Raw genomic sequence first — 57,671 nt, 5'->3', positions numbered from 1 at the left:
GTCAGGCCGCCAGGGATGGCGGACTGAGGTTTGTCGAGACCAGACAAAATCGTCCGGAACGATTTTGAACAACGCAACGCGTTGGCCCGAAGGGCGAGCCCCAGGGATGGGGCGAGTAACTCGAGTCAAACCGACCGCAGGCAGCGGGGCGGGAGGCGAACGCAGTGCGAAGCACCGATTTTTTGCGGGGCCGCGGGGATTGTAAAGGGGAACGCGGTGTTCCCCTTTACCCGTTCACGTGTCCGGAGGTGACATTTCGCCATGAACATAAGGTGAACGGAACCCTCCTCCTGAGCCGCATATTCCCTCACCCCAACCCTCTCCCTAAGGGAGAGGGAGAAAACCGGTCGTAGCCCGAATGAAGCATTCGCGCCTCCGGGGAGGCATAAAAAAACCGGAGCACATGGCTCCGGTTTTTTATTTCAGCGCGTTAGGCCTGCGGCTTCTCGCCGTTTTCATCCTGATCGACCGCGAAGCAGGCAACCAGTTGACCGCCGTAATCTTTGAGCTGCGGCTGCAACTGGGTGCAGGGACCGAAGCGGCGGCGGCAGCGGGCGTTAAACGCACAACCCGGCGGCGGACTCAGCGGGCTCGGCAGCTCGCCGGTCAACTTGATACGCTCGCGGCGATCGTCCGGGTTCAGGCGCGGCGTCGCAGAGAGCAACGCCTGGGTGTACGGATGACGCGGATTAGAGAAGATCTGGTCCTTGGTGCCCTTCTCGACGCAGCGGCCCAGATACATCACCATCACTTCATCGGCAATGTGTTCCACCACAGACAGGTCGTGGGAGATAAACACATAGGACAGCCCCAAATCCTGCTGCAAGTCCATCATCAGGTTTAGCACCTGCGCGCGAACAGAAACGTCCAGCGCGGAGACCGGTTCGTCGGCGATCACCACGTCCGGGTCCAGCATCAGACCACGGGCAATAGCGATACGCTGACGCTGACCGCCGGAGAACATGTGCGGGTAACGGTCGTAATGCTCGGTTTTCAGGCCGACTTTCGCCATCATCGCCAGCGCTTTCTCACGACGCTCCGCCTTGCTCAGGGAGGAGTTAATCAGCAGCGGTTCTTCCAGAATCTGTCCCACTTTTTTGCGCGGGTTCAGCGAACCGTATGGGTTCTGGAATACGATCTGGATTTTCTGGCGACGCAGTTTCTGCGCATGCGGATCGTGTTTCAGCAGATCCTGCCCCTGGTAGTACAGCTCACCACCGGTCGGGGTTTCGATCATTGTCAGCAGACGGCCCAGCGTGGATTTACCACAACCGGATTCACCAACCACAGCCAGCGTTTTGCCACGTTCCAGGGTGAACGATACGCCGTCCAGCGCTTTTACCAGGCGTTCCGGGGCAAACAGCCCCTTCTTCACCGGGTAGTGTTTTTTCAGGTCGATAGCCTGCAACAGCGGTTGCGTGGCGGCCTCGTGCGTACTCATAGTGTGGGCCTCCCGGCATCATCGAGTGGGTAGTGACATTTCGACTGGCGCCCACCGTCAACGGTGTTCAGCGCAGGCTCTTCGGCGCGGCATCGGTCCGTTGCGTAGGGGCAACGCGGGTTCAGCAGACAGCCATTCGGACGGTCATACTTACCGGGTACGACGCCTGGCAGCGACGCCAGACGCGCTTTATCCTGCGCAAATTCCGGCAATGCCCGCAGCAGTGCCTGGGTATACGGATGACGCGGTGCGCGGAAGATATCTTTCGCCGCCCCGGTTTCCACCACCTGGCCTGCATACATCACGATGATTTTGTGTGCCGCTTCGGCCACCAGCGCCAGGTCATGGGTGATCAGGATCAGCGCCATGTTCTCTTTTTGCTGTAGCTCCAGCAGCAGCTCAATAATCTGCGCCTGAATAGTCACGTCCAGCGCAGTCGTTGGCTCATCGGCAATTAGCAGTTTCGGCTGACACGCGATCGCCATCGCAATCATGACACGCTGACTCATCCCACCGGAGAGCTGATGAGGATAAACGTCCAGCCTTGATGCCGGATCGGGAATACCGACCTGGTTGAGCAGATCAATCGCACGCTGGCGGCGGGTGTGCTTGTTGCCCCCCTGATGCACTTTGATCGCTTCCATAATCTGGAAACCGACGGTGTAGCAGGGGTTCAGGCTGGTCATCGGATCCTGGAAGATCATCGCTACTTCGGACCCCACCAGACTGCGGCGCTCTTTTTCCGAAATGCGTTTCAAATCCTGACCGTTAAACTCCAGATTTTCCGCCATTACGCGGCCTGGGAAGTCAATCAACCCCATGATCGCCAGCGAACTGACCGATTTACCAGAGCCAGACTCCCCCACGATGCCAACCACTTCACCCTGATTCACACTGTAGCTTACGCGGTCTACTGCGCGAAACTCGCTGCCTTCGTCGCCGAAATGCACCGATAATTTATTAACATTTAATAACGCCATCTCGAACCTCTTACTGCTTCAGTTTGGGGTCGAGCGCATCACGCAGGCCGTCACCCATCAGGTTAAATGCCAGCACCGTCAGCAGGATCGCCAGACCAGGGAAGGTCACGACCCACCAGGCACTTTGCGCGAACTGCAACACGTCGGAGAGCATAGTGCCCCACTCCGGTGTTGGCGGTTGCGCGCCCATACCAAGGAAGCCGAGGGCGGCCATGTCGAGAATGGCGTTCGAGAAACCGAGCGACGCCTGAACAATCAGCGGCGCAAGGCAGTTAGGGAAAATATTGACGAACATCTGACGCATCGCGCCAGCCCCCGCTACGCGGGAAGCCGTCACGTAATCGCGGTTAACTTCCACCAGCACCGCGGCACGGGTAAGACGTACATAGTGCGGCAAGGCGACGAAAGTGAGCGCTAACGATGCGTTGACTATCGAAGGACCAAATATCGCCACCAGGACCAGCGCCAGCAGCAGGCTCGGCAGGGCCAGCATGATGTCGACAACACGCATGATGATGCTATCGATAACGCCGCCAAAGTAGCCCGCCACCAGACCGAGGATAATCCCCATGATCAGTGACAGCACCACCACCAGACAGCCGACCAGCAGCGACAGACGCGCGCCAAACATCAGACGCGACAGGGTATCGCGACCTACGTCATCGGTACCCAGAATATGCGACCATGTGCCGCCATCTTGCCAGACCGGTGGCGCCAGCAGCGCATCGCGGAACTGATCCGCCGGGTTATGCGGTGCCAGCACGTTCGCGAAGATAGCGATAAGCAGCATCACGATCACGTAAACCAGACCAACAACCGCGCCTTTATTACGCTTGAAATAGTGCCAGAACTCCTGCAGCGGGGTCATCGGGACCGGAGCAGAGATAACTTTATTTTCAGTAACTTGTGACATGATGGCCCCTTACTTCTTGTGACGAATACGCGGGTTCACCACGCCGTAGAGCAGGTCGACCAACAGGTTGACGAGAATGATCATCGTCGCGACCAGCAATACCCCACCCTGCACAACCGGATAATCGCGGCGTTGCAGCGCGTCAATCAACCAGCGGCCCAGGCCCGGCCAGGAGAAAATGGTTTCCGTCAGGATCGCGCCTGCCAGCAATGTCCCGACCTGCAGACCGATAACGGTCACCACCGGCAGCATCGCATTACGCAGCGCATGGACGATGATAACGCGCATACGGGTTAACCCTTTGGCGCGCGCGGTACGGATATAGTCTTCGCCCAGCACTTCCAGCATCGAGGAGCGGGTCATACGGACGATAACCGCCAGCGGGATTGTCCCCAGCACGATGGCAGGCAGAATCATGTGCGCCAGGGCATCGATAAAGTTACCCTGCTCGCCCCAGATAGCCGTGTCGATCAGCATAAAACCGGTAAGCGGGTTACTGTCATCAAGGAACACCATGTCACTGACGCGCCCGGATACCGGCGTCAGGTTCCAGTGTACCGACACCAGCATGATCAGCATCATGCCCCACCAGAAGATAGGCATGGAGTAACCGGTCAGCGCGAGGCTCACGGCGGTATGATCAAAAATGGAACCACGCTTCACAGCGGCCATTACGCCCACCGGGATACCGACAGCCACCGCGAAAATCATGGCGCAGACGCCGAGTTCCAGCGTCGCTTTAAAACGCGGTACGAACTCGTCCCACACCGGAAGACGGCTCTTAAGAGAGATCCCTAAATCACCATGCAACACGCCCCACACATAGTTGACGTATTGCTGCCACAGCGGCTTGTTGAGACCAAGCTCTGCCAGCAACTGGGCATGACGCTCAGGAGAGATACCACGCTCACCTGCCATGATCATCACCGGGTCACCGGGAATCATATGAACGAAGGCAAAGGTGAGAAGGGTGATACCGATAAACGTCGGGATAACTAGCCCCAGACGTCGGAGGATGAACTGCAACATAACCCGGATTCTCTGTAGTGACGCATGCACCTGGCGGTAGTGCGTCTGTATTGCTCACAAATGTTTGGATAAACGGGAAAATCCCACTCTATCCAGGCCTTTTCCCGGAGGAATAAGGAACAAAAACCCTCCCCCCGGAAAGGGAGGAGGGACTCAGGCATCGTGCCTATTATTCAACTGACACGTTTTCGAAGTGGTGTTTGCCCAGCGGATCAACCACGTAGCCTTTGACTTCTTTACGCACCGGCTCATACACGGTGGAGTGCGCGACGATCAGTGCCGGAGCCTGGTCATGCATCACTACCTGAGCCTGTTTGTACAGTTCAATACGCTTGTTGTGGTCGTCAGTTGCGCGAGCCGGCTGAATCAAGTCTTCAAACGGCTTGTAGCACCAGCGAGAATAGTTGGAACCGTCTTTCGCCGCAGCGCAGCTAAACAGGGTTGCGAAGAAGTTATCCGGATCCCCATTGTCGCCGGTCCAGCCCATCATTACAGCCTGGTGCTCACCCGCTTTGGCGCGTTTCAGGTACTCGCCCCACTCGTAGGTAACGATCTTGGCCTGAACACCGATTTTCGCCCAGTCAGCCTGAATCATCTCAGCCATACGGCGAGCGTTCGGGTTGTACGGACGCTGTACCGGCATCGCCCACAGTTCAACGGTGAAGCCCTGCTCGTGGCCGGATTCTTTCAGCAACTGTTTCGCTTTCTCAACGTCGTAGGTGTAATCCTTAACGTCGTCGTTATAGCCCCACATTGTCGGCGGAATCAGGTTTTTCGCGGCAACGCCAGCACCCTGGTAAACGGCTTTGATGATCGCTTCTTTATTTACCGCGTAAGTCAGCGCCTGACGCACTTTCACGTCATCAAACGGTTTCTTCTCGGTGTTGAAAGACATGTAACCGACGTTCAGGCCAGCCTGCTCCATCAGGTTAATGTTTTTGTCTTGTTTCATACGAGCGATGTCAGCCGGGTTCGGGTACGGCATAACCTGGCACTCGTTTTTCTGCAGTTTGGCATAACGTACGGAAGCGTCAGGCGTGATGGAGAAGACCAGACGGTCAATCTGCGGCTTGGTGCCCCAGTAACCTTCAAACGCTTTGTACAGAATACGGGAATCTTTCTGATACTGTTGCAGTTGGAACGGACCGGTACCGATTGGATCCAGGTCAACTTTGTCCGGCGTACCGGCTTTCAGCATGTTGTCGGCGTATTCTTTGGACAGAATAGACGCGAAGTCCATTGCCAGGTCAGCCAGGAACGGAGATTCCGGACGGGTCAGCACGAATTGAACGGTGTTGTCGTCGACTTTCTTCACTTCGCTAATCAGGTCTGGCAGGCCCATACCTTCAAAGTATTCGTAGCTGCCGCCAGAGACTTTATGGTACGGGTTCTGGGCGTTTTTCTGACGATCAAAGGAGAATACGACGTCGTCCGCGTTGAATTCACGCGTCGGTTTGAAATCTTTGTTGTCCTGCCACTTCACGCCTTTACGCAGGTGGAAAGTGTAGGTTTTGCCATCGGCGCTGATATCCCACTTCTCAGCAAGACCCGGAATGACCTCAGTAGTACCGGTTTTGAACTCAACCAGACGGTTATAAATCGGCACAGAGCTGGCATCGTAAGTAGTACCAGAAGTGAAAAGCTGTGGGTTAAAGCCTTCAGGCGAGCCTTCTGAACAATAAACCAGGGTTTTTGCCTGCACGCTGGCCGCCACAGTCATAGCCACCAGGCTAAGACCAAGCTTCAGCATCCCTGACTTCTTCAAGGAAATACTCATTATTCTGCTCCAATGTGATATGTGTTGTTACCCTTGCGCTGGGTTATCCGACAGGCCGTTATTAGATTTTTGCCTGGACTTATCGGAAGCTATGAGAGACGGGAAATCCTTTCACGAGATTGACTGAGTTGCAGTGCAGATTCTCCATGAAATGCCCCTCATGCCCTACAATCTGTCAATAGAATGTCAAAACGTCAATACAGGTAACGGGGATTTACATCGTTGATGAGAATCAACAAACAAAGTTAAAAAAAACTTCAAGCTGCTATTTTCAGCAGGTAAATTTGTGCTATGCCGTTATGGGCAGAATAATAAGCTTGAGAATCATCTCAGGTTGGTGTTTAACGTTTGAGCAGATTATGAAAAATTTCTTGCGGAATGATGAATATCTGAGCGATTAATACCGCGAACGTTAAAACGCACAGCGTAAAATGCTAACTCTATCCATAAGCAACGCGAAAAAAGATCGAACTATATATTAAAAAATACAATGGATTATGTCACAAAACCGTGACGCGGCAGGGTGAAATAAGGTGAGGCGGGAAACCGTAGCTTGCTGTAATAGGCACTGCTCACCTTGTGTGATAAGAAGCCCTGCTTAAAAGTCTCGCTTACGGATAACAGCCTGGGCAATCGTATAGCCTTGTCTGGGTGAATTGGGCTTATTGGGAAACGCCAGCTTGAGTTGCTTCGAATCTACCATCGGTTTTAAGTAATTCTGGCGAATACTCTGTGCCTTACGCCCCAACAACACTTCCATTACCGCGACAGATAAGTAGTGCCCATCACACAATCGGACAAGCAGTTCCTTCATCACTTCAACATCCATCCGACGATGCTCTCGCGATGGTGCGGTCAATTCCTCAAGTGCATCCCGGAATCCATTACTCAATAAATTAAGGTCATCAATGAACGGTTTATCTAATAAGGGACTGATAAACCGACCGTACTCATCTCTTCCCTGGTAGCTATTCTCTGAACCAAGATTGCTATGCGTTAAGTTGATGCGACTATGCGTTAAGTCATACGTGTTATGCGTTAAGTTTCGAGTGGAGCTTAACGCATTAGCAAAGACCTCTTCCGGAGAAGGTAACGCCATACCTGGCAGACTGTATGATTTATCTCGTTTTTCACCACTTGCAACAAGAAAACCTTTATCCACTAACTTTGGAAACGCAAGCGTAACATCACGAGAATGTCTGCTCGTAAGCTGACATGCCCTCTCATGGTTTACCCAACCTTCTATCGCCGCCGTAATGATAATCATTCGTTCAAGGTCATCAAGTAAATGAAAACGTTGCCCGAATAAACTATTGAGTCGTTCAGTAACTTCTTGTGATACAAGGCTTACCGTTGACAACTCAAGCAGGGTTTGTTCAGAGGGTTCAGTTTTCTCGTATAACTTAGGTGTGCGCCAGTTTGCCCATTTCCAGCCGCTCATAATTTTGGGAACACCAGAACCGGCACGCTCACCAGCTCCAATCATTAAGAACATCTGGTGCATGCGGCGATTACGGCAGTCGCTTTCCCCACCTTTCACTGCGATTTCCGGTGGTATCCGCATCAGGCCAGGATTCCGAAAACCAAAAAGATCCGGCCGCCTGACCACTAAAATGGAACTTCGGCCCGTATAATCAGCATGAACTAGTGTGTTAACAAGCGCCTCCCGGAGAGCTTCATGAACTTTGGTTTCATCAAGCCGAATACCGTCCTGTAATTCAAAAGGCACTTTAAGATCGGTAATGAGTTTTCGGTATGTCCGGCGATAAAAATCAAAAACATTGCCTGACCATGAACCATCAGGATAGATGCGATCGACCCAGCGGGAATCCGGTTGAACATTATCCCGCTCACGATAATCAACAAAATAATTTGGGACAGCGTCCTGGATAGCATTCCAGCTACCAAACATCAGGATACCAGCAAGGGTTATACCCTCCTCCCCACTCTGACGGTTCTTACGCCAACCACCAATACTCCTGAATAAATCGATTAGATCCAATTCCAGCCATGGATGTTGAGGCTTCGCAACTGCAAAAAGGTTACGGTAGGCACGCAAGCTGTCCTGATCGATATCACTAAAATCGAACCCGGCCAGGATTCTATCATCACGGCTATCTTCGACCTGCTCCGCGAGCATTCGTTTGATTTGTTCTTGAGGACAATGGCAGTCCCCTTCATGGCGACGAACGTATGTTTCTGTCATCGGCTGGTTATTGAGATAGATCGGCTTTTGTTCACGCCTTGCTATGGGAATTTCGATGACAATGACTGATTTGTCATCAAGATTAATTACCTGCACCGATTGATCGGTCAATAAATTGACATTTACTTTTTTCTTGTTGTTTGCAATATCAAATAGTTGCTTCGTAACAGTAGCAATATCGCTGATCCCCTCAACGATAAAGTTCCCTTTCTTTTCCCTGACGCCCAGTATGACATAACCGCCACGGGTATTCGCCATCGCACTGTATGTCCTCCAGAAATCATCAGGCAGTTTACCTTTACCATCCGCCCCCTGTGCCAGCTTAAACTCCAGTTCAACTGATTCAGAAAGCGTTTGTAAATCCAGCAAGTCACTGACAGGAAACATAATGGGTTCGGCGCCTGTTTAGTTTAATAATTCTGAAAAGAAAGGGGCAACTTCAGCGAATAGTTAACAGTATTATCAATACAAACGCCTGCGATGCATCCAGAAATTTCAACACCAAGTCAAAAAAGCATAATACATCGAGCTATTGCATGATTATAAAAACATTAATTATCATATAGATGCAAAAAAGCCTGCTCGTTGAGCAGGCTTTTCGAATTTGGTCGGTGATAGAGATTACTCGCCACTGCGTGGCTCGCCCTGCGGGCCGTTGCTGACGCAACGTTCTCTCGCTTCGCTCGGGTCGAACCTCCCTGCCCCCGGAGGTTCTCATCCTCATTGGCACAGATGCAAAAAAGCCTGCTCGTTGAGCAGGCTTTTCAAATTTGGTCGGTGATAGAGGATTCGAACCTCCGACCCCTTCGTCCCGAACGAAGTGCGCTACCAGGCTGCGCCAATCACCGAATGCGGGGCGCATCTTACTGCCACACACCCCGACCGTCAATCCCTTAATGTAAAAAAGCCAACTGACTGGCGAGAAAGCCGCCAGCGCCTCAATTTACCTTGTTAGCAGGCACGTGGCACCAGTTGTTATTTTCATTAATCCCGCCGTTTGGCGAGGTATATCCCAGGCAGCCCATGATGGTGTCGTACAGTTCAACATGGCGGCGCGGTACCTTGATCTCCGCCTGCTGTTTGAGCTGTGCAAACATCTTCGCCTTGTCCGGGTTTTGCAGATATTTGTCCGACATCCATACCATCATCGGTACGCGGAACTGCTCCGGTGGCGCCATCTTACGCGGCGTACCGTGCAGATGTTCCTTCTCATTAATCGACTCACCGTGGTCCGCCGCATAGAAGATAATCGCTTTCTTATCACGCAGCTTGTCGATTACGTTGTCGATAAAATAGTCCACATAGGTGACGGAGTTATCGTACGAATTGATCAACTCTTCTTTGCTGCATTTATCGTCTACCCCCACACACTCCGGCGTCCATTGTGCGAAGCTACGGGGATAGCGCTGGGTATAATTGAAGTGCGAACCTTTGGTATGCAGAATAATCAGATGCTTACCCTGCTTGTTGTTATTTAGCGATTGCTGCAACTCATCAATTAACAGCATATCGTCAACGCTCTTGCCCCGATTACGCGGCTCCGCGCCAATCTGTTCACGATAGGCAATGTTGTCTGCCATTGTGTTGCTGTAAAACCACATCTCGCTTTGCATCGCATACAGGTCGGAAGAGAAGCCCATCTGTTTCAACACGGAAAAGACGTTTTGCTCTTTTAACGTGCGCTGGGGGTTATCCTCAGCCCCACCTTCACGTACGAACATACATCGCAGCGATAGCTTGGTGGCGGTATCACACGAGTAGCCACGGAAAGCGACCAGGTTCTTCTCCTGCGCCAGCTTTGGCGTGGTGTTACGCGAGTAACCGAGTAAGCCCATGTGATCCCAGCGCGTCGTTTCACCAATGATAAACACGACATAGGTGTCATTGATGTCGTCCGGCGCGACATAACTGAATTTCGCCGCCGGGTTGATCAAGGAACGATGATCCGACGACTCGTCTACCTGCGCCCAGGCGTACAGCCCAAGTGCTGAAAGCCAGTTGGAAGGGAGATAGGAGTTCGCCACCACGCCGCCATAGCTCGGCATGTCCACGCCCGATGTCCGTTCTTCTTCCTTCTGCTGCAAATCCAGAAGGCGAATGGGGCCCCATACCAGCAGCGCGGCCAGGACTACCAGGGTCACGCTCTGCACACGGTGGCCGCGCGTACGCAACTGGCGCAACAGGGTGTAGCGACAGCGGTTATTCCAGATAGACAACAGCGGCATAACACTGACAATCGCCACCCAGGCAATGAGCTGCCAGCCCACCACCTCTTTGGAGAGATCGATGTCTGTGGTCATCACCGAAGCGATAATGCCATAGCCAATAACCACATTCAGGAAGGTCATGTAATAGCTGGCTGCTGCTGAAAACAGCACCACCAGCGATGCCAGTACACGCCAGGCCCGGCGCCCGAACAATGAGAGCACACGTAATAAAAAGAAAGTCACCAGGACAGTGGCAACCAGTTCAACAACCGCAGAGAGTCCTTTCCAGACGGTGAACGCTTGCGCATAACCATCAAACCGACGGTAGAAAACTGCGCTATTCATAAACAAGCCAATATACAACGCCAGCAGAAAACTCAATTTCTGCTGAGTCATTGCTTTTAAATAACTCATGCAAGCAACCCTGGAAAAAGGGAAAACAAAGCCGCTCAGCGCTTGTAGCAGCACCGATCGGGCATTAAACGCAAGGGAAGTTAATTGAGGAACTTCTTAAGCGCGGATAAGTAGACCACAAGGAAAGGAAAAAGTGTCTGTCCGGAGTGTGATCCGGTCATACATTTACAAAATTATATAACCGGAAACACACTATCTGACACCTGAATAGTATTCAGGCAGTGATTACGTTCAGCTTAACGTCAATATTGCCGCGGGTCGCATTGGAATAAGGGCACACTATATGGGCTTTTTTCACCAATTCCTGTGCTACCTGATGATCCATTCCCGGCAGGTGAATATCCAGTTGCGCTTCAATACCAAACCCGGTCGGCAAAGGGCCAATGCCCACGGTGCCTTCAATATAAGCCTCTTGCGGTAGGCGCTGTTTTTCTACCGACGCGACATGTTTTAACGCTCCGAGAAAACAGGCCGAATACCCGGCGGCGAAAAGTTGTTCCGGGTTCGTCACCTCCCCACCGGCTCCCCCCATCTCTTTTGGCACGCCCAGTTTCACATCCAGAACGCCATCGGAAGAGATGGCTCTGCCGTCACGGCCTCCGGTGGCTTTCGCCTTCGCCCGATACACCACTTTTTCTAACGACATGTGCAACTCCTTCTGTTGGAAGACCTGCCATTAAGAATAGTCGTTGTCAGGGGAGCCTCAGAAAAGCCCGCACGTAAGGGTAATAAAAAACCGCCGACAGTGTATGGCGGCGGTTTTTTGTAAAGCAGAGGAAGAATCAGGCATGTGCTGGTTTATACACGCTGCGCTGCGGCTGACGGATGGTCGTGGAAAGTGCCAGGGAGACAATCAGGAGCGCGAAGATGACGCAGAAAGTGACATAGAAACCGCCAAACAGCGAAGCGATAATCGAGCCGCAAATACTGCCAATACCAAAACCTAAGTAAATCACACCGTAGTTTTTCGCGAGGTTGTTCAGACCAAAGAACTCGCTGACCAGCGACGGGAACACGGTAATGGTGCCGCCGAAATTGAAAGCTACGCAGGCTATCGCCGCGAAAAAGGAAACCGCATTCAGTGGCGCAAACAGCAGGGCTGCCATGCCAACCAGTGAAATCACCTGGCCAATGGTAATAACGCGGATGCGGGCGATTTTATCGGACAGAATGCCCAGCACCAGGCGACCGGTGAGGTTCGCAATAGAGATAACGGTGACCGCATTGGCGGCGGTTGCCACATCAAGATGCACCATGCCCTGCGCAATATCTTTCGCTACGCCAATCACATACAGGCCACTCATGCAGGCGGTCAGGAACATCACGGCTAACATCCAGTATTGCGGTTTACGCATGGACTGCGCCAGCGTGAAGTCATTTTCCACCACACCATTGACCGCACCCACTTTTTGTTGCGGAGCGTCAGTCATCAGCATCGCGCCGCAAACAATCATCACCAGCACCATCGCCCCCCAGATCATGAAGGTCTGTTCCAGGCCAACGGTGGCCAACAGGTGGCTGTCGATGAATTTAAAACCCAGGCTACCCAGGCCATACGCACCGATGGCGAAGGCGGAAATCAGCCCTTTACGTTCCGGGAACCATTTCACGCAGTTGGACAGGGTGAGCAGGTAACCGGCACCATCCGCCAGCCCCACAAGCACACCCGCACTTAGCCACAGCATCGTCAGGTTGTTGGAGTGGGCGGTCAGGAAAAAGCCGATACCCAACAGCACACCAGACGCTATGGTCACCCGTTTTACGCCAAAACGTTCCTGCAGTTTCCCGGCGATGGAGGAGGATAACGCCAGCCCCAGGCTTAACAAACCAAATGAAAACGCAACCTGGCTTACCGGCTCGCCCAGCTTGTCTGCCAACGCGCTATTAAACAGGCTCCAGGTATAAACAGATCCCAACGCAAATTGTGTGATGATGGTACCAGCCAGCGTCAGCCAGCGTGTGCGATTCAAGGATGATGTATTCATGGCAGTTGTCCTGCAGAGAAAATTAAGGGAATTCACTGCGGACAACAATAACGAAGCGCATTTCATGCCAGGGCTAAAAAGGCATGAAATGCAGTAAGCGGGGAATGAAATGCATATATGCAGGAATGAATGACATTTCGAAAAACAGACTCACCTCATTTTCTCAGGTGAGTTAGTACATACTATCGATACAGAGCGCGTGTTTATTGTTTCTTAATTGTGATCACTTTGTATTAAATGATCTTTAAAAACGGGCGCTGACGCCCATGCTGTAGAGATAATTCGGCCCGGTGAGCGAGTTTTCCGACTGTGACATTGAGGCATAAGCGGCGAAATGTTGATTAAGCAGCATATCGGCACCGACAGACACATCCAGCCAGTTGCCGTACTGGTTCGCCGCGGTCAGGCGACTCAGCCCGGATTGTGATTTCCAGACGTTTTCCCCGAACTGTTGGTTGTAACTAATTTGCGCCCATGGACGAAAGTCACCAATATGGCTATCCACGCGCCATCCCAGGGAACTGACGGTCGCGTGCCAGAGCGGATCGCTGTATTGCGACGTGGTCGCGCTGTCGCCATATTCATTGTACATTGACGTCGTAGAGCCATCGTAATGCCAGACGGCCACCGGCCCGGTCATCACATTGCCTGTGAGAGGAATATTCAGGCCAATACTCATGGTGCTGACGGCATCCATCGGCGTTTTATCTGGCAGATTAAAGGCAACGCCAGGCCCACTCTGCGCCGAGCGAATGCGTTCTTCCAGGATATCGTTATAACGTGGCTGGTGATCGCTATCCCATGTATAGCGTTGCGGCATATTATTTTGCGAATCGATCGCGATATATTCTTGTTGCCAGGCATATGCAGCATGGCTAAAAAGCAGACAAGCAGGCACTACCGCTATCAAACGGCCACTGTTTTTAATTTTCATCAATGCGACTCCACAAAAGAGCCAAAACGGCGTATTTGTTATCGTTTTTGTTGGGCAAAAGGCGAGGGTAGATATCCCTTACCTAACTATTGTCTTTTTAGCAGTCGCGTCAAGTCTGCAACTTACATAATTTTGATCAACATCAGCAACGGAGAAGGATATGCAGCGTTGTGGTTGGGTGACTCAAGACCCCCTTTATCTTGCTTATCACGATAAAGAATGGGGCGTACCGCAAACAGACGGTAAAAAATTGTTTGAGATGATTTGCCTTGAAGGACAACAGGCAGGTTTATCATGGATTACGGTACTCAAAAAACGCGAAAATTACCGTAATGCCTTTCATCAGTTCGATCCTGAAAAAGTGGCTGCGATGGGGCCAGAGGATGTCGAACGCCTGATGCTGGATGCCGGAATTATTCGCCATCGCGGCAAAATTGAGGCGATTATCGGTAATGCCCGCGCCTTGCTTGCCATGGAACAAAATGGCGAGCCTTTCGCCCCGTTTGTCTGGTCGTTTGTTGAAAACGAGCCGCAGGTTACCCAGGCCGCCACACTCGGCGACATTCCCACCTCAACGCCCGCGTCCGACGCCCTGTCAAAGGCGCTAAAAAAACGCGGCTTCAAATTTGTCGGCACCACCATCTGCTACTCCTTTATGCAAGCTTGCGGTCTGGTTAATGACCATATTACGGACTGTTTCTGTCATCCCGGAGGTCGGCATGATCCGAGAGTGGCACAGTAAAGATTTGTCTCCTCTGTTGAGCCTGTGGCTTGAAAGCACCACCTATGCGCACCCGTTTATTGCGGCAACCTACTGGCAAGACAGCGAGATGCTGGTGCGGGAAGTGTATCTCCCGTCGGCCCGCACCTGGGTCTGGGAGGAAGAAGGCAAGCTGTACGGCTTTATAAGCGTAATGGACTCGCAGTATATCGGGGCGTTGTTCGTCTGCCCGAAGGCGCTGCGCAAAGGGATCGGCACCGCACTGCTTGATCACGTCAAGCAGCGCTTTAATGCCTTAAGCCTGGAGGTGTACCAGAAAAACGAGCGGGCGGTGAACTTCTATCACGCGCAGGGCTTTCGCATAGAGGACAGCGCCTGGCAGGAAGAGACGCAGCACCCGACCTGGATTATGAACTGGCAGGCGGATCAAACGCCGTCAGCGTAAGCGCCGGACCGCTGTATTTTTCGATCCATACCAGTGCGGTATTCCCCGCACAGCCATTCCCCAGCTTTGAGCTGGGGAGATCTTTTGTTAGCACATTAACCGCGCCGTTTTTACAGATCCCCCCTTCGGCACGCTCAAGGTCCGGCCAGGCGCCCTGATGAATACAGATCACTCCGGGCTTGATCCCTTCGCTGACCACGGCGCCTGCCAGCACCTGTCCGCGTTGGTTCCAGACACGCACCAGATCGCCATCAGCGATGCCGCGCGCTTTCGCGTCGCTCGGATGCAACGTCACCGGTTCGCGCCCCGCCACCGCATACTGCTCGCGAAGTGATGAATAGTTAAGCTGGCTGTGCAGACGATGCGCCGGGTGAGCAGAAAGAAGCTGCAACTGCTCTGGTCGGGCATTACCGTGCCATTCATCCGGCTCAAGCCACATCGGATGCGGCGGGCAGTCGGCATAACCAAAACCGGCAATGCGCGCCGAGTAAATTTCGATTTTACCACTATCGGTTTTAAGCGGATGCGCCTGCGGGTCACGCCGGAAATCAGCGAAGCGTACAAAGCGGGCATTCTCTTCGCTTTCTGGCATTTCAATCAGGGCATTCGCTTCCCAGAACTCGGCAAACGGCGGCAGGGTAACGCCCTGCGGGGCACCACGCTGCGCCGCGATGTTGTAGAAGGTTTCCAGCCATTCGAGGTCGCTTTTACCTTCGGTAAAGCGCTCACGTCCGCCCGCTTCCCAACGCTCGCTGAGTTCAGCGAACACCTCGAAATCGTCACGCGCTTCATCGCGCGGGGGCACCACGCGCTTCATCGGCACCAGATGCTGGTTGCTGTAGTCGCCCGTCATGGTCATATCGTTACGTTCAAACGATGTGGTGGCAGGCAGGACAATATCCGCGTGTTTTGCCGCCGCCGTCCAGAAACACTCGGAAATGACGACCAGTTCCGGCTTCTGCCAGGCGCGAATCAGCCGGTTCGTGTCCTGATGGTGGGTAAAGTTGGCGCCACCCGCCCACCAGATAAATTTAATATCCGGGAAGTGTCGGTCCATACCATTGTGCTGGTAGAAGGCTCCCGGTTTTTCCAGCGCTTCAATAATGCGCGCCACGGGGATTTTTTCAACCGCCTCAATGCCGCCTTTAACGCACCCCTGCATGGAGGCCAGTACTGCCGCCCGGCGCGTAGGGTTACCGCCGTTGGCAAAATGATACGACAGGCCAAAGCCGCCGCCGGGGATCCCAATCTGGCCCAGCATCGCCGCCAGGGTCACCAGCATCCAGTGTTTCTGCTCGCCAAACTGCTGGCGCTGCATTCCCCAGCCGGACATCAACATTGTGGTGTTTTCGTGGAAAAGTTTTGCCAGTTCACGAATTTTCGCCGCAGGAATACCGCAAATATCCGCCGCCCACTCTGCCGTTTTCGCCACGCCGTCGCTTTTCCCGGTCAGGTAATCTGCAAAGACGCTATAGCCTTGCGTACAACGCGCCAGGAATGCCTCATCCTGCCAGCCGTTTTCTACCAGCGTATGGGCGATACCGAGCATCATCGCCACATCGGTCCCCATGTGCGGCGCTAACCACTCCATGCTGTCGCCAAAGAAATCGACGGTCTCCGATCGCATCGGATCGATGCAGATCAGCCGTTTGCCGCTTTTGCGTAAGGCATCGAAATAGCCGATACCCTGCTCATCCGAGGCATTCCAGGCAATTTTCAGCGTATTCAGCGGGTTGGCGCTCCACAGCACCACCACATCGCTATGCTCCAGCACCAGCGGCCAGCTAGTTTGCTGCTGATACACCTCGTTGCCGCCGACCACGTACGGCATGATCGCCTGCGCAGCACCGGTGGAGTAGTCCCCCAGATGGCCGGTATAGCCACCAGCAAGGCTCATATAACGCTGCAACAGGGTCGCCGCTTTGTGCAATACACCGTTCGAGCGCCAGCCATACGATCCGGCGAAAATGGATGCCGGGCCATGTTCGTCGCGAATGCGTTTGTGCTGCTGATGGATGAGGGCAAGCGCATCAGCCCAGGAGACACGGACGAATTCATCCTCGCCGCGAACGCCCTGCGGGCTGTCCGGAGATGCCAGAAAGCCTTTACGGACCATAGGAAAGCGGACACGAGTTTTACTGTGGACCTGGTCGCGCACCACCGTTTGCAGCGAGTTGGGGTGGTTCGTGGGAAGCGCCCCGCGTGATGACAGCACCGTTTCGCCGTCGGTTTCGACCAACATCGGCCCCCAGTGGGCTGCCGTAAGAACTGTTTTAACTGCAGAGTTTGCCAAAGCGCGCTCCTGATGCATGCAGGTGGCGACAGCGTCGTTTCGCTGTCTTATGAAATAATGGATGTCGCGCTCTATCATCCACACGCGCGGCAAATTGGCAAAGAATTAAACGGCATGATGGCCACGCAGAAGGCGATAAGCGGGATGTTCCCCCTTGCCAGTGCGGATTTTCGCGCTATCGTGTGGTCTCACAACTACCGCGAGGGAAGCATTTATGGCGAAAACGACGCGCCCGACCATCAGCGATGTCGCGAAAGCGGCAAAAACGGGCAAAACCAGCATTTCACGCTATCTGAATGGTGAAAAACATCTCCTGTCGGATGCCTTGCTGGCGCGAATTGAACATGCCATTGCCGAACTCGATTATCGCCCCAGCCTGATGGCGCGCAACCTCAAGCACGGGCGCACTCGCCTGATTGGTCTCATTATTGCCGATATCACGAACCCCTATTCCGTACATGTGCTGAGCGGGATCGAAGCGGCCTGCCGGGAAAAGGGCTTCACCCCGCTGGTCTGTAATACCAACAACGAAGTCGATCAGGAGCTGCACTACCTGGACCTGCTGCGTAGCTATCAGGTGGAAGGCATTGTGGTGAACGCGGTGGGAATGCGCGAAGAGGGGCTAAACCGCCTGCAGCAATCCTCCCTGCCCATGGTGTTGATTGACCGTAAGATCCCCGATTTCGCCTGTGACGTCGTGGGGTTAGATAACACCCAGGCTGCCACCACCGCCACGGAACACCTGATTGAACAAGGCTTTGAAGCCTTGCTGTTCCTCAGCGAACCGTTGGGCACGGTGAATACGCGGCGGGAACGCCTGGATGCCTTTCGAACCACGCTCGCCCGCTACCCCGGCGTGGTGGCAGAAAACGCCGAAACGCCGTTACACGAAGCCAGCCAGATCGATAACGCCCTGCGCCAGTTCCACTCTCGCCACCGTGGGATGCGCAAAGCGGTGATCTCTGCCAATGGCGCATTGACGCTGCAAGTTGCCCGCTCGCTGAAACGCATTGGTCTGCACTGGGGCAGCGATATCGGCCTGCTCGGCTTTGATGAGCTGGAATGGGCTGAGCTGGCAGGGGTCGGTATCACTACCCTCAAACAACCGACCTGGCAAATTGGTTATGCCGCGGTAGAACAAGTGGTTGAGCGTATCGAAGGCAACAGTGATACCGTCCGCGAGCGGGTCTTTTCCGGGGAGCTCATCGTGCGCGGTTCAACTGCACGATAATTAACCTTCGTGATGACGATCATAAATTCGATGCACTGTGCTTTTCTTTGGAACCGGTTCCATCTAGCGTTACAGACAAGCAAATTGTCTTTAACTCCTGGGAAGCCGGAAGATGAAAAGAAAAATCATCGTTGTCACCGCCGCCTATGGCAGCGAACAAATTAAGGCGATGGGCGGCCAGCAGGCCGTCCTGCCGCTGATTGCCAACGCAGGCGCAGACGGCGTGGAAATACGCCGCGAACTGTTAAGCGATCAGGAATTGAACAGCCTCTCTACCCTGGCCGCCACCATTGAAGACCACCGTTTACTGGCCTGTTACTCCGCGCCATACGCGCTGTGCCTGCAAGATGGTTCTCTGAACCCGCACTTGCCTGCCCTGCTTGAAGAAGCGCGCACGCTCAAGGCACTGTGGCTCAAGGTCTCTCTCGGCCATTATCAGCGTAAAGACGTGCTGGAAACCCTACGCGGCTGGCTTGCAGAGAGTGGCATGGCGCTGGTGGTAGAAAACGATCAGACCGAATGCGGACAACTGGCGCCGATGCAGCGCTTTAAAGCTGCCTGCAATGTACTGGCGCTGCCGGTGACGCTCACCTTCGATACCGGCAACTGGGTATGGGTCGGCGAGTCGCCGGAAGCGGCAGCGCATCTTCTGGCCCCCGCAGTGAGCTATATTCATGTGAAGGCTGCCATTCCACACCATGAGAATTATCGCGCCGTCGCACCCGATAAAGCCGATGAACGCTGGCTTGCCCTGTTAAACCAGCTACCGCCTGATGCCCCGCGTGGGATTGAATTTCCACTTGAAGGCGACGACCTGACCGCCGTCACCCGTCACTACGTCGAATTGTTACGTGAGGAGTAACGCCATGCATAACTCGCTTGATGTCATCACGATTGGCGAAGCCATGGCCATGTTTGTCGCCACCGAAACCGGCGATCTTGCCGATGCAGAACATTTTGTGAAGCGCGTTGCGGGCGCGGAGCTGAACGTGGCGACGGGCCTAGCGCGGCTGGGAATGAATGTCTGCTGGATCAGCCGCGTAGGCGATGACAGTTTTGGACGTTTTGTTTTTAACTCGCTGAAAAAAGAGAATATTGACACCCGCGGCGTCACCGTTGATGGACGCTTCGCAACGGGCTATCAGCTAAAATCGAAAGCCGAAAATGGAACCGATCCCATTGTAGAGTATTTCCGTAAAGGATCGGCGGCAAGCCATCTTTCAACGGATGATTTTCACGCCGCAGCCTTCAACGAAGCGCGCCACCTGCATTTGAGTGGCGTGGCGGCAGCGCTCTCTTCGACATCCTATGAACTGCTGGAACATGCGGCAGCGGCCATGAAAGCTCAGGGCAAGACCATCTCTTTCGACCCGAATCTGCGCCCGGTGCTGTGGAAAAGCGAAGCAGAGATGGTAGAGAAACTGAACCGCCTCGCTTTCCAGGCCGACTGGGTGTTACCGGGGCTGAAAGAGGGCGTGATCCTGACCGGACAGCAATCGCCAGAAGGCATCGCTGATTTTTACCTGCAACGCGGCGTTAAAGCCGTGGTGATTAAAACCGGCCCGGATGGCGCCTGGTATAAAACAGCCAGCGGCGAGCAAGGCGCGGTCGCTCCCGTGAAAGTGGATAACGTGGTCGATACCGTCGGCGCCGGGGATGGTTTCGCCGTCGGTGTGATTAGCGCCCTGCTGGAAGGCAAGACGCTGCAACAGGCCGTTCAGCGCGGCAACAAGATTGGCTCGCTTGCCATCCAGGTGCTTGGGGATAGCGAGGGGCTGCCCACACGTGAAGGGCTGGGTGAATGATTCCCCTCACCCCTGCCCTCTCCCACAGGGAGAGGGAGAAAAACATCGCAGCGGACTTATCCCCTCTCCCTTGAGGGACGGGAGAAGAACATCGCAGCGGACTTATCCCCTCTCCCTTGAGGGATGGGGAGAAGAACATCGAAGCGGGCTTATCCCCTCTCCCTTGAGGGATGGGGAGAAGAACATCGCAGCGGACTTATCCCCTCTCCCTTGAGGGACGGGAGAAGAACATCGCAGCGGACTTATCCCCTCCCCCTTGAGGGAGAGGGTTAGGGTGAGGGGGTAAACCCATCACTAAAAGTAACAAAGCCACCCTGGACCCTACAAACAGGCGGCGCAAACCTCAACCATAGAGGCAACATTATGAAAAGCTCGACAAATGCAGCAAAACGCTGGCTTTACATCATGCCGATTGTTTTCATCACTTACAGTCTGGCCTACCTCGACCGGGCGAACTTTAGCTTCGCCTCCGCCGCCGGGATCAACGACGACTTAGGTATTACCAAAGGGGTCTCTTCCCTGCTTGGCGCGCTATTCTTTCTGGGCTATTTCTTCTTCCAGATCCCCGGTGCGATTTATGCGGAACGCCGCAGTGTTCGCAAACTGATTTTTGTCTGCCTGATTCTGTGGGGCGGCTGCGCGTCACTGACCGGGATGGTCACCAATATCCCGATGCTCGCCGCCATTCGTTTTATTCTCGGCGTAGTAGAAGCCGCAGTCATGCCCGCCATGCTGATTTATATCAGCAGTTGGTTTACCAAATCGGAACGTTCACGTGCCAACACCTTCCTTATTCTCGGTAACCCGGTCACCGTGTTGTGGATGTCTGTGGTCTCTGGTTACTTGATTCAGGCGCTCGGCTGGCGCGAAATGTTCATCATTGAAGGGGTTCCTGCCATCATCTGGGCTTTTGCCTGGTGGATGCTGGTCCGCGACAAACCCGCTCAGGTTGGCTGGCTGTCAGAGGACGAAAAATCTGCCCTGCAAACACAGTTGGATCAGGAACAGCAAGGCATCAAAGCTGTGCGTAATTACGGCGAAGCTTTCCGCTCCCGTAACGTTATCCTGCTGTGTATGCAATATTTTGCCTGGAGTATTGGTGTTTACGGTTTCGTACTGTGGCTGCCGTCCATCATCCGTAACGGCGGGGCCAATCTCGGTATGGTCGAAGTGGGCTGGCTCTCCTCCGTTCCGTACCTGGCTGCGACCATAGCGATGATTCTGGCCTCGTGGGCATCGGATAAGCTGCAAAACCGTAAGCTGTTCGTCTGGCCACTGTTGCTGATTGGCGGCTTCGCGTTTATTGGCTCCTGGGCAGTTGGGGCAAACCATTTCTGGGCCTCTTACACCCTACTGGTGATCGCCGGTGCTGCCATGTACGCCCCCTACGGCCCGTTCTTTGCGATCATTCCCGAAATGCTGCCGCGTAACGTTGCGGGCGGTGCCATGGCGCTTATCAACAGCATGGGCGCGCTCGGCTCCTTCTTCGGTTCCTGGTTCGTTGGCTACCTCAATGGCGCAACGGGCAGCCCGGCAGCCTCGTACATTTTTATGGGGGTGGCACTTTTTGCATCTGTATGGCTTACTTTAATTGTGAAGCCTGCTAACGATAAAACAATTCCAGCGGGCGCTCGTCACGCCTGAATCTTAACGAGGGAGAAGCCATGAAGCCGTCCATCATCCTGTATAAAGCATTGCCTGATGACCTGAAACGCCGTCTGGAAGAACATTTCACCGTCACGCAGGTGGCTAACCTGCGCCCGGAAACGGTGGAGCAACATGCCGACGCGTTCGCCAGTGCCGAAGGCCTGCTGGGTTCCAGTGAAAAGGTGGACGCCGCATTGCTGGCAAAGATGCCGAAACTGCGCGCCGCATCGACCATTTCAGTGGGTTACGACACCTTTGATGTGGACGCGCTGAATGCAAAAAATATTCTGCTGATGCACACCCCGACCGTGCTGACCGAAACTGTGGCCGATACCATCATGGCGCTGGTGCTGAGTTCCGCACGTCGGGTGGTGGAAGTGGCGGAGCGAGTGAAGAAAGGCGAATGGACCAGGGGCATTGGTCCGGACTGGTTTGGCGTTGATGTCCACCACAAAACGCTTGGCATCGTGGGGATGGGGCGCATTGGCCTGGCGCTGGCGCAACGTGCGCACTTTGGTTTCGGTATGCCGATTCTCTATAACGCACGCCGCCAGCATCAGGAAGCGGAAAGCCGTTTCCAGGCCCGCTACTGCGATCTGGATACGCTGCTTAAAGAGTCTGACTATGTGGTTCTCGTCCTGCCGTACACCCAGGAAACACATCATCTGATCAACGCAGAGAAATTCGCCATCATGAAATCATCGGCGATTTTCGTCAACGCGGGTCGCGGTTCGGTTGTCGATGAGAAAGCCCTCATTGAGGCGCTGAAAAAAGGCGAGATTCATGCAGCCGGTCTGGATGTGTTTGAGAAGGAACCTTTACCGGTGGACTCCCCTCTGCTGACGTTACCCAACGTAGTGGCACTGCCGCATATTGGTTCTGCCACTCACGAAACACGCTACGGTATGGCCGCCTGCGCGGTGGATAACCTCATTGATGCGCTGAATGGCAACGTCGAGAAAAATTGCGTTAACCCGCAGGTTTTAAAATAAGCTTTCTCCGGCAGAAACAAAAAAGAGGCGATTATCTCGCCTCTTTTTTATTATGGGTTCCACGCTTACTGCGTCGCATTCACCGTGGCAGTCCAGGCTTGCATAAACGCCTGATGCTGAGCCGCCAGCGGCCCAATCAGTGAATTATACTGGCTGGCCTGCTGTGAGGTCGGGAACTGGATGCCATTGGCAACAAAGCTCACCTGCGTACCCTGCTGAGCAATAAAATCACCCACCTGCACCAGTTGCTGCGTGAAAGTCTGTGCCGCCGGGATCAGCGGTTGCAGCGCGTTAGCCGGAGCAGTGACCACTTTCGAATACACCTGCTCGAAGACCGGTTTCAGGTCATCCGCCTGTTTCAGTCCCGCGTGAGCTGTATCAGCCTGCACTTTCGCATTCTGCAATTGTTGACTCAGCACGCCGAGAGAACCATTGGCCTGACGCAGCGGTTCACGCTGAGTCATATAATCCTGCGGTACGCGAATCGCGTTCACGCTATCCACCACCGGACGCAGACCGGAATCCATCGCCTGGTTCACCTGCTGAGAATAACCATACAGAATGGCGTAATCAGAGACGAACGGTCCAAACTGTTTTTTCTGGTCGGCCGTCAGCGCGGGAAGACGTTCACTGCTACGCATCGCCGTATTTTGCAGGAAATCGATAAAAGCCTTGCGCTGATCGCCTTCTTTATCAAAACACCCACTCAGGCCAACTACCATTAACAACGCCGCAAGAGGCGCAAACCAGCGAGAGCAGGACTTACCTGTCGCCATTTTAATACTCCTTTCACCCAAAAATGCGCACAACGAAACACGCGTGCCTGACGGCTTACAAGGATAGTCCAGGTCGGCGTCTCAGGATACCCTTTTCCATGCTTTCTTATGCACGTCGGGACACGCTCAGGTCAGACCTCGCGCCGTTTCGTCATGCGATTTTTTGCTAACGATTTACAAAAAAATACGTATTTATTCCTGGGCTTGCGTAATCAAGCAATTAACGTTTAGCGAAACGTTTGAATATGCATTTCAAAAGCATGAAAAGCCCTTTTATCCACGATATATCCTGGTCACGCCCTCCCGCCCGCGTTTTTAACGACTATTCTTATTAGTGCTGTATCACTATCCGCTGTGTGTTTTTAGAGGAGTTCTCAATGGAATATAAAGATCCGATGTTTGAGCTGCTGAGCAGTCTGGAACAGATTGTCTTTAAAAAAGATGTAGCGCAAGCGGTTACCCTGACCCAAAAGCCTAATTCTTTTAATGAGTTTGAACAATTACGACGTGGCACTGGGTTAAAGATTGATGATTTTGCACGCGCAATGGGTGTTAGCGTAGCAATGGTTCAGGAATGGGAATCAAAACGAGTTCGTCCTTCCGCGACCGAAATGAAACTGATGCGCCTGATCCATTCAAATCCGATGCTCAGTAAACAGTTAATGGAATAAATCTGGCTGTAAAACCCCCGCCATGACGGGGGTCAATACCCTCTTACTTCCTTTCACAATGCCATCTTTCTTCTCGCCACTCAATCTGGTGCGTTAAGTTTAGCGCCTGCAGAAATGCCTCATCATGTGAAACCACCACTATTGCGCCCGGAAATGCCGACAATGCCAACTCAATCGCCTGCGTCGAAGCCAAATCCAGGTGGTTCGTGGGTTCATCAAGCAAAAGCAGTTGTGTCGCCTCACGACGCCAGAGTACACAGGCCAGCGCCGCTTTCAGGCGTTCTCCACCGCTTAAAGCCGCCAGCGGAAGCGTCACTTTCTCTGCCCCCAGTTGCAGTTGCGCCAGTCGGGTTCGCAGTATGCCTTCGTCGAGTGGCGTCTCACTGGCGTGAAGGTGTGCCAGCACCGGGAGGGAAAGATCCAGTTGCGACAGATGCTGGTCGAGGTACGCCGTCGCGACCGATACCTGACACGTGCCTGATAGCGGCTTTTCTTCTCCGAGCATGACGCGCAACAGGGTCGATTTTCCACAACCGTTTGGCCCGCGAAGCGCTACACGCATCGGCCCGTCCATTCGCCAGCTCAGGGGAGATGAATTGCCATAAGGCAAGATGAGGTTGTCCATCACCAGCACCTGTTTACCCTCAGCCACCTGGCTGCCCGGCAGGGTAAACAAGACTGGCGCATCGTCTTCAACTCGCTCGCGGGCCTGTGCAACTGCGGCATTCAGCGCCTCGTTCTGCTCACGGTGCTGCCGACGCAACGTGCCTGTCCGCTCCTTTGCGGCTCCTTTGTATTTCACCCGCTCGAACGAGGCAATGTTGAGTGTATCGACAGTTCGCAGAGTCTGGGCTGAACGCCGCTGGCTGGCATCATGCTCCTTTTGCTGGCGGTTACGTACCCGACGACGCTCGGTAGCCGCATGCTCAAGCGCCGCGTGGGCTGCCTGCTGCTCGGCTTCGCGTTGACGCTGATAATCACCATAATGGCCGCCATAGCTGCGTAATCCGGCGGGAGATAATTCAAGGATGCGCGGCATCAAGGCCAGCAGTTCACGATCGTGGCTCGCCACCAGCGTTCCGCCCTGCCGACGGGCAAGCCGCGTATAAAGCCATTCTCGTCCTTGTCTGTCGAGATGGTTGGTCGGTTCATCAAGCAGCAGATAATCGGCGTCTGCCATCAATGCCGCGCACAGCAGGGCACGAACCCGTTCGCCGCCGCTCAGCGCTGCGGCAGGTCGATCGGGGGTGAACGGAGGCAGACTGGCATCCATAAAGGCCGCAGTCAGGCGCTCTTCAAGATCCCAAAAGCCTTCCATACGTTCGAGATCTTCTGGCAGGTAATCACCCGATTCGATACGCCGACGTGTAGCAAACACCGCGTCATAACCCAGCAATTCGGCAAGCGTAGTCGACGGGGAAACCGCGTGTTGTTGAGCGACGTAAGCCACAGTACCAAAACGTTCGATATGTCCGGATGCGGGGAGGTCAAGCCCCGCCAGCAGGCGCAATAAGCGGGTTTTACCACAACCATTGCGCCCGACCAGGCCACACAACGCGGGTTCGAGCGAAAGAGAAATTGGGCTAAAAAGTGTCACGCCTGTCGCAAACTGACAGGTGACCTGATGCAAAATAAATAAGGGGGATTGGGCGCACTGAGCCATAAGCACTCCTGAGTGAAATCAATACATCCCCTGCTCGCCATAAGCGCGAAGCAAGGATTCGAAGTCAGCAGGTGTGTTTATCCATTTTCAGTGGGCCTCAGTGAGACGAGGGATTCGTCGGGGCAAAGGATAGCCGCAGACCGGACAGGATTTCAAGGTTAAATTTCATCTTTTTAATTAGCCCGTTTTTAATTCGCATCAATAGTTATTATCTGATTCAGAATAAAAGACCCTGAAATTGTGCAACAAATTTTTTATATAAATTACACCCAATACTTTAAATAGCTCCAATTACAGGAGCGCGGCAAGCGGGCCTCACTTTTTGCTGCCGCCAAACGTTGGAGAGATTAACCGAAGCACCTGATAAAGAGTTTATGGAATACATAGACTCTTTTTTCCTGTTAAAGATAAATAAAATTGTCCGCAACCGAATTATTCATTCCACTACTTTCGGACAGCGCGCGCTTTCCCCTTTCATCTATAATGCATTTACAATCTGTTTCGTAAAAATGTTCTACTGAATCAGCCATGGATATATCATCCCATTATCGCTTATAGCGATTTGGGCGTAACGGTCTTCGCATTCTATTGAGGAAGTTTAAGGAATAACGTCCGCTGCTGAGTTTGTGATGGCTTGAAACCATGGTGAATATAGAAATTTTTGGCTTCTTCCGTCAGCGCGTGAACCATGATTGCACGCACACCAATATTTTCAGCAACTCGATAACAACGAAGCACCGCATCGTGGAGTAAATCAGCGCCAAGCCCTTTTCCACGAAAGGAGACGTCGACAGCAAGCCGGGCGAGTATAATCACAGGAATAGGGTCTGGCATGTTACGCCGAAGGTTGCCTGTAGTTTCTGTATGGTTGACGCTACCGGTGGCCAAAGAGTAAAAACCGACTATTTGTTTCGTGTCTTTCTTACATACAACAAAAGTTCGGGCAGCTCCGAGAGCCTGATTTTTGAGGCCTCTCTGCTTTAGCCAATCATCGAGCACAGCTTCACCGCTAACAAACGCCGCCACCTGATGGAAATTGGATAAAGGCTCTGGCGCTGTTACACGTCCCACTGAGGTTTCCTTGCCAGCAGTTTGTCGATAACGGGATCATCCGCAACCGGTGCATCGAGCATATCGATGAACTCTGCATATTGCTCATCGTTAAAATTAAAGGCACGTCGCTCAAGAATCACATTTTCAGCAGCCTGACAGGCCATTTCCAGAATGAAATCTGTACGTGATTTGTGCAGGATCTCAGCGGCGGCATCAATGAGTGCTCGCTGTGATTCCTTGGCTCTAAGGTTAAGTTGAACATCTGATTTCATGAGATCCCCTTGTATAGCATTTGCTTTACAAGCATAACACAATGTTTATGTATAGCAAACGCTATACATAAACATTTCCTCTCTGATATAAATAATTTTGATGTCCACTTTGTGCTGTGAGTTCAACCGATGGATGCAACAGATTGGTTAAAACGCTCTGCTGGCTGTGAATCGATAAGTCAGTTCCTTTTGGCAAATGCGGCCTGAGCAATCTGTTCGTATTTTCATTTGAGCCAGGTTGCCGGAGGGGTTGAGGGTCGCAGACGTAAACCTGAATATCTGTGGCTACATTAGAGCGGGTGTTGTTGGTCATTTCAGCGCCCCGGTCCCATAGTAGAGTTTTATAAAGCTCAACGGGTAATTCACTGACTTGTTTGATGAGTGCAGATATAACCGTTATGGTCTTCTCATAAAACAAATGAAATAGAAATCTTATTCGTCTGAATATTCTTCCCTGCTCCCTTTTTATTTACTCAGGCGTAAAAAAACCCGCCCGCAGGCAGGTTTTTATTTATCGACCACGCAATTACTGCAGCAGGGAAATATCCGCAACTTGCAGGAACAACTCGCGCAGTTTGGACAGCAGCGTCAGACGGTTCAGACGAACGTCTTTATCTTCCGCATTCACCATCACGTTTTCGAAGAACTCATCAACCGGCTCACGCAGGGATGCCAGTTCGACCAGCGCTTCCTGGTAACGGCCTGCGGCAAAGTACGGCTGCAGCTTGTCGCGCAGAACGACCAGATTGCCCGCCAGTTTGATCTCTGCCGCTTCTTTCAGTACGGAAGCATGCACGATGTCGTTCAGCGTCTCGTCTGATTTCGCCAGAATATTAGAGACACGCTTGTTGGCCGCAGCCAGCGCAGAGGCCTCTTCCAGCGTGCGGAAGTGAGATACCGCTTTCATGCGCGCATCGAAATCCGCCGGACGGGTCGGACGACGCGCCAGTACCGCCTGGATGGTGTCGACGGTATAGCCTTCGTCCTGATACCAGGCGCGGAAACGGCCCAGCATAAAGTCGATAACGTCGTCGACCACTTTGGCATTCGTCAGCTTGTCGCCATACAGACGCACCGCTTCTTCGGTCAGCGTTTGCAGATCCAGGTTGAGGTTCTTCTCAACGATGATACGCAGCACGCCCAGCGCGGCACGGCGCAGCGCAAACGGGTCTTTGTCCCCTTTCGGGTGCTGACCGATACCAAAGATACCCGCCAGGGTGTCCATCTTATCGGCAATCGCCAGCGCACAGGCAATCGGGTTAGACGGCAGGTCATCGCCCGCAAAGCGCGGCTGATACTGCTCATTCAGCGCAACCGCAACATCTTCCGCTTCGCCGTCATGGCGCGCGTAGTGCATACCCATCACGCCCTGGGTGTCGGTGAACTCAAAGACCATATTGGTCATCAGGTCGCACTTAGACAGCAGGCCCGCGCGGGTCGCGTGATTCACATCAGCGCCAATCTGCCCGGCAATCCAGCCCGCCAGCGCCTGAATACGATCGGTCTTATCGCGCAGCGTACCCAGTTGTTGCTGGAACAGCACGGTTTGCAGGCGCGGCAGATGGTCTTCCAGACGTTTTTTACGGTCGGTATTGAAGAAGAACTCGGCATCCGCCAGACGCGGACGAACCACCTTCTCGTTACCGGAGATGATTTGTACCGGATCTTTGGACTCAATGTTGGCCACAAAGATAAAGTTCGGCAGCAGCTTGCCTGCATTGTCATAAACCGGGAAGTACTTCTGGTCACCCTTCATGGTGTACACCAGCGCTTCGGCAGGCACCGCGAGGAATTTCTCTTCGAATTTCGCCGTCAGCACCACCGGCCATTCCACCAGCGAGGTCACTTCTTCGAGCAGGCTGTCGCTCAGGTCAGCGTTGCCGCCAATCTTACGCGCCGCTTCCTCTGCGTCTGCTTTAATTTTGGCTTTACGCGCTTCGTAATCAGCCACAACTTTGCCACGCTCCAGCAGGATTTCAGGATACTGGTCGGCATTGTCAATGGTGAACTCCGGCTCGCCCATAAAGCGGTGACCGCGAATCACGCGATCGGACTGGACGCCCAGAATAGTTGCCGGGATGACGTCGTCGCCCAGCAGCAGGGTCACGGTATGAACCGGACGCACGAAGTGGACGTCAGACGCGCCCCAACGCATCAGTTTCGGAATTGGCAGCTTCGCCAGCGAGGTGGCGATCATATTCGGCAGCAGCGCTTCGGTGCTCTCGCCTTTCACATGAGCACGATACAGCAGCCATTCACCTTTGTCGGTGGTCAGACGTTCGGCCTGGTCAACGGTGATACCGCAGCCACGCGCCCAGCCTTCAGCCGCTTTGCTCGGATTGCCGCTGGCGTCAAACGCCTGAGCAATCGCCGGGCCGCGTTTCTCAACTTCACGGTCAGGCTGAGAAGCCGCCAGATTCGCCACTTTCAGCGCCAGACGGCGCGGTGCGGCAAACCATTCGATTTTACCGTGCGCCAGGCCAGCGTTATCCAGCTCAGCGGTCACGTTCGCAGCAAAAGATTCAGCCAGGCTGCGCAGGGCTTTTGGTGGCAGCTCTTCGGTGCCAATTTCCACCAGGAAAGTTTTCTCAGACATGGCCGCCTCTTATTTATTCTTGTTGCACATCGGGAAGCCAAGGGCTTCACGGGAAGCGTAATAGGCTTCTGCTACCGCTTTGGTCAGCGTGCGAATGCGCAGAATGTAGCGCTGACGCTCGGTGACGGAGATGGCTTTACGCGCATCCAGCAGGTTGAAGCTGTGAGCGGCTTTCAGAATACGTTCGTACGCGGGCAGCGGCAGCGGATTTTCCAGCGCCAGAAGCTGTTGGGCTTCTTTCTCGTACTGCTCGAAGCAGGAGAACAGGAAGTCGACGTCGGCGTATTCGAAGTTGTAGGTGGACTGTTCCACTTCGTTCTGATGGAACACGTCGCCGTAGGTGGTTTTACCCAGCGGGCCATCGCTCCAGACCAGGTCGTAAACACTGTCCACGCCCTGAATGTACATCGCCAGACGTTCTAAGCCGTACGTAATCTCACCGGTAACCGGCTTACATTCCAGACCGCCGACCTGCTGGAAGTAAGTGAACTGGGTCACTTCCATACCGTTCAGCCACACTTCCCAACCCAGACCCCAGGCACCCAGCGTCGGGTTTTCCCAGTTGTCTTCCACGAAACGGATGTCGTGGATGGTCGGATCCATACCCAGCTCTTTCAGAGACCCGAGGTACAGCTCCTGGATATTGTCCGGAGACGGTTTAATCACGACCTGGAACTGATAGTAGTGCTGTAAACGGTTCGGGTTTTCGCCATAGCGACCATCGGTTGGACGACGGGAAGGCTGCACGTAGGCAGTCGCCATCGGTTCTGGCCCCAATGCACGCAGGCAGGTCATTGGGTGAGATGTGCCGGCGCCAACTTCCATGTCCAGAGGTTGAACAATGGTGCAGCCCTGACGAGCCCAGTAATCCTGTAAGGTCAGGATCAGGCCCTGGAAGGTCCTGGTATCAAACTTTTGCATATGATTTCGTGCTGGATACGTGTGGATTTAAAGGAAGGGGCCAGTATACCCGCTGACCGGAAGATATACAGTACGAAACGGGTCTGTTTATGGAAAATTGAAGAACTAGCGCATCGAGAGATGCAAAAACTGGCCTTCCGGGTCAAAAGAGCAGACAAAACCCTCCTTCCGGGGGGTAACACCACGCATTTCATAGCTACTCTGAAACTGTTCGAAGCTGGTAACCGCGATGGCTTGCGAGTCGGTATTATAGCGATGCGCCGCAGATTGCTTGCAGAGCTGTTCCATTTCGAGGGAGTGCGCCGGGCTCACTTTCGCTTTTTGCGCGCGTTGCGCAGGCGTTTCTGGTGGCGCGCTGCATCCTGCCACCAGCAAGACTAACAAGGCTGACGCCATACTATTGATCATCATTTTTTTACCGTCAGGCTAAGCTGCTGTTATTTTTAGAAGTCAGGAGTGCTAAGCAGTGAATTTTGCAAAACTGCCGTAACATCACAAGTATGGGCAGGAAAACTCAGAATTATCCAGAAAGAAAGTGCGTTAAATCGTAAGTCAGAGGGTATTTAACGGGAAAATTGAGGAACAGATGTCGTCGAAAATTTACTGGATTGATAATCTGCGAGGGATCGCCTGTTTGATGGTCGTGATGATCCATACCACCGCCTGGTACGTGACTAACGCGGCCAGCGTGAGCACTCTCGACTGGGGTGTCGCCAATCTCCTCAATTCTGCTTCTCGCGTCAGCGTGCCGCTCTTTTTTATGATCTCAGGTTATCTCTTTTTTGGCGAACGCAGCGCCCAGCCGCGCCATTTTTTGCGTATCGGTTTATGCCTGCTGTTCTACAGCACGATCGCCTTTCTCTACATCGTCTTATTTACCTCAATTAACAGTGAGTTATCACTACGAAACCTGCTACAAAAACCGGTGTTTTATCATCTGTGGTTTTTCTTTGCGATTATCGTTATCTATCTCGTCTCGCCGCTTATTCAGGTAAAACAGGTGAGCGGGAAAATGCTGCTGGCGCTGATGGTCGTCATTGGCATTGTTGCCAATCCCAATACGGTGGCGCAAAAAATAGGCCATTTCGAATGGCTGCCCATCAATCTGTATATCAATGGAGACACGTTCTATTACGTGTTGTACGGCATGCTGGGCCGTGCGTTAGGGATGATGGATACGCAGAAAAAGTCACTCACGCTGCTGAGCGCGACTGTTTTTGTCATCGCCGCATTCGCTATTTCTCGCGGCACCCTGCATGAACTGAAATGGCGGGGTAATTTCGCCGACACCTGGTATGTCTATTGTGGCCCGCTGGTGTTTATCTGCGCCATGTCGCTGTTCACCCTCGTCAAAAACACCCTTAGCGCGCGGGCGTTGCCGGGGCTGGCGATCATCTCCCGCCACTCGCTGGGAATCTATGGTTTTCATGCCCTTATCATTCATGCGCTGCGCACCCGTGGCGTTGAAATTCAGGCCTGGCCCGTGCTCGATATCCTGTGGATTTTTACCGCAACGCTGCTCATCAGCCTGGGCTTGTCGATGCTGTTGCAGCGTATTGATACGCGGCGCTATGTGAGCTAAACGAGCAGCCCGGCCAGCAACACCGGGCGATTGAACTTACTCCTCCGCCTCAGCGGGTACGACTTCCGGCTCGGTTTGATCCCAGCCATCACGGACATTTTTTTGCACGGCGACAATGCCAAACAGACTAAGAAAGAAGGCCAGTCCGTAAAACCCTTTCTCACTGAGCAGCAGTGTCGCATTCCACAATCCGACAAGCAGCAAGCCGATAGAAAGAATAAACGTTATCAGGCACATAAAGTAATACATCTGCGTGGTGGGAATCCCTTCGTAGCGGTCTCTGACCGTTTTTTGATAGGAGGCTGCGGCAAAAAGTCCAAGAAGCAGCACCGCAAAGTAATAACCCCGCTCATTCAGTTGCATCTCGGCATTCCACAGACCTACCAGATAAGATGCGACGCCCCCCATCAGGGCAACCCACGACACGATATTGAACGCGGGAGAAACATGTACTGCGTTTTTTTCCATAAATAACACCCTCCGTTTTTGGTAACCCATAGTAAAGGCACGGGGGCGAAGCGGGAGAGGGAGAGCAGTTTTTCAGAAAACACCAATAGTGACGTTACCCGGCGGCGCGCTGACGCGCGCGGTGCAACTGGCGGGGTGAGGAAAACCCGGCGGCCATCGCAGCCTGCTCCGTACCCCGCCCCTGTAATAGCCACTGTTCGGCCACCGCCAGACGTAGTTGTTCCAGATAATCACGCACGCTGATGCCCAGATGTTGCTGAAACAGACGTGTTAAATGCCGTGGACTCACGTGCGCCTGCTCAGCAATATCCGCCAGTTGCCAGGGTTTTTGCGGCTCGGCGGTAAGCACATCCTGCGCGCGGTGAACCGCCGGGTGGAGATGATTGCGATAGCGCAGCCACGGTGAGAGCTGTGGGTCATCGCCGGAACGACGGAACCAGACCACCATCTCGCGAGCCACCGCCAGCGCCGTTTCCGGCCCGCACAGTCGGTGAATAATGTGCAGCGTCAGGTCAATACCGGAGGTGATCCCCGCACTGGTCCAGATCCCTCTGTCTTCAATGAAAATCCGGTTCTCTTTGACCAGCGCGGCGGGTGCCGCCGCCCTCAGACGAGCAATCACATCGTGGTGCGTGGTGCACTGAATCCCCGTCATCAGCCCTGCTTTTGCCGCTAATAGCGAGCCGGAACAGACACACATCAGCAGCACCTTCTGGCTATGGATCAGCGGTTGCATACGCATCAGCCAGTGGCGGACGGTATCAGCCTGGGGCGTAGCAAAATAGCGTGCGGACTGATGAACGCCGGGCAATACCAGCAGGCTACCTTCCGGCAGGCTGTCCGGCAGCGGCGCAATATTGCCCATCGTCAGGCCGATAGAGGTCGGCACCTCTGCGTCCGGTCCAATGTAATGCAAGCGAAAGGCCTCACCCGCCAGGGAGAAGGTTTCTGCCGGGCCGGTCATATCCAGCGCCAGCACGCCCGGCAACATCACGAACCAGACATCGGTGGTCATAGGGATCCCAGAGTTTCACTGACAGTTTTCACGGTGGCGAAACGGCCTTCGAGCACCGTTTCCGTACGATGACGCAGCGCGTCGCAGTCCAGCGTAATCCCTTTATGCGTCATCGGGAAGGTTAACGTCGCTTCACTGACAAAGGTCACTCTGTAGCCAAGATCTGACGCCACGCGGGCCGTCGTTTCGCAGCACTGTTCGGTGCGCATCCCGCAAATAATGACATGATTAATATCCTGTTTACGCAGCCAGTGATCCAGCCCGGTATCGGTAAAGGCATTGTGCACATGCTTGTAGAAAGTCACCGCAGGCTGATGTTGCAAAAAGGCCATTGGCGCGACATAACCACTTTCCAGCGCGAACGGCCCGCCGTCAGCGACATGAAAAATGTCTACCACCGGCACATCCCGCGCAATACAGCCGGCAATCAGGTTCAACATGGCGTCGCGAAAAGCGGGAAAATTGTCCTCCTGCCAGCTATCGCGATGCAGGAAAGAGTTCTGAGTATCAATATTGATAAGGGCGGTACGTGACATTTTGGGACTCCTTACGCAGTGGGTGTAGGGCTATTCTGGCAAGGAGTGAGCAAGGTGCTAAGACCAAAAAAGGACATCATCAGGTGGATTACAGACGAACATCCTCCCCGCGCAAACGGGGAGGACACAGACGTTACGACATCAGCGGTAAAAGCTGCTGATAAATACGACGGAAGGTTTCGCGACGCGGTTGATACAACGCATGGCGCGCGGCATCCGGCTGGTGCTGCTGTTCAATCGGCAGTTGTGGCAACAGGCGGGTCACCGGGACATCCGGGTTGGCGGCAATTTGCGCCAGACGTGCCGCGCCTAAAGCCGGGCCGACATCGCCCCCCGTGCGGTAATCAAGCTGCTGCCCGCTGATGTCCGCCAGCATCTGTCGCCAGTAGCTGCTGCGCGCCCCACCGCCGATAAGCGTGATGCTTTGCGGCTTCACGCCGCAGGCGTGCACCACATCCATCCCGTCTGCCAGCGCATAGCCCACCCCTTCGAGCACCGATTTCGCCAGCTCATTCGGCCCGTGCTGATGGGTCAGGCCAAAGAACACGCCTTTGGCTTCCGGGTTGTTATGCGGCGTACGCTCGCCGGAAAGATAGGGTAAGAACCAGAGATCGCCCGCGCTGTCATCCGCCTGTTCCGCTGCGGCAATCAGCGCCTGTACAGAATCCAGCCGGGTCAGCTTCGCGGCCCAGTCCAGGCAGGAGGCGGCGCTGAGCATGACCGACATCAGATGCCAGCGTCCCGGTAGCGCATGGCAGAAACTGTGCACCGCGCTTTCGGGATTACTGAGGAAACCTTCGCTGACCGCAAAATAGACGCCGGACGTTCCCAGGGAGAGCATCGCCTGCCCGGCGTCCGCCATGCCAACGCCGACGGCACCCGCCGCGTTATCGCCACCACCTGCGACGACGGCAACCTGTGCCATGCCCCAGCGCGCTGCCACCTCCGGCAGCAAGGTGCCTGTGATGTCGCTGCCTTCGAACAAGGCAGGCATATGGTCGCGGGTCAGCGCGCAGGCGGCAAGCATCTCGTCGCTCCAGTCGCGTTTTGCCACATCCAGCCACATCGTTCCTGCGGAGTCCGACATATCGCTGGCGTACTGTCCGGTCATTTGCCAGCGCAAATAATCTTTCGGCAGCAGGACTTTCGCCACGCGGGCAAACACGTCAGGTTCGTGGCGCTTCACCCATAGTAATTTTGGCGCGGTGAACCCCGGCATCATCAGGTTGCCGGTTATCGCCCGTGCGTTTTTTACCTGCGCTTCCAGCAGCGCACACTCTTCGGCGCAGCGCCCGTCATTCCACAAAATAGCCGGACGAAGTACCTGATTTTCGTTATCAAGCAGCGTGGCGCCGTGCATCTGCCCGGCCAGGCCAATGGCCTTCACCTGCTGTAATGAATGCTGTTCGCCGAGGGCGCGAATCGCCCGGTCCGTGGCCTGCCACCAGTGCAACGGGTCCTGCTCCGACCACAAAGGGCGCGGGCGCGACACCGTTAACTTTTCCGTTTGTGAGGCCAGTACGGTGCCCTGCTCACTGAGCAAAATTGCTTTTACCCCTGATGTGCCAAGATCAACCCCGATATACATAGATGGCTCCTTAAAAAAACTGCCCGGTAACGCAACGCGTTCCGGGCCTGGTCGGTGTGCAGGCCCGAATGCAGGCCAGCGCCGGTTACTTGTCGAACAGGTAATGGTTTACCAGATTTTCCAACAATTCCTGATGCCCGCTCTGATGGCGTGGCGCCAGGTTTTGCTGTTCAGCGTACTTCGCCAGTTCAGCAAGCGTTAGCTGGCCCTGCAGAATTTGCTGGCCAAGTTCACCATTCCAGCCGGCATAGCGTTTCGCGACGCGTTTATCCAGCTCACCGTCTTCACTCATCCGCGCGGCCACTTTCAGCGCCAGCGCCATGGTGTCCATTGCGCCAATGTGGCCATAGAACAGATCGTATTTGTCGGTGCTCTGACGACGCACTTTGGCGTCAAAGTTCAGGCCACCAGTGGTAAAGCCGCCCGCTTTGATGATTTCATACATCACCAGCGCGTTCTCTTCCACGCTGTTTGGGAACTGATCTGTATCCCAACCCAGTTGCGCGTCGCCGCGGTTAGCATCGACCGAGCCGAAGATACCCAGCGCGATGGCAGAGGCAATTTCATGGTGGAAAGAGTGGCCGGCCAGCGTGGCGTGGTTCGCCTCGATGTTCACTTTAATCTCTTTTTCCAGACCGAACTGTTTGAGGAAGCCGTACACCGTTGCCACATCATAATCATATTGATGTTTGGTCGGTTCCTGCGGTTTTGGCTCAATCAGCAGCGTGCCACGGAAGCCGATTTTATGTTTGTGTTCAACAACCATCTGCATGAAGCGGCCAATCTGCTCGCGCTCCTGACGCAGATCGGTATTGAGCAGGGTTTCATAGCCTTCACGACCGCCCCACAGCACGTAGTTTTCGCCGCCCAACTGATGAGTTGCGTTCATCGCGGTGACGACCTGGGTCGCAGCCCAGCTAAATACTTCGGGATCCGGGTTAGTGGCAGCCCCTGCGCCATAGCGCGGGTTAGTAAAGCAGTTGGCGGTACCCCACAGCAGTTTCACGCCGCTCTGCTGCTGTTTTTGCGCCAGCACATCCACCATGTGGGCAAAGTTATTCAGGTACTCTTTCAGCGAAGCCCCTTCCGGCGAGACATCGACATCGTGGAAGCAGTAGTAAGGCACATTCAGTTTGTGGAAGAACTCAAACGCTACATCCGCTTTGCGCTCCGCCAGCGCCAGCGCGTCGCCCGGCTGTTGCCACGGTCTGTCGAATGATCCCACACCAAACATATCCGCACCGTTCCAGCAGAAGGTATGCCAGTAGCAGGCGGCAAAGCGCAGGTGATCTTCCATTCGCTTACCCAGCACTAACTCGTCCGGGTTGTAATGACGAAACGCTAAAGGGTTGGTTGTTTTCGGGCCTTCATAACGAACACGTTCGAGCTGGTCGAAATAAGCATGCATAATGAGCTCCATAATCAGGTGTCGGCAAAGATTCATTTTCCAGGTAATACTGGATTCTCTCCTCGCCTTGCTCAATTACGTTATTTCACACTGACATTAAGAGAATACGCAAATGTGCGCCACCTCGCAAAATAAGCCATAACCAGGCCGTTTGCTTAATTGTTGCCGCCTGCAAAACCGTTTCCGCTTATTTTAAAATCAGATCACCGTCAAACTTCCACAAATAAACCAAAAAACATAACGCCGGGATAAAAACCAGGAATTGCCAGCCACCGTTTACGCGTTAAAAATTTGCAACGTTCATCGCAGTGCATGTTTCTTTTATCTCGCTTCGTCACCCTACAAAAAGGTATTACTATTATGAAGATAAAGAACCTTTGCCTTACTTTGTGTGCTTCTTTGCTGCTCGCCAGCATGGCGGGTCACGCAAAAGAAGTAAAAATCGGTATGGCGATTGATGACTTACGCCTCGAACGTTGGCAGAAAGACCGTGATATTTTCGTGAAAAAAGCCGAATCGCTGGGTGCTACGGTTTTTGTCCAGTCGGCTAACGGTAATGAAGAAACCCAGATGTCGCAAATCGAAAATATGATCAACCGCGGCGTTGATGTTCTGGTTATTATTCCCTACAACGGTCAGGTATTAAGTAATGTTGTAAAAGAGGCCAAACAAGAAGGGATTAAAGTGTTGGCTTATGACCGTATGATCAATAATGCCGACATTGATTTTTATATTTCCTTCGATAATGAAAAGGTTGGTGAATTGCAGGCGCAAAGCCTGGTCAGCAAAGTGCCTCAGGGCAATTACTTTTTAATGGGCGGTTCGCCCGTTGATAATAACGCTAAGTTGTTCCGCGCAGGCCAAATGAAAGTATTAAAACCGTACATTGATAGCGGCAAGATTAAAATTGTCGGCGATCAGTGGGTCGACGGCTGGCTGCCTGAAAATGCGCTGAAAATCATGGAAAACGCCCTCACGGCGAACAACAACAAAATCGACGCGGTCGTGGCGTCTAACGATGCGACCGCAGGCGGCGCAATTCAGGCGCTGAGCGCTCAAGGCCTGGCAGGCAAAGTCGTCATTTCAGGCCAGGATGCCGACCTCGCCGGGATTAAACGCCTGATCAACGGCAGCCAGACCATGACGGTCTATAAGCCCATCACCCAACTGGCTAACACGGCCGCAGAAATCGCCGTTGAGCTCGGTAATGGCAAACAGCCAAAAGCGGACTCCACCCTCAATAACGGTCTGAAAGACGTCCCCGCCCGTCTGCTGACGCCGATTGAAGTCACCAAAGACAACATCGACGCCACGGTTATCAAAGACGGGTTCCATCAGAAAGATCAGCTCTAAGCCTCGCGGCGTGTCTCCCGACAGGAGGCACGCCGGAACATGTCTTCAGGCACTGTGAATACCTCGAATTACGTGGAGCAGTTATGCCTTATTTACTTGAAATGAAGAACATCACCAAGGCCTTTGGCGCGGTCAAGGCCGTTGATAACGTGAGTCTGCGGCTCAATGCAGGCGAGGTGTTATCCCTTTGCGGTGAAAACGGCTCCGGCAAATCCACGCTGATGAAAGTACTGTGCGGCATCTATCCCTGGGGCAGCTATGACGGCGAAATTGTTTTTGCTGGCGAAACCCTACAGGCCGGGCATATCCGTGATACCGAGCGTAAAGGCATTGCGATAATCCATCAGGAACTGGCGCTGGTTAAACACCTGACGGTGCTGGAAAACATCTTTCTTGGCACCGAGATCACCCATCACGGCGTGATGGACTACGACACCATGACGCTGCGCTGCGAAAAGCTGCTCGCCCAGGTCAGTCTGACGATTTCCCCCAATACCCGTGTCGGCGATCTCGGGCTTGGGCAACAGCAACTGGTAGAAATCGCCAAAGCGCTGAATAAACAGGTCCGTCTGCTTATTCTTGATGAACCGACCGCCTCACTCACCGAGCAGGAAACAGCCGTCTTACTGGATATCATTCGCGATCTGCAAAACCACGGTATCGCCTGTATTTATATCTCGCACAAACTCAACGAGGTGAAGGCTATTTCTGACATCATCTGCGTGATCCGCGATGGTCAGCATATCGGCACACGAGATGCCACCGGGATGAGCGAAGACGACATCATCACCATGATGGTGGGCCGCGAACTCACCGCCCTCTACCCCAACGAACCGCACACCACCGGCGATGAGATCTTACGTGTTGAGCATTTAACCGCCTGGCATCCGGTCAATAAACACATCAAGCGAGTCAATGACGTCTCTTTCTCCCTTAAACGTGGCGAAATTTTGGGTATTGCCGGGCTGGTGGGCGCCGGGCGAACCGAAGCGGTACAGTGCCTGTTTGGCGTCTGGCCGGGACGTTGGGAAGGCAATATTTTCCTTGATGGCAAACAGGTGCACATCCATAACTGCCAGCAGGCGATTGCCAGTGGTATCGCGATGGTGCCAGAAGACCGCAAAAAAGATGGCATCGTCCCCGTGATGGCCGTCGGTAAAAACATCACCCTCGCGGCGCTGGACCAGTTTTCCGGCACGCTGAGTAGCCTGGACGATGCAGCAGAGCAGCATTGCATTTTGCAGTCGCTGCAACGTCTAAAAGTGAAAACCTCCTCCCCCGACCTGGCGATTGGTCGCCTGAGCGGTGGGAATCAGCAAAAAGCCATTCTTGCCCGCTGCCTGCTGCTCAACCCGCGCATTCTGATCCTCGACGAACCGACGCGCGGGATTGATATCGGCGCGAAATACGAAATTTATAAATTAATCAATCAACTGGTACAGCAGGGGATTGCCGTTATTGTCATCTCTTCCGAATTGCCCGAAGTGCTGGGGCTCAGCGATCGGGTACTGGTGATGCATGAAGGCAAGCTAAAAGCCGACCTAATTAATCATCAACTGACCCAGGAGCAGGTCATGGAAGCGGCGCTGAGGAGCGAACATCATGTCGAAAAGCAACCCGTCTGAAATGAAACTATCCGCCCCGGTACCGGGTGCCTTCAAAGGATTGAAGTCTCTGAATTTCCAGGTCTTTGTCATGATTGCGGCCATCGCTGTGATCATGCTGTTCTTTACCTGGATGACCGACGGCGCTTACCTGAGCGCGCGTAACGTCTCAAACCTGCTGCGCCAGACGGCCATTACTGGCATCTTGGCCGTTGGCATGGTGTTCGTCATTATCTCGGCGGAAATCGACCTCTCCGTGGGCTCGATGATGGGTCTGCTGGGCGGCGCGGCGGCGATTTTCGACGTCTGGCTGGGCTGGCCTTTACCGCTGACCATTGTGGTCACGCTGGTACTGGGATTACTGTTAGGTGCCTGGAACGGCTGGTGGGTCGCCTACCGTAAGGTGCCGTCGTTTATCGTCACCCTTGCGGGGATGCTGGCGTTTCGCGGCGTGCTGATTGGCATCACCAATGGCACAACCGTCTCACCCACCAGCGCTGCCATGTCGCAAATCGGGCAAAGTTATCTGCCTGATGGTGTCGGTTTCGGCGTGGGTGCGCTGGGGCTTGTCGCCTTCATTCTGTGGCAGTGGCGTGGACGACTGCGCCGCCAGGCGATGGGGCTGACCACCACCGCATCCACCTCTGTCGTGGGTCGCCAGTCGCTCATCGCCGTGCTGGTGCTCGGTGCCATTTGGCTGCTCAATGATTATCGCGGTGTTCCGACGCCGGTATTGCTGCTCGTCTTCCTGCTGCTGGCGGGGATGTTTATGGCTACGCGTACCGCGTTTGGTCGTCGTATCTACGCTATCGGTGGTAACCTGGAGGCCGCACGCCTGTCCGGGATCAACGTGGAACGCACCAAGCTGGCGGTGTTCGCCATTAACGGCTTGATGGTAGCGATTGCCGGGCTGATTCTCAGCTCACGTCTGGGGGCGGGTTCACCCTCGGCGGGCAACATTGCTGAATTGGACGCTATCGCCGCCTGCGTTATCGGCGGCACCAGCCTCGCGGGCGGGATTGGTAGCGTGGCGGGCGCGGTGATGGGGGCATTTATCATGGCGTCCCTGGATAACGGCATGAGCATGATGGATGTGCCCACGTTCTGGCAGTACATCGTGAAAGGAGCCATTTTGCTGTTGGCGGTATGGATGGACTCCGCCACCAAACGTCGGGCGTGAAACCAGGAGCGATCACACTGCCGGAAGATTTTTCTCCGGCAGTGTGCCGAATATGATAATCAGAATTAATGATTAACCAGCGACGGAACCGATATGTTCGAGAAACGCCACCGCATTACGTTGTTATTCAATGCCAACAAAGCCTATGACCGCCAGGTGGTTGAAGGGGTTGGTGAATATTTGCAGGCGTCACAATCTGAGTGGGATATCTTCATCGAGGAAGATTTCCGTACCCGCATCGAAAACATCAAAGAGTGGCTCGGCGATGGCGTCATTGCCGACTATGACGATCCTGAAATTGAGCGCCTGCTGGCCGATGTCGACGTACCGATTGTCGGCGTCGGCGGCTCCTATCACGCACCGGAAAACTACCCTCCGGTGCACTACATCGCCACCGATAACTTTGCCCTGGTCGAGCAGGCCTTTTTGCATCTCAAAGAGAAAGGGGTGCACCGTTTTGCGTTCTATGGTCTGCCCACCTCCAGCGGTAAACGTTGGGCCGTTGAGCGAGAGCATGCGTTTTGTCAGTTGGTCGCACAGGAGAAATACCGCGGGGTGGTCTATCAGGGGCTGACCACCGCGCCTGAGAACTGGCAGCACGCCCAAAATCGGCTGGCTGACTGGCTACAAACGCTGCCACCGCAGACGGGCATTATTGCCGTTACCGATGCCCGCGCCCGTCACGTGCTCCAGGTGTGCGACCATCTGCATATTCCGGTGCCGGAGAAACTCTGCGTGATTGGCATCGACAACGAAGAGCTGACTCGCTACCTGTCACGCGTGGCGCTCTCGTCGGTTGCGCAGGGAACCCGGCAGATGGGCTATCAGGCGGCGAAACTGCTGCATCGCCTGCTGGACAACGAGCCGATGCCACTGCAGCGTCTGCTGGTTCCACCGGTACGTGTGGTGGCGCGACGCTCAACGGATTACCGCTCCCTGAATGACCCGGCGGTCATTCAGGCGATGCATTACATCCGTAATCACGCCTGTAAGGGTATCAAAGTAGAGCAAGTGCTGGATGCCGTCGGGATTTCACGTTCGAATCTGGAAAAGCGCTTTAAAGAGGAAGTGGGCGAAACCATCCATGCGGTGATCCACGCGGAAAAACTGGAAAAAGCACGCAGCCTGCTGGTTTCCACCTCCCTTTCCATCAACGAAATTTCGCAGATGTGTGGCTATCCGTCACTGCAATATTTCTATTCGGTATTTCGCAAAGAGTACGACAGCACGCCGAAGGATTACCGTGAACGCTACGGTGAGACACTGATTTAACCGGGAATTCAGGAACAGAGTATTCAGGAAAGAAAAACGCCTTCCGGGTGGAAGGCGTTATGCAATGACATGTGACTATTACATGTGCGAGGCGATGAGTTGCTGGTTGTCCTGATACATGGCAAACAGATAGTTGTTATAGCTCGCGCCTTTCGTTGAGTAGCCTTTCAGCTTATGAATCATGTTGCTGGCTGTCACTTCCTGGTCCGCTTTACGCAACTGCGCACGGGACTTACGGAAAGAAGCATAAGCCGGGTGAGTGTTCAGATTCACCACATAAGCATCCACGGACTCTTTCACCGATTCAAAGTGCGAATAACCTTTCACTTTGCCTGGACCGTTTTTACAACTGCCTTTCCCGCATTTCATGCCGAACAGGTTGTTGTTGGTACGCGCCAGTTTTGAAGTACCCCAGCCGCTTTCCGCCGCCGCCATGGTCGCGACCATACTGTCCGGGATAATATCCACGCGTTCCATCAACGCATTCCACGGAATACGGCGGGTATTGCCAGACCAGCTCACCTTGTAGCGTTTGGCGATATCCTTCAAGCGTGTACGGTCCGCCGTCGACCATTGTTGGCTATATTGACGTGACATCAGCCAGTTACGGTCAGCGGTAATCGCTGCATTTTGACTGGTAATATAAGGCATGACCGTCCGGAGAAACGCTTTCTTTCTTGGTGCTCCGGAAGGGTATTTTCGCAAGTCAGGAAGTGAACTGCTATTTACACTATTGCGAGAATACTCTTGTTTACTGCTTGCCTGTTTTGTACCGGTCGTCTTTGAGATTGGGGCTTTGTGACTCGCTGTTTTGCTGTGCGTCTGCGCAAGCACCTCACCTGAAAATGCGATGGTGAGTAACATGAGTATCGTGGCCCCTAGTCGTCGCAAGGGAGTCGATATCATTAAGTCTCCTGGTCGGATATAAACATTCCAACACCTTATTTTTTACACAATTTTGAGAGCTGAATCTCAAATCATATCAAAAATAGCGCTTCAGGGCACGTACAGAAATAATCCAATTCCGAAAGCCTGTCATCTCAAACCTGCTACGTCACGAAAACAACAGCATAGATTTGTGGCGGTTATCGCAAATTCTGCGCAAAATTTGCGCACGATCACTCACCCGGCGCTCTCCACCCTGGCGATTGCGCTCACGGGATGAGTTGCCCGCGCCGGGCTAATGACACAATGGTAAAAACGGATGCCTCGGGAAGGATCAGATGAAATACAGTGCCCTTTTTCTCCTGCTTATACCGGCCTTCGCCAGCGCTAACTGGTCGGCTCCCGGTCTCTCTGCCTTTTCCGATGATGGTACCGGAGTCTGGCGTAGCAACAGCACATTACAGAAAGGGTCATACCCGCTGACGCTGCACCTTGATCAACAATGCTGGCAGCCTGCCGCCGACATCAAACTCAACCAGATGCTCTCCCTTAAACCCTGCACAGGCGATGCCCCCCAGTGGCGCGTTTTTCGTGAAGGGAATTATCAGATTCAACTCGATACCCGCTCCGGCACGCCAACGCTAATGCTGTCGGTAAAAAGCGAAGCCGTCACCCAGGCCGTTAATGTCGTGCGCCAGTGCCCCACCTGGGACGGTAAAGCCCTGACGCTGGACGTCAGCAAGACATTCCCGGAAGGGAGCATGGTGCGCGATTTCTACAGCCAGAAAACAGCGATGGTGCAAAACGGAAAGATAACGCTGCAACCGGCTAACGGTAGCGGCGGCCTGCTGCTGCTCGAACGCGCTGAAACCACCGCCCCTGCCCCCTTTAGCTGGCAAAACGCGACGGTCTATTTCGTGCTGACTGACCGCTTCGTCAACGGCGATCCGTCGAATGACAACAGCTACGGACGCCACAAAGACGGGATGCAGGAGATTGGCACCTTTCACGGCGGCGACCTGAAGGGGCTTACCAGCAAACTCGACTACCTGCAGCAGCTTGGCGTCAATGCCCTGTGGATCAGCTCCCCGCTTGAGCAAATCCACGGCTGGGTAGGCGGTGGAACAAAAGGCGATTTTCCGCATTACGCCTACCATGGCTACTACACGCAGGACTGGACCCGTCTGGACGCCAACATGGGCAGCGAAGCGGATTTACATACTCTGGTCGATGAAGCCCATAAGCGCGGTATCCGTATCCTTTTTGACGTGGTGATGAACCACACCGGCTACGCGACGCTGGCAGATATGCAGGAATTTCAGTTCGGCGCGCTGTATGTTCAGGGTGAAGAGCGCAAAAAAGTGCTCGGCGAGCGCTGGACAGACTGGCGGCCAGGCCCGGGGCAAAGCTGGCACAGCTTTAACGACTTTATCAATTTCAGCGACAAAGCGGCCTGGGAGAACTGGTGGGGCAAAAAGTGGATCCGCACCGATATTGGCGACTACGACAACCCCGGCTTCGATGACCTGACCATGTCGCTGGCCTTTCTGCCGGATCTGAAAACCGAATCCACCACGCCGTCAGGATTACCGAACTTTTATCGTCATAAACCCGATACCGCCGCACGAGAGATACCTGGCTACACGCCGCGAGATTACCTGACCCACTGGCTAAGTCAGTGGGTGCGTGATTACGGCATCGACGGTTTCAGGGTCGATACCGCCAAGCATGTCGAACTCGCGGCCTGGCAGCAGTTGAAAACCCAGGCCATCGACGCGCTGGCCGAATGGAAAAAAGCGAACCCGCAGAAAAAACTCGACGACGCGCCGTTCTGGATGACCGGAGAATCCTGGGGGCACGGTGTCATGCGCAGCGATTATTACAACCATGGCTTCGACGCGATGATCAATTTTGATTACCAGGAACAGGCCGCGGGTGCGGTGAAATGCCTGGCGAATATGGATCTCGTCTGGCAGCAGATGGCAGAAAAGCTGCAGGGCTTTAATGCGCTGAGTTATCTCTCTTCCCATGACACGCGTCTGTTCCGCGACGGCGGTCAGGAAGCGGCAGAGTTGCTGATGCTGGCGCCAGGGGCAGTACAGATTTTTTATGGCGATGAAACCAGCCGGCCTTTCGGGCCGACCGGCTCCGACCCGCTACAGGGGACACGTTCGGACATGAACTGGCAGGACATCAACGGCAAGGCGGCGCCAACCCTGCAACACTGGCAAACGCTGGGGCAATTCCGCGCGCGTCACCCGGCACTGGGGGCGGGTAAGCAGACAACGCTTAGCCTGCCACAAGGATACGGCTTCGTGCGCGAGCACAACGGCGACAAAGTGATGGTGGTCTGGGCGGGGAATCGCTAATTCTCTTCCTGCGTAGCGTTTACGCCGCCTTCCAGTATATTCCCCGGCGGCGCTGCGCTGGCCGGGACGACAAACTCATCGGCATCACAATATAAAAACCCGCCAAACCATAAATTCACAAAATAAAACGTCACCACACCCCATCTCATCCGATTTGCACAGCAGGGTATGTAGCGCTATGGTTAGCCATTTTTAAAATCGGCCCGACAGAACAGCAGCTATGACATTTTCACTTTTCGGCGACAAATTTACCCGTCACGCTGGCATCACCCGCCTGATGGAAGACCTTAACGATGGCCTGCGCACACCGGGCGCCATCATGCTCGGCGGCGGTAACCCGGCGCAAATTCCGGCGATGACCGACTACTTCCATAATCTGCTGGCAGAAATGGTCGAAAACGGCAAAGCCACTGATGCGCTGTGTAATTACGATGGCCCACAAGGGAAGACCGAACTGCTGACGGCGCTGGCAAGCATGCTGCGCGATGAACTGGGCTGGGACATTGAACCACAAAATATTGCACTGACAAACGGCAGCCAAAGCGCGTTTTTCTACTTATTCAATCTGTTTGCTGGTCGCCGTGCCGACGGAACCACCAGTAAGGTGCTGTTTCCATTAGCGCCTGAGTACATCGGCTACGCCGATTCCGGGCTGGAAGAAGATCTATTTGTCTCCGCACGCCCGAATATCGAACTGCTGCCGGACGGCCAGTTCAAATACCATGTCGATTTCGAACACCTGCACATCGGTGAAGAGACCGGGATGATCTGCGTATCGCGCCCGACCAACCCAACCGGTAACGTCATTACCGATGAAGAGCTGATCAAACTGGATGCGCTGGCCAATCAACACGGCATTCCGCTGGTTATTGATAACGCCTATGGCGTCCCCTTCCCGGGCATTATTTTTAGCGAAGCGCGGCCTTTATGGAATCCGAATATTATCCTCTGCATGAGCCTGTCGAAGCTGGGTCTGCCGGGAAGCCGTTGCGGTATTATCATCGCCAACGACAAGGTGATATCCGCCATCCGTAATATGAACGGCATTATCAGTCTCGCACCGGGCGGTATTGGCCCGGCCATGATGTGCGAAATGATTAAGCGCAACGATCTGCTGCGCCTGTCAGAAACCGTGATTAAGCCGTTTTACTACCAGCGTGTGCAGGAAACGATCGCGATTATTCGCCGCTACCTGCAGGAAGAGCGCTGCCTGATCCACAAGCCCGAAGGGGCCATCTTCCTCTGGTTGTGGTTTAAAGACCTGCCGATCACGACCGAGCTGCTGTACCAGCGTCTGAAAAAGCGCGGCGTGTTAATGGTCCCCGGCGACTATTTCTTTCCTGGGCTGGATAAGCCATGGCCGCACACGCACCAGTGTATGCGCATGAACTATGTGCCAGACCCGGAAAAAATCGAAGCCGGCGTGAAAATCCTCGCCGAGGAAATTGAAATCGCCTGGCGTGAGCACGCGTAATCAGCAATCCGGCCCTCTTGATGAGGGCCTCCTCTTCGCATCTCTTAACCAGAAACGTCAATACGTTACGCTAAATGACTGTTGAGGCGGCTTTGTCGCAGCCTGATGGGATCGATGCATGCTAATGCGCTGGTCGGGCAGGCTTCCACACAGGCAGGTCCGGTTTCACGGTGCAGACACAGATCGCATTTTTGCGCCTGTACCTGGTCATTTTCCATCGTCACCTGCATGGCGCCGAACGGGCAGGCCAGCATGCAACTCTTACAACCGATGCACAGCGTCTGCTCCACATACACTGCGCCATTGACCCGGCTGATGGCCCCTACCGGGCAAACATTGGCGCATGGGGCGTCTTCACAGTGACGACAGGTGACCGCCGTGGAAAAAGAGCCGGTTTTTACCACGCGAATCCGTGCGCTGAAGGTTTGCGGGGAGATAGCCGCGCAGTCCTGATCCTGCTGGTGTGAGACCACACAGGCGACTTCACAGGTACGACAGCCGATACATTTGGTCGAATCCGCAAGTATAAAACGGTTCATTCTCCACACCCCTGATACAGAAAAATTCCGTTCAGAGTGCCAGAGAATGAACCGTCTTCGCTTTGATCCCGATGGGGAAAGCGGGTAAATCGTTCATTTGCCTGATCACATCTGGCCTTCTGCCTACACGCGCAGCGTAAATCCCAGCTCGTTAGAGATAGCCTGCGCCGTATCACGCAGCGGTTTGAGCAGGTTTTTCTCGCCAATCTGTTTCAGGCGTGATGTAGAAAGCGAAATAGAGATGGCGTACGGCACGCGGTGGTGAATATCAAACACCGGGACAGCAATGCAGGAGACGCCCAGCTCATTTTCTTCACGATCCATCGCCATACTGGTTTCGCGGATCTGCGCCAGCTCGTCGTACATCGCGGGCAGGCCGGTAATGGTATTACGCGTCAACGGTTGAATCTGTTCCTGATGCGTCTCCCAGTACTCTTTCACATAATCGGGCTGACCGAAGGCCATATAGATTTTACCCATCGCCGAGCAGTACAGCGGCATATGCTGACCAATATAGGCGCGCGTACGCAGCATACCCGTCGTCGGTTCCAGTTTGTAAATCAGAATGGCGTGATCGTCTTCGCGGCTGGAGAAATTGATGGTTTCCCCGGTCGCCAGGTTCAGCGCTTCCAGATGCGGCGCGGCAACATGGATAATATTCAGCGACGTGAGCGCCTTTTGTCCGACAGCGATAAATTTTGTGGTTAAGCGATAACTCCCGGCAGCGGGCGCGGGGGTCACGTAGCCACAGGATTGCAGCCCTTGCAGCAATCGGTGCACGGTACTTTTATTCAGCCCCGCCAGTTCGGACAAATGCGCCAGCGGACAACCGTTCGGGTAATTGCTCAGTATCTCTATCAACATCAAACCGCGAAACAAGCTCTGGCTTCCTGCCGGCCTCTCTTTCTCCTGCGTGTTTTCACTCTCTTTGGTGTTCATCGCTTTCGCCTCCTTTTTGTGGCGACCTGATGGTAGCGCAAAGTGTGTTTCACTTCACGATCTGAACAGAAAATTTGTAATTTATTGATTTTATTACATTTCAAAAATATATCCAGCAATTGCTTTGTCAAATTATGATCGCTATATTTGAAATCAGATTTCGCATAGTGAAATTTACAGGTCGCACAACGTTCTCATTCCCTCGGTGGGAGGTCATCTTAAATGGCAGAAGCAGCAGTGTTATCTCCTTTGTTATCCATGCGCCATATCGTTAAGCGCTTTGGGGGAAATGTGGCGGTCAACAACGTCAGCCTGGATATCTATCCGGGCAAGGTTGTGGCGCTGCTGGGGGAGAACGGTGCGGGCAAATCCACGCTGATCAAAGTACTGGCCGGTGTCTATTCCCGCGACGGTGGCGAAATCCTGTTTCGCGGTGAGCCGGTGGATTCTGCCGCCGCGCTGCGCCGGGGCAACGAGCAGCCTATTGCCTTTATCCATCAGGACTTAGGTCTGGTGGAGTGGATGACTGTCGCGGAAAACATGGCGCTGGTGATGGGTTTTCCCCGTCGCTTTGGGCTGATTGACTGGGCGGCAACACGTCGTCAGGCGCAAAAAGCGCTGGAAGATATCGGCATTCAGCTTGATCCGGATGACCGCGTGTTCGACCTCTCCCGCACTGAAAAATCGCTGCTGGCAATAGCCCGTGCGGTAGCGGTTGATGCCTCGGTGCTGGTGCTTGATGAGCCGACGGCCTCTCTTCCCGCGGACGATGTTCGCCACCTGTTTCGGGTAATGAACATCCTGCGGGAAAAACAGGTCGGCATGATTTATATCACCCATCGTCTGGATGAGGTGATGGAGATGGCCGATTCCGTCTGCGCCATGCGCGATGGTTGCTATGCAGGTGGTGGTGACATCGACCACTACACCCTGCGTGGTCTGGTCGAACTGATTGTTGGCGAAAGTCTGCGTGACGACCAGCGCCAGGCGTTACCCGACGGTGATGCGCCGGTGCTGTTAAAGATGGACAACGTCAAAGTGGGTGATACCGGCCCCGTCTCTTTCGAGCTTCGTGCTGGTGAGATGGTGGCGCTCGCCGGTCTGCGCGGCGCCGGACAGGAAGAGATTGGACGTTTGCTGTTTGCCTGCCGTACGCAGGAAAGCGGACAAATCACATTAAATGGCGTGCCGTTTACGGCGACAACACCAGGGGAGGCGATGTCTGCGGGCGTCTCTTTTGTCGCAGGCGATCGCCTTCATGAAAGTCTGATTCCGGGCATGATGGTGCGTGAAAACTTGTTTATGAACCCGTGTAAACACGGTCACGCCCCGCTGTCCCGCTATAACGAAAAAAGCGAAGCGCCGATGAGCTGGGAGAAAATCCGCCAGTTCGATGTCCGGCCAGCGCAGATCAACATTGAAATCAGCGCGTTGTCCGGCGGCAACCAACAAAAAGTCGTGATGGCGCGCTGGCTTTCACTCAATGCTCCACTGCTCATTCTGGAAGACCCGTCCGCGGGCGTTGATGTCGGCGCGCGTGCGGAAATCTATGACCTGCTCAATCAGGCGCTGCAAAACGGCGTCGCCATTCTGGTCATCTCCAATGACCTGGAAGAGGTGGCGCATATCTGCAACCGGGCGCTGGTGTTTAACCGTGGGCAGATTGTCGGCGAGCTTCTCAACCAGGATGTCACCTTCGCCAGATTGCTCGAACTGGCGTCAGGCAGCGGCACACTACATTAAGTCGGAGTGCGTTAGTTATGGCTAAAACATCAATGAAATCGACGGCCCTGGAATCACGCGTATCGCTTCATGAACACGGTGCCGCCGCCTGGCTTGGACAATTAACCACCCGTTACGGCCTGCCCGTTATCTGCGTGGTACTGGTTATCGTTTTTTCGCTGACGACGCCCTCATTCGCTTCACTGCTGACCTTACAGGCCATTCTCGACAGTAAATCGAAAATCGCCCTGCTGGCGCTGGCGGCGACCATCCCGATGATTGTCGGGAAAATTGATCTTAACGTCGGCTTTGGCATCGTGCTCTGGCACATCCTCGCCATCACGTTGCAGGTGGAATATGGCTTTTCCTGGCCGGTGGCCGTGGCCATCGTGCTGGCGCTCTCCGCGCTGTATGGCCTGCTGAACGGCATTCTGGTGGCGCTGGCCGACATCGATAGCTTCGTGGCTACGCTCGGCTCCGGCACCGTGCTCTACGCCATCGCGCTCTGGCACTCCGGCGGACGGCAGATTGTCGGCGACTTACCGGACGCCTTTATTGCCCTGCACCATTCAGACCTGTTTGGCATTCCGGTGGTGGCTTTTTATGTCCTGTTTGCCGCCGTGGTGCTGTGGATCATCACCGAACACACCCCGATTGGTCGCTGCATGTATGCGGTGGGCGGTAACCCGGTCGCGGCTGCGCTCAACGGCATCGCCGTTAACCGTTACACCATCGGCGCCTTTATCGCCTCCAGCACCTTAACCGGGTTTACCGGGGTGATCATTGCCGCCGAGCAGGGCGTGGGCCAGGCCAGCGTCGGCATGGACTATCTGCTGCCTGCCCTTGTGGGGGCGTTCCTTGGCAGTACCACTATTCGTCCGGGGCGCGTGAACGTCTGGGGCACGGTGGTCGGGATTGCGGTACTGGCGATCGGTATCGCCGGGATTCAGCAGTTTGGCGGCGCATTCTGGGTCGAACCGCTGTTTAACGGTGCGACGCTACTGTTGTCGATTACCCTGGCCGGTTATGCACAGCGCCGCCGGGCATTAAATAAAAAACTGGTGCAGCGTGCTCAAACGACCGCACCGGGCTCCTCTGTTACCCAATGACTCTCGCGTAAGGAACTGAAAATGTATAACAAAATAGTTCAGTGCTGTCTGGCTGCCGGGTTGATGATGGCAAGCGGTTTCGCCCTGGCCGATGACAGCTATGTTCAGCAGGCGCAGGCGGCGATTGCCAAAGCAACCGCGCCTGTCACCGTGTGGGATGGCCCAACGCAGGGCCCGGCGTTACAGCCGAACAAAAAGATTATCTTCATCGCGTCTGACATGAAAAACGGCGGCGTGCTGGGCGTTAAAGAGGGGCTTGAAGAAGCGGCAAAAATCGCGGGCTGGCAACTCGACGTGCTGGACGGTGCAGGTTCGGTAAAAGACCAACTGGCGGCGCTGAACCAGGCGATTGCCCGCAAACCGGACGGTATCGTGATTGGTGGCTGGAACCCGAACGTCGCCAAAATCCCGCTCAAAAAAGCGGTGAAAGAGGGCATTGTACTGACCGCATGGCACGCTGTTCCGGCGCCGGGTCCGGTTCCGGCTTACAACATTTTCTACAACGTGACCTCCGACTCTAACGAAGTGTCACGCATGGCGGCACTCTACGCCGTCGCGAAATCCAACGGCACGGCAAAGGTGCTGATTTTCACCGATTCGCTCTACCAAATCGCTCTGGATAAAGCCAACGCGATGAAGAAAGTGATTGAGCAATGCAGCGGCTGCCAGGTGGTTGAATTTATCGATACCCCGCTTGCCGACACCTCTAACCGCATGCCGGGCATGACCTACAGCCTGATGCAAAAATATGGTGATAAGTTCGAATACTCTTTGGCCATCAACGACCTGTACTTCGACTTTATGGCCCCGGCCCTGCAAACCGCGGGTAAAGGCACGGATGGCAAGCCGCCGTACAACATTTCGGCTGGCGACGGTTCCGTTACCGCCTACCAGCGCGTACGCGATGGCAAAGCGCAAGTCGCGACCGTGCCAGAGCCGCTGAAACTGCACGGCTGGCAGTTACTGGATGAGTTCAACCGCGCCTTCGCCGGTAAACAACCTTCTGGCTATGTCACCCCGGCGCACCTGGTCACCAAAGAAAACATCAGCGCCGATGGCGGCCAGAACAATGAATTCGACCCGGGTAACCAGTATCGCGATCACTACAAAGCCATCTGGGGAGTGAAGTGAGATGTTAGCCGTCGCGGGCAGTTTTGAACGCCTGTGTTCTCCGGCCATCTGGGCGGAAGGCCCGGTGTGGCTGGCAGAACAGCAGAGCGTGATTTTCAGCGATGTGAAGGGCAACAAGATGTACCGCTGGAGTGCGCAAAACGGCGTCAGCGTGTTTCGCGCTGAGTCCCACTTTGCCAACGGCAACGCGCTGGATAACGAAGGACGTTTGTTAACCTGCGAACATGGCCGTCGCGGTATCAGCCGGACAGATAAGCAGGGAAATCACACCCTGCTGGTGGACAAAATCGACGGGCTGCGTTTCAACTCGCCCAACGATATCGCAGTGCGTCAGGACGGGTCGATTTGGTTTACCGACCCACCCTACGGCATCGTCGGCGACGAAGAGGGTTATCGCGCGGCAAGCCAGGTCATCGGCTGCTACGTCTATCGTTTTGATGAAGCGAACAACCGGGCGACGATCGCCATCAGCGATACTCAGCGCCCTAACGGGCTGGCCTTCTCGCCGGATGATAAATGGCTCTACGTGGCGGATATGTCGATTATTGATTTTCCGACGCAGGGCCGCCGGGAAATTCGCGCCTACCGTCTCGACGGCGATAGCGCGGTATTTTCTCACGTGGTCACCCAGGTTGCTCCGGGTATTCCGGATGGCTTTTGCGTTGACCCGGCGGGGAATATTTTCTGTAGTTGCGAGACCGGCGTTTTGATTTTCTCGCCGCAGGGGACGCTGCTGGAAACGATTCCCGTCCCTGAGCGCGTCTCTAATTGCACGTTTGGTGGGCCTGACGGAAATACACTGTTTATTACCGCGACCACATCGCTTTACCGGGTGACCATCGCCCCCTCCCGTATTCAGGGATAAACAGGATTAATACCGAAGCGCACCGGCCCTGCCGGCGCGTTTTCACAACCCAACATAGTTTAGTGGAATGTCATTCCACTATGTAAAACGAAGATGTGATGGAGAAAGCGTATGTTATTGAGTTTTTCTGATCTTAAAAATGAGTTTAACCGTGTCCTGCTGGCACGCGGTGTGGCGGCAGAAACCGCCGATGCCTGTGCGGAGATGTTTGCCCGCACCACCGAGTCAGGGGTCTATTCACACGGCGTAAACCGTTTCCCGCGCTTTATCCAGCAACTGGAAAATGGCGACATCATTCCGGATGCGCTGCCAAAACGCATCACGTCGCTGGGGGCGATTGAACAGTGGGATGCCCAGCGTTCTATCGGCAACCTGACCGCGAAAAAGATGATGGACCGCGCGATTGAACTGGCCTCCGACCACGGTATCGGCCTGGTGGCGGTACGTAACGCTAACCACTGGATGCGCGGCGGCAGCTACGGCTGGCAGGCAGCGGAGAAAGGCTACATCGGTATTTGCTGGACCAACTCCATCGCCGTTATGCCGCCGTGGGGCGCGAAAGAGTGCCGTATCGGGACTAACCCGCTGATCGTTGCCATTCCGTCCACGCCGATCACCATGGTGGATATGTCCATGTCGATGTTCTCCTACGGCATGCTGGAAGTGAACCGCCTGGCGGGCCGCCAGTTGCCGGTTGAGGGTGGCTTCGACGACGAAGGTAAGCTGACCAAAGACCCGGCGCCGATTGAGAAAAACCGCCGCATTCTGCCGATGGGCTACTGGAAAGGTTCTGGCCTCTCTATCGTGCTGGATATGATTGCCACCCTGCTGTCCGATGGTTCTTCCGTGGCCGCCGTCACCGAAGACAACAGCGACGAGTTCAACATTTCGCAGGTCTTTATCGCCATCGAAGTGGACAAACTGATCGACGGTGCCACCCGTGATGCCAAGCTGCAACGCATCATGGATTACATCACGACCGCTGAACGTGCCGATGAAAATGTCCCTGTGCGTCTGCCGGGCCATGAATTTACGCGTCTGCTGGAAGAAAACCGCCGCAACGGTATCACCGTTGACGACAGCGTGTGGGCGAAAATCAAGTCGCTGTAAGGATTATCATCATGATTTATGGACATATTTCTCAACCCAACGCCTGCCGGTATCCGGCAGCGATTGAAAAGGCACTGGAATTCCTGCGCACCACGGATTTCAGCAAGCTGGAGCCGGGCGTGGTGGAAATTGAGGGGCGCACGATTTACGCGCAGATCCTCGACCTGACCACTCGCCCTCACGATGAGCTGCGCCCGGAAGTGCATCGCCGTTATCTGGATATTCAGTATTTATATTCCGGCGAAGAACAAATCGGTGTCGCCATTGATACCGGTAATAACGTGGTGAGCGAAGAATTACTTGAGCAGCGCGATATTATTTTCTATCACGACAGTGAAAACGAATCGTTGATTGAAATGGTGCCAGGGAATTACGCCATATTTTTTCCGCAGGATGTCCATCGTCCTGCCTGTAATAAACACAGAGAAACAGCGATCAGAAAAATAGTCGTTAAAGTTGCGGTTTCCGCATTGAATTAATCCGTTATTTATTTATCGATACCTGATAAATAAAAGGAGCGAAACATGAAAACGAATGACGCCGGTTATATTATCGGCGCATACCCCTGTGCGCCTTCGTTTCACCAAAAAAGCGAACAGGAAGAGAAGGAATTCTGGCGTTTACTCGCGGATACGCCGCACATTCGCGGTCTGGAGCAGCCGTGCCACGAAAACCTGCACGCTTATGGCGATGAGTGGCTGTTCCGGCACACGCCGGGCGAATGGCAGATTGTGGTCACCGCGATCCCGGAGACCATGCGTCGTCGCAGCGGCGGCAATCTGGCCTTCGGTCTGGCCTCCAGCGATGAAGAACAACGTCGGGCATGCGTCGAGTTCCATCGTCATTTGCTTAACAAAATCAATGGGATAAACCAGCGCTTCGCCAATAAAGTGATATCGCTGGAACTGCAGGCTGCCCCGCTGGGCGGTAACGCTGATGTGGCACAGGCAACCGATGCGTTTGCCCGCTCCATCAAAGAAATCGCCAGTTGGGACTGGTCATGCTCGCTCGTACTGGAACACTGCGACGCCATGAACAAGCCCGCACCGCGCAAAGGTTTCCTGCCACTGGAAAACGTGCTGGATACCCTCGCCGGTTACAACATTGATGTATGCATTAACTGGGCGCGTTCCGCGATTGAAGGGCGTAATACCACCCTGCCGCTGGAACATACTCAGGCGGTGAAAGCCGCAGGAAAACTGGGGGCGCTGATGTTCTCCGGCACCGCCACCGAAGGGCCGTATGGTGAATGGACTGACCTGCATACGCCTTTCGCCCCTTTCTGCCCGGAAAGCCTGCTCACGGTAGAAAGTGCTAAAGAATTATTTAATGTGGCTGACACAGCAAAATTACAGTTTGCCGGTATTAAGTTACTGGAAATTGATGCTAATGCTGATGCGAATCATCGCATAGCCATATTACGCGATGGCATTACCGCGTTAAACAAAGCCAGACAATAAATATAAAGCGTCAATTTAATCGCAAGGCCTGTTACTTTTAACGAGAGATTAATATGAACACTTCCTCTTACGCTACATCTGCGGATATTCCGCGCCAACGCTGGTTAAGAATTATTCCCCCTATTCTTATCGCGTGTATTATTTCTTATATGGACCGCGTGAATATCGCATTCGCAATGCCTGGCGGGATGGACAAGGATTTAGGCATTACCGCCACCATGGCAGGTTTGGCTGGCGGTATTTTCTTCCTCGGTTACCTCTTCTTGCAGGTACCGGGCGGGAAAATCGCCGTGCACGGCAGCGGTAAAAAATTCATCGGCTGGTCACTGGTCGCCTGGGCGGTCATCTCTGTGCTTACCGGTATTGTCACCAACCAATATCAACTGTTAGCACTGCGTTTCCTGCTCGGTGTGGCGGAAGGCGGCATGCTGCCTGTGGTACTCACCATGATCAGCAACTGGTTCCCGGATGCCGAACGTGGTCGCGCAAATGCCATCGTCATTATGTTCGTCCCGATTGCCGGGATCATCACCGCCCCGCTCTCCGGCTGGATCATTACCGCACTCGACTGGCGCTGGCTGTTCATCATCGAAGGTCTGCTGTCACTGGTTGTTCTGGTGCTGTGGGCGCTGACCGTGTATGACCGTCCGCAGGAAGCCCGTTGGATTAGCGAAGCCGAAAAGAAATATCTTGTGGAAACCCTGGCCGCTGAGCAGCGTGCCATTGCGGGTAAAACCGTGGTTAATGCCTCGCTGGGCGCGGTGTTGTCTGACCGTACCATGTGGCAGTTAATTGCCCTGAACTTCTTCTATCAAACCGGGATTTACGGCTACACCCTGTGGCTGCCCACCATCCTCAAAGAGTTGACCCACACCAGCATGGGCCAGGTCGGGATGCTTGCCATTCTACCTTACGTTGGCGCTATCGCCGGGATGTTCCTGTTCTCTTCTCTGTCCGACCGTACCGGTAAACGCAAGCTGTTCGTCTCCCTGCCGCTGATTGGCTTCGCCACCTGCATGTTCCTCTCCGTCACCCTGAAAGAGAGCATCTGGCTGTCGTATGCCGCACTGGTTGGCTGTGGCTTCTTCCT

51 protein-coding genes, 1 tRNA gene, 1 other RNA gene and 1 pseudogene (1 of these 54 only partly in view) are annotated in these 57,671 nt (G+C 54.2%); 24 read left to right on the top strand and 30 right to left on the bottom strand.

The window, feature by feature from the left end:
* Nucleotides 1-430 precede the first annotated feature (430 nt).
* From dppF to MRY16398_RS01035, 12 genes are all read right to left on the bottom strand, one after another.
* The gene (dppF, locus tag MRY16398_RS01090) at nt 431-1,441 is read right to left on the bottom strand and encodes a dipeptide ABC transporter ATP-binding subunit DppF (protein ID WP_039080201.1); all 1,011 of its coding nucleotides are present in this window, start codon (nt 1,439-1,441) and stop codon (nt 431-433) included.
* A complete protein-coding gene (gene dppD, locus MRY16398_RS01085; RefSeq protein ID WP_039080200.1) occupies nt 1,438-2,421 on the bottom strand; it encodes a dipeptide ABC transporter ATP-binding protein in 984 nt (327 codons plus the stop codon). The genes dppF and dppD overlap by 4 nt, the downstream gene beginning before the upstream one ends.
* A gap of 10 nt (nt 2,422-2,431) precedes the next feature.
* A complete protein-coding gene (gene dppC / locus MRY16398_RS01080; RefSeq protein WP_039080199.1) occupies nt 2,432-3,334 on the bottom strand; it encodes a dipeptide ABC transporter permease DppC in 903 nt (300 codons plus the stop codon).
* A gap of 9 nt (nt 3,335-3,343) precedes the next feature.
* Nucleotides 3,344-4,363, bottom strand: coding sequence for a dipeptide ABC transporter permease DppB (dppB, locus tag MRY16398_RS01075; RefSeq protein ID WP_039080198.1), 1,020 nt, complete (start codon nt 4,361-4,363; stop codon nt 3,344-3,346).
* A gap of 169 nt (nt 4,364-4,532) precedes the next feature.
* The gene (dppA, locus tag MRY16398_RS01070) at nt 4,533-6,140 is read right to left on the bottom strand and encodes a dipeptide ABC transporter periplasmic-binding protein DppA (RefSeq protein WP_039080197.1); all 1,608 of its coding nucleotides are present in this window, start codon (nt 6,138-6,140) and stop codon (nt 4,533-4,535) included.
* Nucleotides 6,141-6,738: 598 nt separating this feature from the next.
* On the bottom strand, nt 6,739-8,733 hold the full coding sequence (locus MRY16398_RS01065) for an AlbA family DNA-binding domain-containing protein (protein ID WP_125123732.1): 1,995 nt from the start codon (nt 8,731-8,733) through the stop codon (nt 6,739-6,741).
* A 218-nt stretch (nt 8,734-8,951) separates the two neighbouring features.
* Nucleotides 8,952-9,085: non-coding RNA, RtT sRNA (locus MRY16398_RS01060), on the bottom strand.
* Between the two features lie 32 nt (nt 9,086-9,117).
* Nucleotides 9,118-9,194, bottom strand: a tRNA-Pro gene (locus tag MRY16398_RS01055).
* Between the two features lie 90 nt (nt 9,195-9,284).
* Nucleotides 9,285-10,967 (bottom strand): kdo(2)-lipid A phosphoethanolamine 7''-transferase, encoded by a 1,683-nt coding sequence (gene eptB / locus MRY16398_RS01050; RefSeq protein ID WP_039080196.1) that lies wholly within the window; start codon nt 10,965-10,967, stop codon nt 9,285-9,287.
* 214 nt (nt 10,968-11,181) lie between these two features.
* The gene (locus tag MRY16398_RS01045) at nt 11,182-11,613 is read right to left on the bottom strand and encodes an organic hydroperoxide resistance protein (RefSeq protein WP_039080195.1); all 432 of its coding nucleotides are present in this window, start codon (nt 11,611-11,613) and stop codon (nt 11,182-11,184) included.
* Nucleotides 11,614-11,749: 136 nt separating this feature from the next.
* Nucleotides 11,750-12,952 carry an L-lactate MFS transporter gene (locus MRY16398_RS01040; RefSeq protein ID WP_039080194.1) on the bottom strand — a complete coding sequence of 401 codons (1,203 nt, stop codon included), beginning with the start codon at nt 12,950-12,952 and terminating at the stop codon, nt 11,750-11,752.
* Between the two features lie 244 nt (nt 12,953-13,196).
* Nucleotides 13,197-13,886 carry an autotransporter domain-containing protein gene (locus MRY16398_RS01035; RefSeq protein ID WP_108700471.1) on the bottom strand — a complete coding sequence of 230 codons (690 nt, stop codon included), beginning with the start codon at nt 13,884-13,886 and terminating at the stop codon, nt 13,197-13,199.
* Between the two features lie 160 nt (nt 13,887-14,046).
* On the opposite strand from MRY16398_RS01035, the gene tag reads away from it, so the two are divergent.
* Nucleotides 14,047-14,628, top strand: coding sequence for a DNA-3-methyladenine glycosylase I (gene tag, locus MRY16398_RS01030; protein WP_039080192.1), 582 nt, complete (start codon nt 14,047-14,049; stop codon nt 14,626-14,628).
* Nucleotides 14,606-15,052: an N-acetyltransferase gene (locus MRY16398_RS01025; RefSeq protein WP_108700470.1), complete on the top strand. Its 447-nt coding sequence runs from the start codon at nt 14,606-14,608 to the stop codon at nt 15,050-15,052. The genes tag and MRY16398_RS01025 overlap by 23 nt, the downstream gene beginning before the upstream one ends.
* Here MRY16398_RS01025 and MRY16398_RS01020 read toward each other — a convergent pair.
* Entirely contained in the window at nt 15,015-17,363 is a 2,349-nt protein-coding gene (locus MRY16398_RS01020; protein ID WP_197718601.1) for a molybdopterin guanine dinucleotide-containing S/N-oxide reductase, read from the bottom strand. The genes MRY16398_RS01025 and MRY16398_RS01020 overlap by 38 nt on opposite strands.
* Between MRY16398_RS01020 and MRY16398_RS30505 the strand changes: the two genes are divergently transcribed.
* The 6 genes from MRY16398_RS30505 to ghrB all read left to right on the top strand — a co-directional run bounded on the left by MRY16398_RS30505 (nt 17,358) and on the right by ghrB (nt 23,020).
* Complete coding sequence (locus MRY16398_RS30505; protein ID WP_146158920.1) at nt 17,358-17,648, top strand: hypothetical protein; 291 nt, start codon at nt 17,358-17,360, stop codon at nt 17,646-17,648. The two genes, MRY16398_RS01020 and MRY16398_RS30505, sit on opposite strands and share 6 nt — an antisense overlap.
* Nucleotides 17,560-18,576, top strand: coding sequence for a LacI family DNA-binding transcriptional regulator (locus tag MRY16398_RS01015; RefSeq protein WP_108700468.1), 1,017 nt, complete (start codon nt 17,560-17,562; stop codon nt 18,574-18,576). The genes MRY16398_RS30505 and MRY16398_RS01015 overlap by 89 nt, the downstream gene beginning before the upstream one ends.
* 112 nt (nt 18,577-18,688) lie before the next feature.
* Entirely contained in the window at nt 18,689-19,438 is a 750-nt protein-coding gene (locus MRY16398_RS01010) for a sugar phosphate isomerase/epimerase family protein (RefSeq protein ID WP_079496922.1), read from the top strand.
* Between the two features lie 4 nt (nt 19,439-19,442).
* Nucleotides 19,443-20,381: a sugar kinase gene (locus tag MRY16398_RS01005; RefSeq protein WP_125123730.1), complete on the top strand. Its 939-nt coding sequence runs from the start codon at nt 19,443-19,445 to the stop codon at nt 20,379-20,381.
* A 363-nt stretch (nt 20,382-20,744) separates the two neighbouring features.
* Entirely contained in the window at nt 20,745-22,025 is a 1,281-nt protein-coding gene (locus tag MRY16398_RS01000) for an MFS transporter (RefSeq protein ID WP_039080186.1), read from the top strand.
* A gap of 20 nt (nt 22,026-22,045) precedes the next feature.
* Nucleotides 22,046-23,020, top strand: coding sequence for a glyoxylate/hydroxypyruvate reductase GhrB (gene ghrB / locus MRY16398_RS00995; RefSeq protein WP_071195041.1), 975 nt, complete (start codon nt 22,046-22,048; stop codon nt 23,018-23,020).
* A gap of 65 nt (nt 23,021-23,085) precedes the next feature.
* Here the strand turns inward: ghrB and MRY16398_RS00990 are convergent, their stop codons facing one another.
* Nucleotides 23,086-23,796 carry a DUF3053 domain-containing protein gene (locus tag MRY16398_RS00990; protein ID WP_039080184.1) on the bottom strand — a complete coding sequence of 237 codons (711 nt, stop codon included), beginning with the start codon at nt 23,794-23,796 and terminating at the stop codon, nt 23,086-23,088.
* Nucleotides 23,797-24,173: 377 nt separating this feature from the next.
* On the opposite strand from MRY16398_RS00990, the gene MRY16398_RS00985 reads away from it, so the two are divergent.
* On the top strand, nt 24,174-24,467 hold the full coding sequence (locus tag MRY16398_RS00985; protein WP_039080183.1) for an HTH-type transcriptional regulator: 294 nt from the start codon (nt 24,174-24,176) through the stop codon (nt 24,465-24,467).
* A gap of 43 nt (nt 24,468-24,510) precedes the next feature.
* On the opposite strand, the gene MRY16398_RS00980 is transcribed toward MRY16398_RS00985, so the two are convergent.
* The 7 genes and pseudogenes from MRY16398_RS00980 to MRY16398_RS00945 all read right to left on the bottom strand — a co-directional run bounded on the left by MRY16398_RS00980 (nt 24,511) and on the right by MRY16398_RS00945 (nt 31,383).
* Complete coding sequence (locus MRY16398_RS00980; RefSeq protein WP_107222628.1) at nt 24,511-26,130, bottom strand: ABC-F family ATP-binding cassette domain-containing protein; 1,620 nt, start codon at nt 26,128-26,130, stop codon at nt 24,511-24,513.
* Between the two features lie 585 nt (nt 26,131-26,715).
* Complete coding sequence (locus tag MRY16398_RS00975) at nt 26,716-27,201, bottom strand: GNAT family N-acetyltransferase (protein ID WP_039080181.1); 486 nt, start codon at nt 27,199-27,201, stop codon at nt 26,716-26,718.
* A complete protein-coding gene (locus MRY16398_RS00970) occupies nt 27,189-27,455 on the bottom strand; it encodes a type II toxin-antitoxin system TacA family antitoxin (protein ID WP_039080180.1) in 267 nt (88 codons plus the stop codon). Before MRY16398_RS00970 ends, MRY16398_RS00975 begins: the two co-directional genes overlap by 13 nt.
* A gap of 157 nt (nt 27,456-27,612) precedes the next feature.
* Nucleotides 27,613-27,861: pseudogene (locus tag MRY16398_RS00960) on the bottom strand (transposase); the annotation flags it as partial.
* 120 nt (nt 27,862-27,981) lie between these two features.
* The gene (glyS, locus tag MRY16398_RS00955; RefSeq protein WP_039080179.1) at nt 27,982-30,051 is read right to left on the bottom strand and encodes a glycine--tRNA ligase subunit beta; all 2,070 of its coding nucleotides are present in this window, start codon (nt 30,049-30,051) and stop codon (nt 27,982-27,984) included.
* 9 nt (nt 30,052-30,060) lie between these two features.
* Complete coding sequence (gene glyQ / locus MRY16398_RS00950) at nt 30,061-30,972, bottom strand: glycine--tRNA ligase subunit alpha (protein ID WP_004126458.1); 912 nt, start codon at nt 30,970-30,972, stop codon at nt 30,061-30,063.
* Between the two features lie 105 nt (nt 30,973-31,077).
* Nucleotides 31,078-31,383, bottom strand: coding sequence for a YsaB family lipoprotein (locus tag MRY16398_RS00945; protein ID WP_172600614.1), 306 nt, complete (start codon nt 31,381-31,383; stop codon nt 31,078-31,080).
* 175 nt (nt 31,384-31,558) lie between these two features.
* Here MRY16398_RS00945 and MRY16398_RS00940 point away from each other — a divergent pair, with 175 nt between their 5' ends.
* Nucleotides 31,559-32,554: an acyltransferase gene (locus tag MRY16398_RS00940; RefSeq protein ID WP_125123729.1), complete on the top strand. Its 996-nt coding sequence runs from the start codon at nt 31,559-31,561 to the stop codon at nt 32,552-32,554.
* A gap of 36 nt (nt 32,555-32,590) precedes the next feature.
* On the opposite strand, the gene yiaA is transcribed toward MRY16398_RS00940, so the two are convergent.
* The 5 genes from yiaA to xylA form a co-directional block, all read right to left on the bottom strand.
* On the bottom strand, nt 32,591-33,022 hold the full coding sequence (gene yiaA / locus MRY16398_RS00935; protein WP_039080177.1) for an inner membrane protein YiaA: 432 nt from the start codon (nt 33,020-33,022) through the stop codon (nt 32,591-32,593).
* A 94-nt stretch (nt 33,023-33,116) separates the two neighbouring features.
* Nucleotides 33,117-34,037, bottom strand: coding sequence for a GlxA family transcriptional regulator (locus MRY16398_RS00930; protein WP_039080176.1), 921 nt, complete (start codon nt 34,035-34,037; stop codon nt 33,117-33,119).
* The gene (locus MRY16398_RS00925; RefSeq protein WP_039080175.1) at nt 34,034-34,573 is read right to left on the bottom strand and encodes an isochorismatase family protein; all 540 of its coding nucleotides are present in this window, start codon (nt 34,571-34,573) and stop codon (nt 34,034-34,036) included. The genes MRY16398_RS00930 and MRY16398_RS00925 overlap by 4 nt, the downstream gene beginning before the upstream one ends.
* Nucleotides 34,574-34,706: 133 nt before the next feature.
* Nucleotides 34,707-36,161: a xylulokinase gene (gene xylB / locus MRY16398_RS00920; RefSeq protein WP_039080174.1), complete on the bottom strand. Its 1,455-nt coding sequence runs from the start codon at nt 36,159-36,161 to the stop codon at nt 34,707-34,709.
* A gap of 85 nt (nt 36,162-36,246) precedes the next feature.
* A complete protein-coding gene (gene xylA, locus MRY16398_RS00915; RefSeq protein WP_039080173.1) occupies nt 36,247-37,569 on the bottom strand; it encodes a xylose isomerase in 1,323 nt (440 codons plus the stop codon).
* Nucleotides 37,570-37,929: 360 nt separating this feature from the next.
* Here xylA and xylF point away from each other — a divergent pair, with 360 nt between their 5' ends.
* The 4 genes from xylF (at nt 37,930) to xylR (ending at nt 42,978) form a co-directional block, all read left to right on the top strand.
* Complete coding sequence (gene xylF / locus MRY16398_RS00910; protein ID WP_039080172.1) at nt 37,930-38,922, top strand: D-xylose ABC transporter substrate-binding protein; 993 nt, start codon at nt 37,930-37,932, stop codon at nt 38,920-38,922.
* 83 nt (nt 38,923-39,005) lie between these two features.
* Nucleotides 39,006-40,547, top strand: coding sequence for a xylose ABC transporter ATP-binding protein (locus tag MRY16398_RS00905; protein ID WP_039080171.1), 1,542 nt, complete (start codon nt 39,006-39,008; stop codon nt 40,545-40,547).
* Nucleotides 40,525-41,706 (top strand): xylose ABC transporter permease XylH, encoded by a 1,182-nt coding sequence (gene xylH / locus MRY16398_RS00900; RefSeq protein WP_039080170.1) that lies wholly within the window; start codon nt 40,525-40,527, stop codon nt 41,704-41,706. The genes MRY16398_RS00905 and xylH overlap by 23 nt, the downstream gene beginning before the upstream one ends.
* Nucleotides 41,707-41,799: 93 nt before the next feature.
* Nucleotides 41,800-42,978 carry a D-xylose utilization transcriptional activator XylR gene (gene xylR / locus MRY16398_RS00895; RefSeq protein ID WP_039080169.1) on the top strand — a complete coding sequence of 393 codons (1,179 nt, stop codon included), beginning with the start codon at nt 41,800-41,802 and terminating at the stop codon, nt 42,976-42,978.
* A gap of 78 nt (nt 42,979-43,056) precedes the next feature.
* Here xylR and MRY16398_RS00890 read toward each other — a convergent pair whose 3' ends face one another.
* Complete coding sequence (locus MRY16398_RS00890) at nt 43,057-43,884, bottom strand: protein bax (RefSeq protein ID WP_039080168.1); 828 nt, start codon at nt 43,882-43,884, stop codon at nt 43,057-43,059.
* A 317-nt stretch (nt 43,885-44,201) separates the two neighbouring features.
* Here MRY16398_RS00890 and MRY16398_RS00885 point away from each other — a divergent pair, with 317 nt between their 5' ends.
* A complete protein-coding gene (locus tag MRY16398_RS00885; RefSeq protein ID WP_125123728.1) occupies nt 44,202-46,232 on the top strand; it encodes an alpha-amylase in 2,031 nt (676 codons plus the stop codon).
* Here MRY16398_RS00885 and MRY16398_RS30500 read toward each other — a convergent pair.
* The gene (locus tag MRY16398_RS30500) at nt 46,229-46,369 is read right to left on the bottom strand and encodes a hypothetical protein (protein ID WP_172600613.1); all 141 of its coding nucleotides are present in this window, start codon (nt 46,367-46,369) and stop codon (nt 46,229-46,231) included. The two genes, MRY16398_RS00885 and MRY16398_RS30500, sit on opposite strands and share 4 nt — an antisense overlap.
* Nucleotides 46,370-46,452: 83 nt before the next feature.
* Between MRY16398_RS30500 and avtA the strand changes: the two genes are divergently transcribed.
* Complete coding sequence (avtA, locus tag MRY16398_RS00880) at nt 46,453-47,706, top strand: valine--pyruvate transaminase (protein ID WP_125123727.1); 1,254 nt, start codon at nt 46,453-46,455, stop codon at nt 47,704-47,706.
* A 65-nt stretch (nt 47,707-47,771) separates the two neighbouring features.
* Here avtA and MRY16398_RS00875 read toward each other — a convergent pair whose 3' ends face one another.
* Together MRY16398_RS00875 and yiaJ are read right to left on the bottom strand one after the other, a co-directional pair.
* The gene (locus MRY16398_RS00875; protein WP_071195052.1) at nt 47,772-48,245 is read right to left on the bottom strand and encodes a 4Fe-4S dicluster domain-containing protein; all 474 of its coding nucleotides are present in this window, start codon (nt 48,243-48,245) and stop codon (nt 47,772-47,774) included.
* A 123-nt stretch (nt 48,246-48,368) separates the two neighbouring features.
* Complete coding sequence (yiaJ, locus tag MRY16398_RS00870; RefSeq protein WP_039080164.1) at nt 48,369-49,184, bottom strand: IclR family transcriptional regulator YiaJ; 816 nt, start codon at nt 49,182-49,184, stop codon at nt 48,369-48,371.
* 222 nt (nt 49,185-49,406) lie between these two features.
* Between yiaJ and MRY16398_RS00865 the strand changes: the two genes are divergently transcribed.
* From MRY16398_RS00865 to MRY16398_RS00830, 8 genes are all read left to right on the top strand, one after another.
* On the top strand, nt 49,407-50,927 hold the full coding sequence (locus MRY16398_RS00865; protein ID WP_039080163.1) for a sugar ABC transporter ATP-binding protein: 1,521 nt from the start codon (nt 49,407-49,409) through the stop codon (nt 50,925-50,927).
* 17 nt (nt 50,928-50,944) lie between these two features.
* Nucleotides 50,945-52,015, top strand: coding sequence for an ABC transporter permease (locus MRY16398_RS00860; protein ID WP_071195054.1), 1,071 nt, complete (start codon nt 50,945-50,947; stop codon nt 52,013-52,015).
* A gap of 63 nt (nt 52,016-52,078) precedes the next feature.
* Nucleotides 52,079-53,146 carry an ABC transporter substrate-binding protein gene (locus MRY16398_RS00855; protein ID WP_223878814.1) on the top strand — a complete coding sequence of 356 codons (1,068 nt, stop codon included), beginning with the start codon at nt 52,079-52,081 and terminating at the stop codon, nt 53,144-53,146.
* Between the two features lies 1 nt (nt 53,147).
* Complete coding sequence (locus tag MRY16398_RS00850; protein ID WP_079496910.1) at nt 53,148-54,011, top strand: SMP-30/gluconolactonase/LRE family protein; 864 nt, start codon at nt 53,148-53,150, stop codon at nt 54,009-54,011.
* Between the two features lie 111 nt (nt 54,012-54,122).
* Complete coding sequence (gene yiaK, locus MRY16398_RS00845) at nt 54,123-55,121, top strand: 3-dehydro-L-gulonate 2-dehydrogenase (protein WP_039080160.1); 999 nt, start codon at nt 54,123-54,125, stop codon at nt 55,119-55,121.
* A gap of 11 nt (nt 55,122-55,132) precedes the next feature.
* The gene (locus MRY16398_RS00840) at nt 55,133-55,600 is read left to right on the top strand and encodes a YhcH/YjgK/YiaL family protein (protein WP_039080159.1); all 468 of its coding nucleotides are present in this window, start codon (nt 55,133-55,135) and stop codon (nt 55,598-55,600) included.
* A gap of 45 nt (nt 55,601-55,645) precedes the next feature.
* Nucleotides 55,646-56,581 (top strand): DUF4862 family protein, encoded by a 936-nt coding sequence (locus tag MRY16398_RS00835; protein WP_071195057.1) that lies wholly within the window; start codon nt 55,646-55,648, stop codon nt 56,579-56,581.
* A gap of 53 nt (nt 56,582-56,634) precedes the next feature.
* Nucleotides 56,635-57,671: the 5' portion of an MFS transporter gene (locus MRY16398_RS00830; RefSeq protein WP_039080157.1), read on the top strand. The gene runs 283 nt beyond the window's last position; only the first 1,037 of its 1,320 coding nucleotides appear in the window; it begins with the start codon at nt 56,635-56,637; its stop codon lies beyond the right edge, outside the window.

The organism is Phytobacter sp. MRY16-398 (assembly GCF_003925915.1).
GTDB lineage: Bacteria > Pseudomonadota > Gammaproteobacteria > Enterobacterales > Enterobacteriaceae > Phytobacter > Phytobacter diazotrophicus.
The sequence above is the reverse complement of the archived record's forward strand: the minus strand, read 5'-3'. Positions and strand labels throughout refer to the sequence as shown.

Excerpts from the sequence above, each read along its gene's own strand:
- dppF (WP_039080201.1), bottom strand. The coding sequence starts at position 1,441 with ATGAGTACGCACGAGGCCGCCACGCAACCGCTGTTGCAGGCTATCGAC.
- dppD (WP_039080200.1), bottom strand. The coding sequence starts at position 2,421 with ATGGCGTTATTAAATGTTAATAAATTATCGGTGCATTTCGGCGACGAA.
- dppC (WP_039080199.1), bottom strand. The coding sequence starts at position 3,334 with ATGTCACAAGTTACTGAAAATAAAGTTATCTCTGCTCCGGTCCCGATG.
- dppB (WP_039080198.1), bottom strand. The coding sequence starts at position 4,363 with ATGTTGCAGTTCATCCTCCGACGTCTGGGGCTAGTTATCCCGACGTTT.
- dppA (WP_039080197.1), bottom strand. The coding sequence starts at position 6,140 with ATGAGTATTTCCTTGAAGAAGTCAGGGATGCTGAAGCTTGGTCTTAGC.
- MRY16398_RS01065 (WP_125123732.1), bottom strand. The coding sequence starts at position 8,733 with ATGTTTCCTGTCAGTGACTTGCTGGATTTACAAACGCTTTCTGAATCA.
- eptB (WP_039080196.1), bottom strand. The coding sequence starts at position 10,967 with ATGAGTTATTTAAAAGCAATGACTCAGCAGAAATTGAGTTTTCTGCTG.
- MRY16398_RS01045 (WP_039080195.1), bottom strand. The coding sequence starts at position 11,613 with ATGTCGTTAGAAAAAGTGGTGTATCGGGCGAAGGCGAAAGCCACCGGA.
- MRY16398_RS01040 (WP_039080194.1), bottom strand. The coding sequence starts at position 12,952 with ATGAATACATCATCCTTGAATCGCACACGCTGGCTGACGCTGGCTGGT.
- MRY16398_RS01035 (WP_108700471.1), bottom strand. The coding sequence starts at position 13,886 with ATGAAAATTAAAAACAGTGGCCGTTTGATAGCGGTAGTGCCTGCTTGT.
- tag (WP_039080192.1), top strand. The coding sequence starts at position 14,047 with ATGCAGCGTTGTGGTTGGGTGACTCAAGACCCCCTTTATCTTGCTTAT.
- MRY16398_RS01025 (WP_108700470.1), top strand. The coding sequence starts at position 14,606 with ATGATCCGAGAGTGGCACAGTAAAGATTTGTCTCCTCTGTTGAGCCTG.
- MRY16398_RS30505 (WP_146158920.1), top strand. The coding sequence starts at position 17,358 with ATGCATGCAGGTGGCGACAGCGTCGTTTCGCTGTCTTATGAAATAATG.
- MRY16398_RS01020 (WP_197718601.1), bottom strand. The coding sequence starts at position 17,363 with ATGCATCAGGAGCGCGCTTTGGCAAACTCTGCAGTTAAAACAGTTCTT.
- MRY16398_RS01015 (WP_108700468.1), top strand. The coding sequence starts at position 17,560 with ATGGCGAAAACGACGCGCCCGACCATCAGCGATGTCGCGAAAGCGGCA.
- MRY16398_RS01010 (WP_079496922.1), top strand. The coding sequence starts at position 18,689 with ATGAAAAGAAAAATCATCGTTGTCACCGCCGCCTATGGCAGCGAACAA.
- MRY16398_RS01005 (WP_125123730.1), top strand. The coding sequence starts at position 19,443 with ATGCATAACTCGCTTGATGTCATCACGATTGGCGAAGCCATGGCCATG.
- MRY16398_RS01000 (WP_039080186.1), top strand. The coding sequence starts at position 20,745 with ATGAAAAGCTCGACAAATGCAGCAAAACGCTGGCTTTACATCATGCCG.
- ghrB (WP_071195041.1), top strand. The coding sequence starts at position 22,046 with ATGAAGCCGTCCATCATCCTGTATAAAGCATTGCCTGATGACCTGAAA.
- MRY16398_RS00990 (WP_039080184.1), bottom strand. The coding sequence starts at position 23,796 with ATGGCGACAGGTAAGTCCTGCTCTCGCTGGTTTGCGCCTCTTGCGGCG.
- MRY16398_RS00985 (WP_039080183.1), top strand. The coding sequence starts at position 24,174 with ATGGAATATAAAGATCCGATGTTTGAGCTGCTGAGCAGTCTGGAACAG.
- MRY16398_RS00980 (WP_107222628.1), bottom strand. The coding sequence starts at position 26,130 with ATGGCTCAGTGCGCCCAATCCCCCTTATTTATTTTGCATCAGGTCACC.
- MRY16398_RS00970 (WP_039080180.1), bottom strand. The coding sequence starts at position 27,455 with ATGAAATCAGATGTTCAACTTAACCTTAGAGCCAAGGAATCACAGCGA.
- glyS (WP_039080179.1), bottom strand. The coding sequence starts at position 30,051 with ATGTCTGAGAAAACTTTCCTGGTGGAAATTGGCACCGAAGAGCTGCCA.
- glyQ (WP_004126458.1), bottom strand. The coding sequence starts at position 30,972 with ATGCAAAAGTTTGATACCAGGACCTTCCAGGGCCTGATCCTGACCTTA.
- MRY16398_RS00945 (WP_172600614.1), bottom strand. The coding sequence starts at position 31,383 with ATGATGATCAATAGTATGGCGTCAGCCTTGTTAGTCTTGCTGGTGGCA.
- MRY16398_RS00940 (WP_125123729.1), top strand. The coding sequence starts at position 31,559 with ATGTCGTCGAAAATTTACTGGATTGATAATCTGCGAGGGATCGCCTGT.
- yiaA (WP_039080177.1), bottom strand. The coding sequence starts at position 33,022 with ATGGAAAAAAACGCAGTACATGTTTCTCCCGCGTTCAATATCGTGTCG.
- MRY16398_RS00930 (WP_039080176.1), bottom strand. The coding sequence starts at position 34,037 with ATGACCACCGATGTCTGGTTCGTGATGTTGCCGGGCGTGCTGGCGCTG.
- MRY16398_RS00925 (WP_039080175.1), bottom strand. The coding sequence starts at position 34,573 with ATGTCACGTACCGCCCTTATCAATATTGATACTCAGAACTCTTTCCTG.
- xylB (WP_039080174.1), bottom strand. The coding sequence starts at position 36,161 with ATGTATATCGGGGTTGATCTTGGCACATCAGGGGTAAAAGCAATTTTG.
- xylA (WP_039080173.1), bottom strand. The coding sequence starts at position 37,569 with ATGCATGCTTATTTCGACCAGCTCGAACGTGTTCGTTATGAAGGCCCG.
- xylF (WP_039080172.1), top strand. The coding sequence starts at position 37,930 with ATGAAGATAAAGAACCTTTGCCTTACTTTGTGTGCTTCTTTGCTGCTC.
- MRY16398_RS00905 (WP_039080171.1), top strand. The coding sequence starts at position 39,006 with ATGCCTTATTTACTTGAAATGAAGAACATCACCAAGGCCTTTGGCGCG.
- xylH (WP_039080170.1), top strand. The coding sequence starts at position 40,525 with ATGTCGAAAAGCAACCCGTCTGAAATGAAACTATCCGCCCCGGTACCG.
- xylR (WP_039080169.1), top strand. The coding sequence starts at position 41,800 with ATGTTCGAGAAACGCCACCGCATTACGTTGTTATTCAATGCCAACAAA.
- MRY16398_RS00890 (WP_039080168.1), bottom strand. The coding sequence starts at position 43,884 with ATGATATCGACTCCCTTGCGACGACTAGGGGCCACGATACTCATGTTA.
- MRY16398_RS00885 (WP_125123728.1), top strand. The coding sequence starts at position 44,202 with ATGAAATACAGTGCCCTTTTTCTCCTGCTTATACCGGCCTTCGCCAGC.
- avtA (WP_125123727.1), top strand. The coding sequence starts at position 46,453 with ATGACATTTTCACTTTTCGGCGACAAATTTACCCGTCACGCTGGCATC.
- MRY16398_RS00875 (WP_071195052.1), bottom strand. The coding sequence starts at position 48,245 with ATGAACCGTTTTATACTTGCGGATTCGACCAAATGTATCGGCTGTCGT.
- yiaJ (WP_039080164.1), bottom strand. The coding sequence starts at position 49,184 with ATGAACACCAAAGAGAGTGAAAACACGCAGGAGAAAGAGAGGCCGGCA.
- MRY16398_RS00865 (WP_039080163.1), top strand. The coding sequence starts at position 49,407 with ATGGCAGAAGCAGCAGTGTTATCTCCTTTGTTATCCATGCGCCATATC.
- MRY16398_RS00860 (WP_071195054.1), top strand. The coding sequence starts at position 50,945 with ATGGCTAAAACATCAATGAAATCGACGGCCCTGGAATCACGCGTATCG.
- MRY16398_RS00855 (WP_223878814.1), top strand. The coding sequence starts at position 52,079 with ATGATGGCAAGCGGTTTCGCCCTGGCCGATGACAGCTATGTTCAGCAG.
- MRY16398_RS00850 (WP_079496910.1), top strand. The coding sequence starts at position 53,148 with ATGTTAGCCGTCGCGGGCAGTTTTGAACGCCTGTGTTCTCCGGCCATC.
- yiaK (WP_039080160.1), top strand. The coding sequence starts at position 54,123 with ATGTTATTGAGTTTTTCTGATCTTAAAAATGAGTTTAACCGTGTCCTG.
- MRY16398_RS00840 (WP_039080159.1), top strand. The coding sequence starts at position 55,133 with ATGATTTATGGACATATTTCTCAACCCAACGCCTGCCGGTATCCGGCA.
- MRY16398_RS00835 (WP_071195057.1), top strand. The coding sequence starts at position 55,646 with ATGAAAACGAATGACGCCGGTTATATTATCGGCGCATACCCCTGTGCG.